Below are 56754 nucleotides of genomic sequence, written 5' to 3'. Positions count from 1 at the left end.
CTGGCGTACCTGTTCCTGACGGCGCGACCGGAACCGAGCGTTCCGCTGGGCGCGTCGGCCTCCGTTCCGGGCGGCATGGCCAGTATCGGCGAGATCATGCCGGTCGAAAACGATGGCTGGGAGCCGGATGACAACGACGACGCCCTGGACGGCGCCCCGTCACCAGGCAGCCACCGGGTCCGGCTCGTGGTCCGGATCACGGCGCTGGAACCCGGCGGTGTGCGGCTGGAGAGCCGCGACTTCAGCGTCTCCGGTCTCGGCAGCGAACACTTTCCGCCAGTCTGGGAATCGCCGTCGATCGCGGACCTTGAACAAGGCGAATCAATCGGGGCGACGCTGATCTTCGAGGTTCCGGACAAGGCGGTCGCCCTGGTCCTCGAGGGCCCGGGCAACTCCCGGTTGTCCCTGGGGCTGTCGCACCACACCGGATAGCCCCCTCCCACGGGCCCCGCCCCGACGCGGTCCCCGGGGGCTGCCCGCCCGGGAACCGCTCCGTAGGTTTTTCCAAGCTCCGTGGCTCACCCTGACGGAAAAGGCACCGATGGTGGAAGGAAGCTGGTCAACATGTCACTTACGCGGAGGCAAGCGCTGATCCTCGGCGGCATCGGAGTGGTTGGGGCGGGCATCGTGACAGTCCCGATCTCCGGCGTCAGCGCGAAATCCGCCAGCAAGCTCAGCGACGGTGACATGCCGCGGCCCTACCGGACACCCCTCACCATCCCCCCGCCATTGGCGTACCAGACAACCGTAGGCGCCGACGGCGTGAGGACGCGCCACTACACCATGACGCAACGGCTGAGCAGCGCCAAGATCCTGTCCCGGCTGACCACGCCGATCCTGGGCTACAACGGCATCTTCCCCGGCCCCACCATCCGGATCGACAAAGGAACCCGGGCCATCGTGCGTGTCCGCAACCAGTTGCCGGCCAAGCACCCGACGCTCGGCTATGCCCTCCCCACCTCGACCCATCTGCACGGCTCCGCGTCCCTGCCGCAATATGACGGCTACGCCAACGACCTCACGCTGCCCGGCTTCTACAAGGACTACCACTTTCCGAATTTCCAACCGGCGCGATCGCTGTGGTACCACGATCACGCAGTGCACTTCACGGCGCAGAACGTGTATTCCGGGATGGCCGGCCAGTACCTGATCAGCGATCCCGTCGAGAAAGGGCTGCTCCCCCAGGGCAGTTTCGACGTCCCCCTCACCATCACCGACGCCATGTTTGCCGCCAACGGCTCGCTGGGCTATGACGACCGTGAGCACTCGGGCCTGTGGGGCGACGTCATCCTGGTCAACGGGAAGCCTTGGCCGGTCATGCAGGTGCAGAAGCGGGTTTACCGTTTCCGGATCCTGAACGCTTCTGTGTCCCGGTCGTACAACTTCAATCTCAGCACCGGGGACCCGGTCACCGTCGTGGCCACGGATGCGGGCCTGATGCCGGTGGCCAAAACGGTCGGATCCTGGCGGCACGGCAGCGCCGAGCGCTACGAGATCCTGATCGATTTCCGCAAGTACGCCACCGGCGCCCGGGTTGAACTGCGCAATTCGTCAAACGACAACAACCGCGACTTTGACAACACCGGAAAGATCATGGCGTTCGACGTCATCGGCGCCGCCGTCAACACGGCGGACCCCACCTGGAATTCCATCCCCGCCACGCTGGTGTCCAGCCATCCCATGGACCTCACGGCAGCCAATTCCACCAAGACCCGCAGGTTCAGGATCAAACACGACGATGAGACCAATATCTGGACCATCGACGACCTGACCTGGGAGGAGGTCATCGCGAGCGGTTTCAAGCGGGTGATGGCCGATCCCGCCCTCGACGCCGTGGAAATCTGGGAGTTCGAAAACAGCTCCGACGGCTGGTTCCATCCCATGCACATGCACCTCGTGGACTTCCAGGTCCTCAGCCGGAACGGCAAGCCCCCGTTCCCGTACGAGTTGGGCCCCAAGGACGTGGTCTATGTCGGCGAGCGGGAAACGGTCCGGGTGCTCGTACACTTCGGGCCGCACCGAGGTCGCTACATGCTCCATTGCCACAACCTGACCCACGAGGATCATGCCATGATGCTGCAGTTCCGGGTGGGGCTGGGAGCAGATGAGGCAGACCCGAACGATCCGATGAAGGCGGCCCCGGCCGTCTGGGATCCCGTCCAGGGCTGAGCCCGGTGCAGTGGCGGACGGCGGCCGGCGCCGCCCTCTGCCTGGGCGGCCTGCTGGCGCTCCGGCTCTGGGTGGTGGAGCCGATCACGGTCAGCTCGGACAGCATGGAGCCGACCGTAGCGGCCGCCAGCGTCGTCTGGCTGGACAAGGCGGGCCCCCGGCTCGCCGGCGTCCAGCCCGGCCAGCTGGTCGTGTTCTCCGGACCGGACGACGACGAAATGCCCAACGAGGCCGTGCTGCTCAAACGTGTTGTGGCCACCCAGGGACAGACTGTCGCCATCCGGGACGGCGTCCTCTTTATAGACGGAACCGAAGCCCAGGAGCCCTACGTCAACCGGCGCACCATCGACGGCGTCTATTTCGGCACCGTGACCGTCCCGCCCGGCCACCTCTTCGTCCTTGGCGACAACCGCGAGGACTCCATAGACTCCCGGGACTTCGGCCCCATCCCCGTCACAGCAATCCAGGGCACAGTCCTCGGAAAGTGACACACCGCTGACGGACCCACACGCCGCGACGCCGCCCTTCGCGAAGGAGCGCATCGCGGGCGCAGCGGGTCCCGAAGGCCGCCCGGCGCCACGATGCCGAAGCAGCCCGCAAGCGTGGCAGCGGTGTCCCGCGAAGGAGCGCATCGCCGACCAAAAGCGAAGCGGAGGTCGCCCAGCGACCGCAGCGAAGCGACGGGAGGTGTCTAAGCGACGGCGGGACGCCGCCGCCGCGCGAAGGTGACCCTCCCGCCGCCGCCGCCCCGCCGCGAGTGACCGGACCCCTAAATTTCCGCCCCCTCGAGCAGATCCGTCACCAGGGCCGCGATCGGCGAGCGCTCCGAGCGGGTGAGGGTGACGTGGCCGAAGAGCGGATGGCCCTTGAGGGTCTCGACGACGGCGGCAACGCCGTCGTGCCGGCCGACCCGGAGGTTGTCACGCTGGGCGACGTCGTGGGTCAGGACAATCTTGGAGTTCTGCCCGATCCGGCTCATCACGGTCAGCAGCACGTTCTTCTCGAGCGACTGGGCCTCATCCACGATCACGAACGCGTCATGCAGCGAACGCCCCCGGATGTGTGTCAGCGGCATCACCTCGAGCATGCCGCGGTCCATCACTTCCTCCACGACCTCCTGGCTGACCAGCGCCCCGAGCGTGTCGAAGACGGCCTGCGCCCACGGGTTCATTTTCTCCGCCTCCGAACCGGGCAGGTAGCCGAGCTCCTGCCCGCCCACCGCGTACAGCGGCCGAAAAACGATCACCTTGCGGTGCTCCCGCCGCTCCAGGACGGCTTCCAGGCCGGCGCACAGGGCCAGCGCGGACTTGCCCGTGCCGGCACGCCCGCCGAGGGACACAATCCCCACGGACGGGTCCATCAGCAGGTCGATCGCCAGCCGCTGTTCGGCCGACCGCCCGTGCAGCCCGAACACGTCCCGGTCACCCTTCACGAGCCGGACCTGCTTGTCGGCTCCCACGCGGCCCAGCGCAGAGCCCCGCTGGGAGAGGATCACCAGGCCGGTGTTCGTCGGCATCTCGGCCGCCTCCGGGATGAAGACCGGCTCGTGCCCGTAGAGGGTTGAGACCTCCTCCTCGCTCGCGTCGATTTCTGCGACGCCGGTCCAGCCCGAGTCCTTGACGAGTTCGTTGCGGTACTCGTCGGCCTGCAGCCCCATGGCCGAGGCCTTGACGCGCATCGGGAGGTCCTTGGACACCACCGTGACGTCGCGGCCCTCGTTGGCGAGGTTCTTGGCGACGGCCAGGATCCGGCTGTCGTTGTCCCCGCCGCGGAAGCCGGCGGGCAACACCTCGGCGGAGATGTGGTTCAGCTCCACCATGAGCGTGCCGCCGGCGTGGCCGAGCGGGATGGGGCGGTCGAGCCCGTTGTGCTCCACCCGCAGGTCATCGAGCAGCCTGAGCGCCTTGCGGGCGAAATAGCCTAGTTCGGGATCGTGCCGCTTGCCTTCGAGTTCGGTGATGACGACGATCGGCAGGATCACTTCGTGCTCCGCGAAGCGCAACAGCGCCCGCGGGTCCGACAGCAGCACCGACGTGTCGATCACGAAGCTCCGGGCCGGTTCCTTGCTTGCTGTCCCTTCCCCGGAAACAGCAAAACCGGCTGCAGCGTCAATCTTTGCTGCACCGGTCTTTGAGGTGGCTCGCTTGGCGCGAGAGGTAGCTTTCTGTCCCTGGTCGGTCACGACGTCGGGCAGTTGTTCAGAAATAGCCACATCGACTCCAGCCCCGGGGCGCATGCCCGGAATTGTTATTGGTGAGGCGGCTCGGCCAAGAGGCCGGACGCGGCCTCCCATACACCCGGTGCGAACTTCCGCTCCATGTACTGGCCTCCCCGATCAGCCGGCGGTTTACCTGCTGATGGGATTAACGTACGTCCGGGGTGCGACGTTTCAGCGCCAATTTTCCGGCGATTCTTGTTGCCATCGTGTGAACACCGGATAACTCTTCAGGAGCCGAAGCGGCGCTGCCTTCCGGCGTAGTCGCGGAGGGCCCGGAGGAAGTCCACTTTACGGAAGGCAGGCCACAGGGCTTCGCAGAAATAGAACTCGCTGTACGCGCTTTGCCACATCAGGAAACCGGAGAGCCGCTGCTCCCCGGAGGTGCGGATCACGAGGTCCGGATCGGGCTGCCCGCGGGTGTAGAGAAAACGGGAGATGTCATCGACGCTGAGGTCGTCGGCCAGTTTCCCGATGTCGGTGCCGCGGGCAACGGCGTCGTGCAGCAGTTCGCGGACGGCGTCGACGATTTCGCGGCGTCCGCCGTAGCCGACGGCGACGTTGACGTGGAGTTTCTCGCGCGCCGGGGTGCGGGCCGTGAGCCGGTTGAGCCGCGCGGCGAGGTAGTCGGGGAGCAGTTCCGGGGCGCCCATGGCGTGTACCGAGATTTCAGCGTCCTCGTCCAGCCTGTCCAGCGTGTTGGCGATGATCCCCATGAGCAGGTCGAGCTCTTCGCCCGAGCGGTTCATGTTGTCGGTGGAGAGCATGTAGAGGGTGACCACTTTGACGCCGAGTTCCTGGCACCAGCCGAGGAACTCGTGAATCTTGTCAGCCCCGGCCTGGTGCCCCTGGCTGGTCGGTGCGTTGAACTGCCGGGCCCAGCGGCGGTTGCCGTCCACCATGACGCCGATATGCCTGGGGATGCGTTCGGGGTCCAGGGACCGCTGGAGTTTGCGCTCGTAGAAGCCATAGAGGAACCCGGGCATTTCCATCCGGAGATTCACCTGGCTTCCTTGTACGACTGCAGTGCACATCCTAGGCTACCCGCCGGAGCGCGGGCCGGGGCGCAGGGACGTTACGATTTTGACCCACGCATCCTATTACTCGCGGGTAACTTACTGGACCGTAGGTTATTATTGCGGCATGGAAAGCAACACCCCCGAGCCCCGGCCGGAGCAGCCTGCGGACCGTAGAACCGGTCCGATGGACGACGCCGCGATCCGGCTGGCCGAACTCCTGATGATCAAGCCGAAGTGGCGCGGTTGGATCCACACCGTAACGGCTCCCCTGGCGCTGGCCGCCGGCCTGGTGCTGGTGGTCCTGGCCCCGACACCGGACCTGAAGATCGCCAGCGCCATTTACGCCTTCACCGGGGTCCTGCTCTTCGGCATCAGCGCCATCTACCACCGGGGCAACTGGTCTCCCGGCGTCAAGATCGTGCTGAAGCGGCTGGACCATACCAACATCATGCTGGTGATCGCCGGAAGCTACACCCCGCTGGCCTGGGCCCTCCTGGACCGGCCCAAAGCTGAACTGCTGTTGTGGGTGATCTGGTCCGGGGCCATCCTCGGCGTGCTGTTCCGGCTGCTGTGGACCGACGCCCCGCGGTGGCTGTACGTGCCGATCTACATCGCGCTGGGTTGCGGCGCGTTGTTCTATCTGCCGGATTTCTTTGCCGCCAATGTCGCCGCCGCCGTCCTGATCTGCGTTGGGGGCGCCCTCTACATCACCGGCGCCGTCTTCTACGCGCTGAAGAAGCCGAACATCAGCTACTCACACTTCGGCTTCCATGAGCTGTTCCATGCCCTCACGGTCTTTGCCTTCGCCGCGCACTACATCGCGATTGCCATCGCCGTCCTGAGCTGATATCCGCCGGGGAAAAGCCCAGCGATGCCGGGGGACCACGGCTTCTCCCCCGGCCCGGACCGGCTGCCTGCCGGCGCCGATTTTCCCCACCTTTGTGACAGCGTCGCCGCGACTCACCGGCTCTTCTGCCCGACACACCGGGCGCCGACTTCGAAGGTGGGGAATTTCCGGCGTCGGGGCCCGCCTCTCAGGGCCGGCCGGCCGCGATGAGGGCGGGCAGCTGCCGCATGTCGTGGAACACAGTGGTGCCCGGGCCGGCCAGCCGCTCCGCCGGGGTCACGCCACCGGCGTACGCGAAGACGTGCATCCCGGCCGACCGGGCGGCCTGAACGCCGTGGGCGCTGTCCTCGACCACCGCGCAGTGTTCGGGTGCGGTACCGAGCGTCCCGGCGGCGTGCAGGAACAGGTCCGGCGCCGGTTTCCCGTGGGCGACTTCCGTGGCGCTGAAGATCCGGCCTTCGAAGCGCTGCAGCAGGCCGGTCTGCCCCAGCGTCCGCTGCATCTTGGCGTGGCTCCCGCTGGAGGCCACGCAGTGCGGGAGCCGGATCCCGTCCAGCGCCTCCACCACGCCGTCAACCGCCACCAGCCCGCGTTCGAACGCCGACCGGTACCAGGGATCATATTTCCGGTCCCAGCCCTCGCCCAGTTCGATGCCCAGCTGGTCCTCGATCGCGGCAATGAAGTGCGCCTCGGTCCTGCCCACGAAGCGCTCGACAATTTCCTCGAGCTCCAGTTCCCACCCAAGGTCGGCGAGCACCAGCTGGTCCACCCGGACGGCGATGACCTCGGAATCAACCAGGACGCCGTCGCAGTCGAAAACCACGAGCTCGAAACCGTGAAGAGTCATTCCGCCATGGTAGCCAGGCGCTGCCTCAGCTCGCCGGGGGAACGCACCGGAAGCCCGCAGACCATGCCGCGGCACAGATAGACCAGCGGCGCCCCGTCGGTGTCCGCCCCGCGCCCGCGCAGCAATGGCACGGCGGCGTCGTCGTCCTGCGCCGAGTCCTCCCCTTCAGCTTTTTCCCCTGCAGCTTGTTCCCTTGCAGGGGCTTCCTGCAGGGCGATCACCAGCCCGGGGCTCGGCGAGAGCAGCAGCTCGCGGTGCAGCGCCGCCCGCTCCGGCGTGTCCGGCCCGACGACGGCGGCCTCCACCGGGCCGGCCAGCGCCGCCTGCGCCGTGGCGAGCAGCCAGCCGGCCGCCCGCGGCGCCCGGGTGGCCAGCGGCGGCAGCAGCGACAGGATGTTGCCGGCGAGGGCGCGGTGTTCCTGGGAGCCGGACAGTGCCGCGCAGGACAGCAGCGCACCGGCGAAGGCGGCCGCTCCGCTCGGCGTGGCACTGTCGAACAGCTCCACTGACGCGCGTCCGCACTGGGCATTGGAGACCTGGTCCGATTCCCCCGTGGTGTCCTTGAGCGTGCCGTCCGTGGTGAACCGCACGCAGGCTGCGGCCAGGATGCCCTCCGCCAGCCGGTACCAGTGTGTCCGGCCGGTGACGGCGTACAGCGCGACCAGGCCCTCGACGCAGAAAGCGTAGTCCTCCAGGAGCCCGCCGATCCCCCGCGCGGCGCCGTCGTGGGACACCCGCATGAGGGTTCCGGGTTCACCCGCGGCACCCGGCCGCCAGTGCACCCGCTCCAGGTACGCTGCGATGCGCCCGGCTGCGGCCACCAGCCGGGGCTGCTCCAATACCGCGCCGGCGTCGGCCAGGGCGGCGATGGCCAGCCCGTTCCAGCCGGCCACAACTTTGTCGTCCCGGGCCGGCTGGTGCCGGCGGGAACGCTCGGTGAGCAGCACCGGCCGCACCCGCTGCCAGAGTTCCGCCTCGCCGGCGCCGAGCGCCCGGCCGGGGTGCAGCGGGGATCCGTCCGCGGAGACGGTGCCACGCGGGTGGACGTTCATGAGGCGCGCGACGGCGGCGCCGTCCCCGGGGCCCAAAACAGCCTCCAGCGCTGCCGGCGTCCACAGGTAGCTGCCGCCCTCGGCGTGGACACCGTCCACCACGGTATCGGCGTCGAGGGACGAGGCCAGCGCCTCGGGAAGCGGCTCGTGCACGGCCCCGGGAGGCTGCGCGTCACAGGCATCGTCCATGCCGAGTCCCAGCGATGCCAGCAGCCAGCCGGCCGTGCGTCCGGCGACTTCGGCTGCCTCCGCGGCGGGGTACCCGGCCGTGCCGCCGAGCCGGACCCAGTGGACATAGACGCGCAGCAGCTGGGCGTTGTCGTAGAGCATTTTTTCGAAGTGCGGTACGGACCAGTCGCGGGTCACGGAGTAGCGGGCGAAGCCGCCGTCGAGCTGGTCAAACAGGGCCGAACGGGACATCGCGGCGAGGGTGCGGCCCGCCAGGCCGCGGGCCTGCGCCGCGGTGCCGGAGCCGGCAGGTGAGGGGGCGGCGGCGTGGCGGATCAGGAACTCCAGGACCGCCGGGGGCGGGAATTTCGGCGCGGTGCCGAAGCCGCCGCCGGAAGGGTCTTCGGCGGCCGCCAGCGCCTGCACGGCGTCAGCGGGCAGGGCCGGATCGAGTGGCTCCGGCACACCGCCCAGCCGCACGGCGGCGCTGGGCTGCGAGGCTGCGAGGCCGCTGGCCAGGCCCGCGGCGTTCTGTTCCACGGCGTCGCGGCGCTCCCGCCAGGCGTCCGCCACGGCCTCCAGCACCTGGCGGAAGGAGGGCCTGCCGGGCAGCGGCCGGGGCGGATAGTAGGTGCCGGCATGGAAGGCCCGGCCATCGGGCAACAGGAAAACGGACATGGGCCAGCCGCCTTCACCGCTGATCGCCTGGGTCGCGGCCATATAGACGGCGTCGACGTCGGGGCGCTCCTCACGATCCACCTTGACGGCCACGAAGTTGGCGTTCAGGTAGGCCGCGGTGTCCGGGTCCTCAAACGACTCCCGGGCCATGACGTGGCACCAGTGGCAGGCCGCGTAGCCGATGGAGAGGAAGACCGGCACGTCGCGGGCGGCCGCGAAGGCGAAGGCCTCGTCGCCGAACGGCCGCCAATGCACGGGGTTTCCGGCGTGCTGCCGGAGATAGGCAGAGGGTTCCGCGCCCAGGGCGTTGGCGGCCTGGGGGAAGGGCGGGGGGATGCCGCCGTCAGCGGCTTCCGGGTCCTGCATCACCGTTGGCTTCCGGGCGGCTGCCGGGCTGGCCGGCGGGATTCTGGACCCCGGGGTTCCCGGCACCCGCCCCGGTGGTCCGGGGATCACCCTCGGTGCCGGCGGCCTCGGCGGCGGCCGCGCGCTCCTCCTCCACCTGGGCGCGGTAGCGGACGCGGCGGATGCGCCGGACCATGTCCACAATCAGCAGCGCCGTCAGCACCACGATGAACGCGGTCAGGAGGAATCCCAGCAGGCCGGGAGTCACCTGGTCCTGGGACAGCCCCGGGCGCAGCGACGGCGTGGGGGTGGGTGCCGGCGCGGTTGCCAGGGTGATGAGCAAGGAATGCACGGTGAGGAACCTTCTATGGGGCTGAATGGCGGCCCGACGGGGCTGGCCACGGGGCTGCGCTGGATCTGTTTCCACAACGTCTTCTACGCGTCATAGAAATGGCCTGTTGGGTCTATCTTAGCCCGGCGAAGAAGTCCTTTTCAGGCAGTTCGGCCGGAATCCTGGATTGGATCAGCGAGTAGTCCTCCCATGGCCAGACGCGGCGCTGCATCGCCGGCGAGACGGCGAAGAAGAAGCCTTCCGGGTCCACCTGCGTGCGGTGCGCCCTTAGTGCGTCATCGCGTGCTTCGAAGAAGTCCCCGCACTCGATCTGGGTGGTGGTGGGGTGGGTCGGCGCGGGCGGGGTGTGGCCCTCGGCGTCGGCTTCCAGCCAGGCAGCGAGCCGTTCGGCGTAAGGCGAGCGGAGGCCCGATTCCTCCAGCGCGAAATGCAGGGCACGGAACCGTTCGGGGCTGAACGCGCGGTCGTAGTAGAGCTTGCTCGGCGCCCAGGCATCGCCGGTTCCGGGGTAGCGGGCCGGGTCTCCGGCGGCTTCGAAGGCCTCGACGGCGACGCGGTGCGCCATGATGTGGTCCGGATGCGGGTACCCGCCGTTCTCGTCGTAGCTCAGGATGACCTGCGGCTTGAACGCACGGACCAGCCGGACCAGCGGCGCGGCCGCCCGCTCCAGCGGCAGCGTGGCGAAGGAACCGGCCGGCAGTGGCGGCAGCGGATCGCCCTCGGGCAGCCCCGAGTCGACGAAGCCCAGCCAGCGCTGGCGGACGCCCAGGACCTTGGCGGCGTGCTCCATCTCGAGCCGGCGGGCACCGGCCATGTCCCGCTTGGGGTGCGGCTCGCCCTCCACGGCGGGGTTCTGGATGTCACCGCGGGAACCGTCGGTGCAGGTGGCAACCAGGACGTCGATGCCGGCCGCGGCGTACATCGCCATCGTGGCGGCGCCCTTGCTGGATTCATCGTCGGGATGAGCATGGACAGCCAACAGCCGAAGCGGCGCTGACGGGCTGGTGGACGCTGTCATCGTGGGACGGCTCCTCTTTCATCTACAGGTACAGAACTTTTGGCAGGCGCAGCGGGCCGGATCGGCGGCGCGGCAAATTCCCGTCGTGATCCACACTAAACTGGACTGGTGACTTCCAAGGATCAGCCTGCCGCGCCCGCGCCGGCATCTCCCAGCCTAGCCAATCGCTACGGCGGTCAAAAGCGGACGCTCAGCGGCAAAGCCAAACGCACCATCCTCATCCTTGCCCTCGTGGCCGGGATGGCCTTTATGGCCTGGATCTCGACTTCGAATGCGACGGAAAGCGTCACTTTCAAGGACATCGGCTACAGCACGCCGGACGCCACCCTGGCGGAGATCGATTTCCAGGTGACCAAGGAGCCCGCCACGGCCGCGAAGTGTTCCGTCAAGGCGCTTGATTCCAAATTCGCCGTCGTCGGCTGGAAAGTCGTGGATATCGGGCCCAACGCCGCCGACGCCGGCTCCGACGGCGGACGCACCACTGCCCACCGGGCAACGGTGCGCACCGAGTCCGGGGCAGTATCCGTCGTCGTCGACAGCTGCTGGATCCCCGACGCCGGTAAGTAGGGTCGCGGCGCCATGGTGTGATCCACACCATGGCCATCTTTGGTTTATCCACAGGATTGACTACAATGGATCAATACCTTTCCCCCGCTGAGCTGGTTACTGAGTCCCAAAAGTGGCCACCGTGGCGGGGTCTTTGCTTGTTTGACCACAAAGGAGAAGTCCGTGTCTACCACCAACAGCGCAACTGCAGCTTGGCTTACCCAGGAAGCTTTTGACCGCCTGAAGGCAGAGCTGGACCACCTCTCCGGCCCCGGCCGGGCGGAAATCGTCCAGAAGATCGAGGCGGCGCGCCAGGAAGGCGACCTCAAGGAGAACGGCGGCTACCACGCGGCCAAGGAGGAGCAGGGCAAGATCGAGGCCCGTATTCGCCAGCTGACCGCGCTGCTCCGGGACGCCCACGTGGGCGAGTCCCCCGCCGACGACGGAATTGTCGAGCCCGGCATGATCGTCGTGGCCAAAATCGCCGGCGATGAAGAAACCTTCCTGCTCGGCTCCCGGGAAATTGCCGGCGACTCGGACCTGGACGTCTTCAGTGAGAAGTCACCGCTGGGTGCTGCCATCGTCGGCCACAAGGAAGGCGACAAGCTCAGCTACACCGCCCCGAACGGCAAGGAGATTGCGGTGGAGATCATGTCCGCCAAGCCGTACGCCGGCTGACACCTGACGTAACGCAACCCACGACGCCGGCCCTCCCCAAAGCGGGAGGGCCGGCGTCGTTTTCAGTAGTGAATGCCGGCGTTGGTTGCCGCTACTGCCTGGTGCGCAGCGTTCCGGGCCGCTGTGCGCTCAACAGCAGGGCTGCGAGCACTCCGCCGATGGCCCCACCGAGGTGCGCCTGCCAGGACACGTAGCCCGCCACCGTGGGCAGGATTCCGAACAGGATGCCCCCGTAGCTCAGGAACAGGACCACCGAGAGCAGGATCTGCCACCAGTTGCGGTTGAAGAAGCCGCGCACCAGCAGGAACGCGAAGAGGCCGAAGACAAGGCCGGACGCCCCGACGGTGATGTTGAAGCCGCCGATCAGCCACACCACCACCCCGGAGACAAGCCAGCTCAGGGCCAGGGTGGTGAAGAACACCCGGCGCCCGGACAGCAGCACAAGGAAGCCGAAGATGATCAGCGGAAGTGTGTTGGAGAACAGGTGCGCCAGGTTGGCGTGCAGCAGCGGGAACGTCAGGATGTCCAGGATCCCGTCGGGGCTGCGCGGGCGGAGGCCGAACGTGCCGTTGAGCGACCGCAGCATGAGGGCGTTGATGACCTCGATGACATACAGCGCCAGCACAAACAATCCCACCACCAGCAGGCCTTTGCGGGCGCGTGACGCCGCGGCGTCGCCGGCGCGCGGGCTGCCGTTCCGGGTGGAGTCCAGCATCGCGGCCCCCTAGTGCACCACGATTGGCTGGAAGCCTTCGGCCCGGAGCGCCGCGAGGACCTTCTCGCAGTGCTCGTGGCCCTTGGTTTCCAGGTTCACGGTGATGGACACATCGCCCATGCTGATCGAGCCGCCCACCCGGGTGTGGTCCAGGCCCGTCACGTTGGCGTCGTTCTCGGCGATGATCCGGGCGATCGTGGCGAGCGAACCGGGACGGTCGTCCAGCATCATCCGCACGGTCATGTACCGGCCGGCGGCGGAGAGGCCGCGCTGGATGACCTTGAGCATCAGCATCGGGTCAATGTTGCCGCCGGAGAGCACGACGGCGACGGTGCCCGGGTTCTCGATCTTGCCTTCCATCAGCGCCGCGACGCCCACCGCGCCGGCGGGCTCGACGACCATCTTGGCGCGCTCCAGCAGGAAGATGAGCGCCCGGGCCAGGGCGTCCTCGCTGACGGTGACGACGTCGTCGACGAGCTCCCGGATGATGCTGAAGGGCAGCTGCCCGGGCCGTCCCACGGCGATGCCGTCGGCCATGGTGGAGACGCGTTTGAGCGGCACGAGGGCGTCTGCGGCGAGCGAGGGCGGGTAGGCGGCCGCGTTTTCGGCCTGCACGCCGATGATCCGGATCTCCCGGCCCAGTTCCTTGGCCCTGGCCTTGACGGCCACGGCGACGCCGGCGAGGAGTCCGCCGCCGCCAACGCCCATCAGGATGGTGTCGACGTTGGGGATCTGTTCCAGGATTTCCAGTCCGACGGTGCCCTGGCCGGCGACGACGTCAACGTCGTCGAAGGGGTGGACAAAGACGGCTCCGGTCTCGTCGGCGTAGCGCTTGGCCTCAGCGAGGGCCTCGTCCACGTTGTGTCCGTGCAGGACCACTTCGGCCCCGTGGCTGCGCGTGGCGGCGAGTTTGGGCAGGGCGACGCCCAACGGCATGTAGATCCGGGCTTTGATGCCCAGGCTCTTGGCCGCAACGGCCACGCCCTGGGCGTGGTTGCCGGCCGAGGCCGCCACGACGCCGCGCTTCTTCTCCTCGGGGGAAAGCTTGGCCATCCGGACATAGGCACCACGGACCTTGAAGGAACCGGCCCGCTGTAGGTTTTCGCACTTGAGGAAGACCTCGCCACCGACCATGCTGCCCAGGGCACGGGAGGATTCAACCGGCGTCCGCGTAATAATCCCGTCGAGCAGCTTCTGCGCCTCCAGGACATTGTCCAGCGTGACGGGCAGGCTCTCAAGGGTGTTCACGAACTAGTCTCCTTCTTAGGATCAGTCTTCGGCTCAGTGTGGATCAGGTTGTGAAGCCGGCACCGGCGCCCCGTCCGGCCTCACTGCCAGGGGAACCGCTGCCGGGTGCGGCATCGTCGCCACGTCCGGTAGTTGCGCCCGGCAGGTGGGCGTCCCCTCCGGAGACGGCGCCCGGCGCAGGGGCAATCAAGTCCGCGCCCGCGGCCGATAGCGCACTTTCATGTTCCCACGTTCTGCCGGCAATGTAGCGAATCGACGAGTTTGCTACGGCCAGGATGGGCACGGAGAACAAGGCTCCGGGAATTCCGGCGAGGTAGGAACCGGCGGCGACGGCCAGGATGACGGCGACCGGGTGCAACTTGACGGCCTTGCCCATGATCAGCGGCTGGAGGATGTGGCTTTCCAGCTGCTGGACCAGCAGCACAACGCCCAGCATGATCAGGGCGTTCACCCACCCATTGGCGACGAGGGCCAGCAGCACCGCGACAGCGCCGGTCACCAGGGCGCCGACGATCGGGATGAAGGAGCCGAGGAACACCAGTACCCCCAGCGGAAGCGCCAAGGGCACGCCGAGGATCGCTGCCCCCACCCCGATGCCGACCGCGTCCACGAAGGCGACGAACATCTGCACCCGGGCGTAGCTCACCATGGAGGACCAGCCCACCCGGCCGGCTCCGTCCGCCGCGACGCGGGCCTTACGGGGCAGCAGCCGCACCAGGAAGGACCAGATGCGGTCTCCTTCCAGCAGGAAGAAGATGAGGATGAACAGCGCCAGGATCATGCCGGCGGCGAAGTGCCCGGCGGTGCTGCCGAAGGAAAGTGCACCGCTGAGAATGCTGCTGCTGTTGTTCTGCAGCGCTTCGGTGGCCTCTTTCAGGTACTGGTCGATCTGGGCCGCGGTGAGGTGCAGGGGGCCGTCCGCGAGCCAGGCCTGGATTTTCTGGATCCCGGCGAGCGCCTCGCTCCACAACTCAGCGAAGCCGGAGACCAGCTGCCGGCCCACGAGGGCCAAGGCCCCGCCAATCGTGCCGATGAAGCCCAGGACGGTCATGGCGACGGCGAGCCCGATGGGGACGTGGTTCCTCCTGAGCCAGTTCTTCACCGGTGACAGCAACCCGGCCAGCAGCGCGGCGACCATCACGGGTATCAGCAGGAAGCTGACCCTGCTGAGCAGCCACACGAGCGCGCCTGCCATCAGAATGATGAGTCCGAGGCGCCAGGACCAGGACGCGGCGATCCGCACGCCGTAGGGGATGTCCTGATCGAGTTCCCGGTCCGTGGCGGCCCGCAGCCGGGCGGCGGGGCGTGCTGCCGCGGTGTGGTCTCGCGGGGCGGCATCGTCAGCTGGCGTCATAGCCCCATGATTCACCAGCGCCGCCCGGATGTGAAACCACGCGCTTTCTCAGCGCCCCAGGGACGCGCTGATCCCCCACGTCATGGCGAACCGCTCCCCCGGATCCAGCCAGCGGAGGCCGTCGCCGCTGTTGAAGGCGTTGGCCGGACCGGTCATCGGCTCGATCGCCACCGCCTTGGTGCGGCCCGGAAACTCAGTGGTGACAAAAACGTGGACGTAGCCGCAGTTTTCGTCCTGCCAGAGGCTGACGCTCCGCCCGTCCGGCGCGCTCAGCGTGTGGCGGGCGATGCCGGCGTCGAACTCCAGGTCCGTGTAGGCCGAATCGAGGTCCAGGGCGGCCACGGACCGCCCGGCGCGGAGGTCGGAGTCGCCGGCCACCGGTTCCGCGCCGCGCGGGATCAGCCGCTCGTCCGTCAGGAGCCTGGTGCCGGCGTGGACGGTGACCGTCAGCTCCTCGCTGGGGACCTCCCCCAGCCGGAGGTAGGGGTGGGCGCCGAGGACGAACGGTGCCCGCTCCCGGGAGTCGTTGATCAGGAGCTGCCGGACCACAAGGCCCAGGTCCTCGGCGAGTTCGTAGCTCACGCGGTGGCGCAGCAGGAAGGGGTAGCCGTGCTGCGGGAACACCGCCGCTTCCAGGGTGACCGAGAATTCGGATTCGTCGACGAGTTCATAGGAGGCGTTGCGCAGCAGCCCGTGGCTGGCGTTGTTGCGGGATACCTCAGTGATGTCCAGCTGCTGCTTCTTGCCGTTCAGGTACCAGACGCCGTCCTCCACGCGGTTCGCCCACGGGGCCAGCGTGATGCCGGCGGCGCCCGGTGAAATCTCCGCGTTGCCGTAGCTTTCCGTCAGCTGCGTGCCGCCGCGGCTGTACAGCCTCAGCCCGGCGGCCAGTTCGGTGACGACGGCGAGCGCGTCGCCGCGCCTCAGCTCATACTGCCGGCCCGAGGCATAGCGCCGGGCCGAAGCGTCCGTGCCATCGCTGAGGCTGTCGCTGGCAGGGGAATCCGGGGAGGCGTGTGGCGGCAGGTTCATGGTCACCACCGTACCTAGCCGCGGGCCGCGGCGTATACCGTGGACCCATGACCCGCATTTCCAGGACGGCCGCCGCCGGCCACACGGCATGACGCTCCCCCTTGATGCCCGGCAACTGGCGGCCCGCTTCGCCTCTGTCTTCGGCGCAACGCCCGACGGCGTGTGGCAGGCACCCGGCCGCATCAATCTGATCGGCGAGCATACCGACTACAACGAGGGCTTCGTGCTGCCGTTTGCTATCGACAGGACAGCGAGGGTGGCGGTCCGCCGGCGTCCGGACTCCGGTATCCGGCTGCTGTCCACCTTCGGCAACCAGGGGCTGACGACGGCGGATGCCGGGTCGCTGGAGCGCGGCACGGCGAAGGGGTGGACCAAGTACCCGTTGGGTGTCGTGTGGGCACTCCAGCAGCTCGGACTCCCCGTGCGCGGCCTGGACCTCCTGCTGGACTCCGATGTCCCCCGCGGCGCCGGCCTGTCCTCGTCCCACGCGATCGAGTGCGCCGTGATCTCCGCGCTCAACGAGCTCACCGCGGCGGGCCTGGACACCCGGGACATGGTCCTGGCCACCCAGAGGGCCGAGAACGACTTTGTCGGCGCGCCCACCGGCATTATGGACCAGTCCGCGTCGCTGCGCGGCGCGGCCGGGCACGCCCTCTTCCTGGACTGCCGCGACCAGAGCTGCCGGCTGGTCCCCTTCGACGCCGAAGCCGCCGGGCTGGTGCTGCTCGTGGTGGACACGAAGGTGTCGCATTCCCATGCCGGCGGCGGCTACGCCTCCCGGCGTGCCTCCTGCGAGCTGGGGGCCGAGGTGCTCGGGGTGAAGGCCCTGCGCGACGTCGGGCTCGACGACCTGGAAGAAGCCAGCGGCCTGCTGGATCCGGAGACGTTCCGCCGGGTGCGGCATGTGGTCACCGAGAATGACCGGGTTCTGCAGGTGGTCGGGCTTCTCGGCAGCGCCGGGCCGGCGGCGATCGGACCGCTGCTGGATGCGTCCCATGCCTCCATGCGGGATGACTTCGAGATTTCCTGTCCGGAGCTGGATCTCGCCGTCGAGACCGCCCGCGCTGCCGGCGCGGTCGGTGCCCGGATGACCGGGGGCGGCTTCGGCGGCTCGGCGATCGCGCTCACCCCGGTGGCGGCCGAGCAGCAGGTGCGCGCCGCCGTCGAACGTGCCTTCGCAGGAGCCGGCTACGTGGCACCGGAGATCTTCAGTGTCCGGCCCTCGGCAGGGGCGATGCGCCTGTCATAGGCGGAGCGTAGGCTGGGCGCATGCCAGATGCCGTCATAGTTTCCACTGCCAGGAGCCCCATCGGCCGCGCCTTCAAAGGCTCACTGAAGGATGAACGGCCCGACGATCTCGCGGCCGCCATGGTGTCCGCCGCGCTGGCCCGGATTCCGTCCTTCGACGCGGCGGACACCGCCGGCCGCGGCCTGGACGACCTCTACCTGGGCTGCGCCGAACCCAGCGGCGAGGCCGGCTCCAATATGGCCAGGGTGGTCACCATCCTGGCCGGGCTGGACGACGTCCCGGGCGCCACCATCAACCGTTTCTGCGCCTCCAGCCTGCAGACCCTCCGGATGGCCTTCCACGCCATCAAGGCCGGCGAGGGACACGCGTTTGTCTCGGCCGGGGTGGAGGCCGTGTCCCGGTACCGCGACTGGGCCGGTGCCGGGGAGACGGATGCCAGTACCCACAACCCGCTTTTTGACCCAGCCCGGCAGCGCACCGCCGCCCGTGCCGCGTCCAATACGCCGTGGACGGACCCGCGGCTGGGCGGCCGGATGCCGGATATCTATATCGCCATGGGGCAGACCGCGGAAAACGTCGCGACCAGCTTCGGCATCAGCCGGGCAGAGCAGGACGCCTGGGCCGTGCTCAGCCAGAACCGCGCCGAAGCAGCCATCGCCTCCGGCTTCTATGCCCGCGAGATCACGCCCTACACCCGCAGGGACGGCACCGTGATCGACCGGGACGACTCCCCGCGGGCCGGCGTCACCCTCGAATCGGTCAGCGCCCTCCAGCCCGTCTTCCGCGCCGAGGGCACCGTCACCGCAGGCAATGCCTGCCCGCTGAACGACGGAGCGGCCGCCGTCGTCGTGATGAGCGAGGCACGGGCGCGCGAACTGGGACTGGAACCGCTGGCCCGGATTCTCTCCACGGGCGTCAGCGCCCTCTCCCCCGAGCTCATGGGGATGGGCCCGGTCGAGGCGAGCCGGCGGGCGTTGGCCCTTGCCGGGCTGGCGATGGAGGACATGGACCTCGTGGAGCTCAACGAAGCCTTCGCGGTCCAGGTCATCGCCAGCGCCCGGGAACTCGGCATCGACCATAACAAGCTCAACGTCCACGGCGGCGCCATCGCGCTGGGGCACCCCTTCGGGATGACCGGCGCACGGATGACCACGACCCTGCTCAACGGACTCCGGGAACGGGATGCGGCCCTGGGCCTGGCGACTCTGTGCGTCGGCGGCGGCCAGGGCATGGCGGTGGTGCTGGAGCGGCTCAGCTGAGGCCCCGCCCGTTGCTGCCGGGCCAGCCGCTGCCGGAGGTTACTGCCGGACCTCGGTGCGGGCACAAAAAAGGGGAGCCCCGGCGGGGCTCCCCTTTCCTGTTGGTCCGTTACCGGCCGAACGTCGGCGTTGTTACTCGTCGCCGCGCAGGATCGCGAGCAGTCGGATGATCTCCACGTAGAGCCAGACCAGGGTGACCGTGAGGCCGAAGGCGGCGGTCCAGGAGAAGCGCTGCGGGGCGCCGCTGCGGACGCCGGCTTCGATGCTGGTGAAGTCCATGATCAGGGCGAAGGCAGCGAGGCCGATCGCCAGCACGCCGATGAAGACGCCCAGCGGAATGCCGAAGATCTCGATCTCGGTGCGCAGGCCGAACGGGGAATCGACAGCGCCGGTCCACACCATGACCATGTTGATGAGTGCGAAGACGGCGTAGCCGATGGTTGCGATCATAAAGAAGCGCATGGCCTTCGGCGTCGCCCGGACCTTGCCGTTCTTGAAGAGCAAGAGGGTCACGGCGAACACGGAGAGCGTGCCGATGACGGCCTGCAGGCCGACGCCCGGGTAGATGCCATCGAGGATCCGCGTCAGGCCGCCGAGGAACAGGCCCTCGAGGGCCGCATAGGCCAGGATCAGCGCCGGCGAGGGCTGCTTCTTGAAGGTGTTGACGAGGGCGAGGACGAATCCGCCCAGCGCACCGACGATCATCAGCATGTAGGCCAGGCCCTCTGCCACCACGAGGGTGACAGCCGCACCGGCGACGACGGCGCCGAGGCAGGCCGCGGTCTTCATGATGACGTCGTCGTAGGTCATGCGGCCGGTGTCGGCGGGGCCGGCGGCGGGCCGGTTGTACATGTCCTGGAGCTGGTCCTGGGTCATGCCTTGCTGGGCAGGGTTCCAACCGGTCTGGGTCTGGCCGTACTGGGCCTGGCCGTACGCGTTCTGACCGTAGGGGCCCTGTCCGTAAGCCTGCGGGGCAGGCGGTGCCTGGGTTGCTCCACGGAAGTTCTTTCCGTTGAAGACTGGGTTTCCGCCAAGTGCCATTGCGGGTGTCCTCCAAATAAAGGGGGTGAATGATGATTCGGTAGTGAACTTTTAGTGCCTGGTTACAACACGCTACCAATTCCAACAGCCGAGGGGCACTGTTAGTTCCCGGCAGGCCCCTGCCGCAACGCAACCGTGACCTGTGCGCCGGGTTTTTCCGGCCTCGTTTCCCGACGGCGGATATCGACTGTTTAGGCATACTCAGGATCAACAAAAGTTTACTTAAGGACAGGTAAACCACGTTGCCGCCCCGGCTTCACGGTTGTTACGCGATCGCGACGTTAAGCCTGCTCGCGACGGCATTCATTGCCCCGAACGGGCTGTAACATGGGCCAAGCAGGGTGACGGATATCACAAGCCCTACCGCTCCACCGCATCGCACCTGGCACCACCCCGTCACCCTGACTGTTCGCAGCGGTTGCAATGGCGCAACCCACACCACCCCCATGTGGAGGTTTCATTTTGAGAAGCACACCGAGAGGCCTGTCGCAGAGACGGCGCGGCAGACTGCTGAGAGTTGTGGGGGCTGTTTTTGCCGCCGTAGCCGCACTACTGCTCATCGTCGCGCCAGCATCCCAGGCCACGAGCCCCTCGCCGACACCATCCCCGTCGGCAACCACGTTCCAGAACAGCATCAGCGGCTTCCTGCGCGGCGACGACCGCGCACCGATCGCTGACGTCACCATCACGGCCAAGGGCGACGACTTCACCGGCACGGCGAAATCAGGCGCCAACGGCTCCTGGACCATCGGGGTGCCCACCCAGGGGACCTACGAAATCGAGCTGGATGAATCCACGCTTCCGGAGGGCATCAAACTCGCCGACGGCCAGGAAAACCCCCGGCAGGTTACCTTCAGCCAGACCTCCAACCTCTCGGTGATCTTCGCCTTCGGCGAAGGCATCGTGATCCAGCAGCAGGATTTCGGCCAGAACCTGATCAACCGCCTCGTGGCGGGACTCAGCTTCGGTCTGCTGCTGGCCCTCGCCTCCGTGGGCCTCTCCCTGATCTTCGGCACCACCGGCCTGACCAACTTCGCCCACGGCGAGATGGTCACCCTCGGTGCCGTGCTGGTCTTCGCCTTCAACGCCATGAACCTTCCGTTCTGGCTGGCCATCCTGCTCGCCCTGCTCGGCGGCGGCCTATTCGGCTATGTCCAGGACGCCGGCCTATGGAAGCCGCTCCGGCGCCGCGGCACCGGCCTGGTGCCGATGATGATTGTCAGCATCGGCCTCGCCCTGGCCGTCCGCTACGTCATCCAGTTCTTCTTCGGTGGCGCCACCCAGCAGCTGCCCTACGCCCAGAGCGCGGAAATCCAGCTCGGCCCGATCTCCATTTCACCGAACAACCTCTGGTCCCTCGTAATCAGCGCGGTGGTCATTGCCATCCTCGGTATCGTCCTGCTCAAAACCCGGCTCGGCAAAGCCACCCGCGCAGTCGCCGATAACCCGGCGCTGGCAGCGGCCTCAGGCATCGACGTCGACTCCGTCATCCGGATTGTCTGGGTCACCGGCGGCATGCTCGCCTCCCTCGGCGGCATCCTGTGGGCGTACTACCGGCCCGGTGTCACCTTCGACATGGGTTCGCAGATCCTGCTGCTCATCTTCGCCGGCGTCACCCTTGGCGGCCTCGGCACGGTGTGGGGCGCCCTGATCGGATCCATCATCGTCGGCATCTTCGTGGAGCTGACCACTGTGTTCGGCCTCGCCGCCGACCTCAAATACGTGGGAGCACTGTTCATCATGATTATTGTCCTTCTGATCCGGCCCCAAGGTATCTTGGGCCGGCGCGAGCGCGTGGGTTAGGAGACAGCCATGGACTTCGGATTCATATTTTCCAGCGCTGCCGGTGAGCTGTTCAGCCCGACGACGGCTGCCTACGCCCTGGCCACCCTCGGCCTCGCGGTTCACTTCGGCTACGCCGGCCTGCTGAACTTCGGCCAGGCCGGCTTCATGGCGGTGGGGGCCTACGGCTTCGCCATCTCCACCCTGACGTTCGGTGTGCCGTTCTTCGTCGGTCTGCTGATCGCCGTGGTCTGCGCAGCCATTTTTGCTTTGCTGCTGGGTATCCCTACCCTCCGGCTGCGGGCCGACTATCTGGCTATCGTCACCATCGCGGCGGCGGAAATCGTGCGCTACATCGTCACCACCAACCAGCTGACCACGGTCACCGGTTCCGCCAACGGCCTGGCCGCATTCGAAGGCGGGTTCTATGCGATGAACCCGTTCCCCGAAGGCTCCTACATGGGCATGAACAACCGCGACTTCTTCATCCGCGTTGTCGGCTGGTCCGTGGTCGCGATCTGCTGCCTCCTGGTGTGGCTGCTGATGCGCAGCCCCTGGGGACGTGTCCTCAAGGGCATCCGCGAGGACGAAAACGCCGTCCGCTCGCTCGGCAAGAACGTGTACGCCTACAAGATGCAGGCCCTGATCATCGGTGGTGTTCTCGGCGCCCTCGCGGGGATGATCTTCACCCTCCCCCGCGGCGCGGTCCAGCCGGCGAACTACGGCACCGAACTGACGTTCTTCCTCTACACCTGCCTGCTGCTTGGCGGCCTGGGCACGGTGCTGGGGCCGGTCGTCGGCGCCATGATCTTCTGGGTCGTGCTGTCCCTCACACAAGGCATCCTCTACGGCCTCATCGAATCCGGCGCCGTCACCTGGCTGAACACGGTCCAGGCCGGCCAGCTGCGTTACATCCTGGTGGGTGTCGCACTGATGCTGCTGATGATCTTCAGGCCCCAGGGTGTCCTCGGCAATAAGAAGGAGCTGGCGTTCGCATGAGCACGCAGAGCGAAGAAACTGGCATTGACTACATGACGGACACGCGTCCGATTGCCGCCGGGGAGACTGCCCCCGGCTGCAAGAAGCGCGACCCGATCGTGGTCGCGGAAAATGTCACCCGCAGCTTCGGCGGCATCAACGCCGTCGACGTCGAGTACCTGGAGATCCCGCGGCACAAGATCACCGCGCTGATCGGCCCCAACGGCGCCGGCAAGACCACGCTGTTCAACCTGCTCACGGGATTCGATACGCCCAACTCGGGCAAGTGGCAGTTCGAAGGCAACAGCCTGGCCGGGGTGTCCTCGTACAAGGTTGCCCGGATGGGCATGGTCCGCACATTCCAGCTGACCAAGGTCATGGGCAAGCTCACCGTGATGGAGAACATGCGCCTCGGCGCCTCCGACCAGTCCGGCGAGCGGCTCTCCAAGGCCCTCTTCAAGGGCATCTGGGGTGGCCAGGAGAAGAAGATCACCGAGGAAGCGAACGTCCTGCTCGAGAAGTTCAAGCTGGATGCCAAGAAGGACGACTACGCGGCGTCCCTCTCCGGCGGCCAGCGGAAGCTGCTCGAAATGGCCCGCTCTCTGATGGTCCGGCCCAAGCTGGTCATGCTCGACGAGCCGATGGCCGGCGTCAACCCGGCCCTGACGCAGTCGCTGCTGGACCACATCAAGAACCTCAAGGCCGAGGGCATGACCGTATTGTTCGTCGAACACGACATGCACATGGTCCGGCACATCGCCGACTGGGTGGTGGTCATGGCCGAGGGCAAGATCGTGGCCGAGGGCCCGCCTGCCGAGGTCATGAAGAACCCTGCCGTGATTGACGCCTACCTGGGCGCCCACCACGACGTGGACCTCGGTGACTCGGAAGGCATCAAGGAACTGGCCGCCGAACTGGTCGCCGACGAGGAATCGATCGTTGGCACCGAAAACGCCGGGATCATCTCGCTCGACGTTGTCGCCTCGGAAACGGCTGAGTCGACGGGTCCGGAGAGCACCAGTCCGGCGCGCGGCCGGCGCAGCGCCGAGGAGCCGACCCGCGGCGAGCAGCCGCCAAGCACAGCTAAGGACACAGAATGAGCGCCACCAGCGCGGCTCCCGCCGCCAACCCCGTGCACGACGAGGATTCGGTCGTCAAGGTCACCGACCTGGTGGCCGGCTACATCCCCGGCGTCAACATCCTCAACGGCTGCAGCATCGAGGCCCGCAAGGGCGAGCTGATCGGCATCATCGGCCCCAACGGCGCCGGCAAGTCCACGCTGCTGAAGGCGATGTTCGGCCTGGTCAAGGTCCACTCGGGTTCCGTGGTGGTCCGCGGCCAGGACATCACCGGGCTCAAGGCAAACAAGCTGGTCAGCAAAGGCATCGGGTTTGTGCCGCAGAACAACAACGTGTTCGCGGCCCTGACCATCGAGGAGAACCTCCAGATGGGCATGTTCCAGCGCCCCAAGGACTTCGCCGAGCGCTTCGACTTCGTCACGGGCCTGTTCCCGGAACTCGGCAAGCGGCGTGCCCAGCGTGCCGGCTCGCTCTCCGGCGGCGAACGCCAGATGGTCGCGATGGGACGGGCCCTCATGATGGACCCGGCCGTGCTGCTGCTCGACGAGCCCTCCGCGGGCCTCTCCCCGGTCAAGCAGGACGAGACCTTCCTCCGGGTGCACGAGATCAACCGCGCCGGCGTCTCGGTCATCATGGTGGAGCAGAACGCCCGACGCTGCCTGCAGATCTGTGACCGCGGCTATGTGCTGGACCAGGGCAAGGATGCGTACACCGGCACCGGCCGGGAACTCATGAAGGACCCCAAGGTCATCCAGCTGTACCTGGGCACCCTCGCCGACACCGTCGAGTAGTTCCCCGGCAGCACCGCAAGAAGAGGGGCCGTCACCAGCCGGTGGCGGCCCTTTTGCGCGCCCGGTGTGCTTCCACCCGGGTTGCCTGTGCCCGGCGCCCCGCAGGACGACGACGGCGTCACGCAGCGCAGGGTTTTAGCCCGGCGGCAGGGACTCAGGGCCGTGCGTGACGGGCGGGCCCTGCCTCCCCCTCCCCCGCACGCAAGAAACCCCCGTCCGGAACGGACGGGGGTTTCTTGGTGGCTAGGGAAGGGCGAGCTTACAGCTTGCCGAACTCTTCCTTGGATGCCTTGTAGGTGTTGTCATCCTGGAACTCGTAGATGCCGACGTAGGCTTCCGTCGGGTCACCGGCTTCGGAGAACGTTACGGGGCCGGACTGGCCGTCGTAGTCGATGTCCTTGCCTTCACGGAGGAGGGTGACGCAGGACGGGAAGTCGCTGCACTTTTCGCCGCTCTCAGAGACTGCCTTGAGCTGCGTGGCGATGTCGACGCCCTTGGTGCTCTCAGCCGCTTCGGAGGCCAGTGCGATGAGGTTCACGGCGTCATAGGACTCGCCTGCGTAGCTGTAATCCTTCAGTGCGGGATCGATAGCCAGGAGCTTCTTCTTGAAGTCATCCTTGGCGAAGGTGCCCGGGATGGTGCCCTGGGCGCCCTTCAGGGTGCCTGCCTGGAAGTCCTTGCTGTAGTCGGACATGTTGCCGTCAACGAGGAAGAGCTGGGTGGGCTTGATGCCCTTGCCCGTCATCAGCGGGACGATGCTCTTGGCCTGGTCGAAGGTGATCAGGGCGATGGCGTCCGGCTTCGCGGCGATGACCTTGTCGACCTGGCTGCTGAACTGGGAATCGCCTTCGTTGAAGAGTTCCTCTGCAACGACCTTGCCGCCTGCCGCCTCGAACGCTGCCTTCACGTTCTTCGCGAGGCCGGTTCCGTAAGCGTCGTTCAGGACGATCATGCCAACGGTCTGGGCGCCACAGGTGGCCATGTAGTTGCCGAGGACCTTGCCTTGGAGCACGTCCGAGGGGGCGGTGCGCCAGTAGAGGCCCTTGTCGTCCCAGTCGGTGAAGTCCGGCGAGGTGTTGGCCGGGGAGAACTGGATGACGCCGGCGCCGGTGATCTGGTTGATCACGGTCTTGGAAACGCCGGAGGACGCGGCACCGATGATGGCACCAACGCCCTGGCCCAGCAGAGCCGTGGTGGACTGCGTGGCAATATCGGTCTTGGTGTCACCGGAGTCGCGGTGGATGACCTCTACAGGCTTGCCCAGCACGCCGCCGGCATCGTTGATTTCCTTGATGCCAAGGTTGACACCCGCAATTTCGGGCGGGCCGAGGAAGGCCAGCGACCCGGTGGTCGGCAGGAGCGAGCCGATCTTCAGGGCGGTGTCGGTGGTGCCGGTGGAAGCGGGGACCTCGCCGGCATTGGTCGCGGCAGAGGTACCGGCTCCAGCTCCAGCGCTGGGGGCCGGGCATGCGATGCCTGCGGCGTTGGCGGAAGCGGATCCGGTTCCGGTCGACGTTGGGGTGGACGCGCCACCACAAGCCGTAGCCAGAAGGGCGACGCCGATGCTAAGCGCGGTCAGCTTAGCGATGCGGGGCGCCACCTGGGGGAGTGAAGTCATTTACAATCTCCTCGATCTAAAGGTGCGAACGGCCTTTGATGCGAATGATCAGGTGTTCCTGATTTACTTCAAGCTAGTGCACTTCCGGCCCGATCCAAAGTGACTACGGTCACATCCTTATAACACTCGTTGCATAGAGGAAATCTGCCGGCCGGACCGGCGGGCGCCACGACGTGTGCCCCAGGTGGGACTCGAACCCACAACACGCGGATTTTAAGTCCGCTGCCTCTGCCAATTGGGCTACTGGGGCGCCCGGTCCATGGTATCCCCTCCGGGGCTCCGGCTAGGCGATGCCGAACGGCTTGGCGTAGCGGAATGTTCCGCTGACTCCGCCCGGCCAGACCGCCAGTGGGAGCAGCTGGAAGTGCCCGCCCCAGGCCGGGTCGGGGGGTTCCACGCCGAGGGAGGTCGACGCCACGAAGCCGAAGCGCGAGTAGTACTCCGGGTCGCCCAGCAGCGCGATGCCGCGCTCCCCCGCGGCGTTGGCCCGGAGAATCGTTTCCTTCATGAGCGCGCTGCCGATACCGTGGCGCTGCAGCCGCGGGACCACCCCGATCGGGCCCAGGCCCAGGAGCTCCAGCTCCCGCACCCGGCCGCGGGTGCTGATCGCATGGCCGACGATCCCGCCGTCGAGCTCCGCGACGATGCTGAACTCCGGGAGGTAGTCGTCGCAGTCGAACAGCGCCGCCAGGAGCTGCACCTCTTCCGGCTCGCCCTCGACGGGCAGCCCGGTGACCGGGGAGACGGCGAAGGCCGCGGCGGTGAGGGCAAGGATGGCGGGACGGTCCGCTGGCTGTTCGCTGCGCAGCACCAGCTCCGGGGCTGGCTTGTGCTCCCCGCTGGCGGCAACCAGTTCGTGCAGCACTTCGAGCGCCCGGTCAGCATCCGCGACCGGGACCAGGAGGTGGTCGTGGTGGAAGCCGGCCAGGACATTGCAACTGATTTTGGCCTCGCTCAGGGCGGCGCTGACCGCCGCCGTCAGGCCGATGGCCTCAAGCGAGGAGTGCACCTGCAGGGTGATCCAGGCGCCGACGAAGTCGTAGGACAGTCCGAGGCTGTCGGCTTCGGCCCGCGGCAGCACGACCGTCAGGCCTTCCGCTTCACGGACGGCGGCCGCGATCGCCCCGGCCAGGGGACGTCCGTGCGGCCAGAGGACGTAGACGAACTCGCCGTCCCGCAGTTCCGGGTGCATGGTGGCCAACAGGGTGTGGAGGTCCTTTTCAGCTGTCATGGAGCCAGTCTAGGGGCGGGCCCGGCCCTGCCCGGGCAGGCTGCCGGCGACGGCGTGCGGGGTTAACGACGACGGCGGCCGCTCCCCCGCAAGGGAACGGCCGCCGTCGAAGGCTACTGCAGGCTACTTGGAGTCGGCCGAAACAGCTTCCTTATTCGCGGTCTTGCCGGCCTCTGCCGCCGGCTTCTCAGCGGCGGGGGCTGCGGGTGCTGCGGCCGGCTTGGGAGCCGGCGCCGCAGCGGCGACGAAAGCGCCGCGCGGGTTGTCCAGGTCGATCAGCTGGGTGGTGTCGCGGCCCATGAAGAAGGCCAGGATCCAGCCGAAGATGACGCGGATCTTGCGTTCCACGGTCGGCATGGCCAGGCCGTGGTAGCCGCGGTGTGCCAGCCACGCCAGCGGGCCCTTGAGGCCGATGCGGCCCAGCAGGTTGATGTTGGCCACACCCTTCCACTCCCCGAAGCCGGCAACGGCGCCCAGGTTCTTGTGCTTGTAGTCCTTGAGCGGCTTGTCCCAGCGGGAAGCCCACAGGTTCTTGGCGAGGCGCTTGGCCTGGCGCAGCGCGTGCTGGGCGTTCGGGACGCAGGTGCCGTCCGGGAGGCCATTGCCCGTAAGGTCCGGCACCGCCGCAATGTCGCCGGCAGACCAGGCGTTGTCGATGATGCCTTCGTCGCCTGCGACGCGCAGGTCAGCGAGGACGCGGACGCGGCCGCGCGGCTCGAGCGGGAAATCGGTGGAGCGGACCATCGGGTTGGCCTGCACACCGGCAGTCCAGACCAGCGTGTCGGCCTCGAATTCCTGGGCCGCGGACTTGTCCGGGAGGTTGATGAGCTTCAGGGTGCCTTCGGCGCTGTCCAGCGAGGTGTTGAGCAGGACCTCGATGCCGCGGCCGCGCAGGTGCTCGACGACCCACTCAGCCTGGCTGGCGGTCACCTCGGGCATGATGCGTCCCATGGCCTCGACCAGGACGAAGCGGACTTCCTCCTGCTTGACGCGGGGGTTGTTCTTGACCGCGGCGCGGGCGAGATCTTCCATTTCGGTGATGCACTCGATACCGGCGAAACCGCCGCCGACCACAACGAAGGTCAGGGCGCGGGCGCGTTCGGCCGGATCGGTCATGAGCGAACCGGCTTCGATCCGGTCGAGGACCTTGTTGCGCAGGGCGACGGCTTCCTCGATGGTCTTGAGGCCGATGCCCTTGTCCGCGAGGCCCTTGATCGGGAAGGTGCGGGTGATGGCGCCTGCGGCGATGACGACGTCGAAGTAGGGGACCTCGAAGTTCTCGCCGCCGTCGGCCGGGGCAACCACAGCAGTGCGGTTGGCGTGGTCGACCGAGGTGACCCGGCCCTGGATGAGCTCGGTCTGCTTGAGGTGCTGGCGGTGCGAGACGACGGCGTGGCGTGCCTCGATGTTGCCACCGGCAACTTCGGGGAGGAAGGGCTGGTAAGTCATGTAAGGCAGGGGATCAACGACGGTGACGATGCCACCGGCATTCGCGATCTTCTTCTGCAGTTTGAGGGCTACGTACAGGCCGACGTACCCGCCGCCGACGACGAGTACCCTGGGACGGTCCTGGAGCTGAGGGGAGGATGCCATTCCCCAAGAATACCGTACTTTGTGAAAAACTTCACTAACTACGGTTTTCCGCTGGAATCCGCGGAATCGAGCACTCCAGTGTCCGGGTTTGCCGGGCTGTCAGGGTCCTCCGGCGAGGCCGGCTGTAGGGTACGCCGGAGCTGGAAGGCCGCGGCAGCCAGGATGCACAGGAACAGGCCGCCGAAACCCAGCACCACCAAGGCCGGCACCGCGGAGTCCAGCTCGGACGGGGGTTCCGCGACCGGGACGGTGGCCTCCGGAAGGGTGGGGGCCGCGCTGGAGGGGACCGCGGAGGGGGCGGCCGGCGAGGTGGCCAGGTTGCCCCGCCGGTGGACCCGGATCCAGTCGGAGATCGAGCCCAGCGGATTGATCCGGGTTTCCGGAACGTCGGCTTTCAGGGCGGCCTCGGCGTCGAGTATCCCGAACCCGTACAACGGGTCCTTCCCCGAGGCGCCGGCGTCCTTCGCGGTGCTGACGATTCGGTTGATAACCTGGCTGGCCGTCATGTCAGGCCATTTGGAGCGGATCAGGGCCGCAACGCCGGCCACGATGGGGGTGGCGCCCGAGGTGCCGGCCCATTCCGCGTAGCCGCCGCCGGGCAGGCCCCCGATCAGGTTCTCCGCGGGGGCCGCGACGCCGATGCTGATGCCCTGGGATGAGGAATCGATGCTGGCGGTTCCCTTGCGGTCCAGCCCGGCGACGGTCAGCACCCCGGGGATGGTGGCCGGGGCTCCGACCTGGACGTTGCCTCCCCCGCGGTTGCCCGCGGCGGCGACGATCACCACGTCCTTCTGTTCGGCGTACAGGAAGGCTGCGTCCCAGCTTTGTGGCCATTCCGGCGAGGTGCTGCCCAGCGAGATGTTGATAACGCGGGCGCCGTTGTCGACAGCCCAGCGGACGGCCTGGGGTATCTGGTCCTGGTCGCTCTTGCCGCCGGGGTTAGCGGATCCCAGCCAGGTGGAGACGGACAGCAGCTGGGCTTCGGGGGCCACCCCGACAATTCCATCCGGCGCGACGGACGGGCCTGCGCTGGGGCTGGGCTTGGCGGTTGAATCGGCGGGCTGGTGGCCGCGGCCTGCCAGCATGGTGGCGACCAGGGTCCCGTGTTCGGGCTTGGCGCCGATGCTCTTCTGCCCGTCCGGGCTCCCGGCGCCGGAGACGTCGACGCCGCCGGCCAGCACTCCGGCCAGGTCAGGGTGCTTGCCGTCCACGCCGCTGTCGATCACGGCGACCTTGACGTTGGCGCCCTTGGAGACCTCCCAGGCCTTGGTGATGCCGGATTCGGCGAGCCAGTACTCCTTGTCGCGCCACTCGTCGGCGTGCGCGGCAGGGGCTGAGGTCAGGGCGGCCGCAAGGGTGCTGCCCGCAAGGGCCAAGGCCATCAACGCGGAGGCGGTCCGGCGGCGCCGGGCTGTTGCTCTGGTCATTCGGGTCCTATCGGCGGGACAGCTGTGGCGCTGCGGCTATGGTGGCACTGGGTGGTCGTCGCTGGGGAATGCCGGGAGGGATCCGTGCGGGGGATCTGCGGATCGGGCGCCGGCTGGCGGGGCGTCCGGCGGACACACAGTCCAGCCGGCCTGCGGCCTAGCTGATACTCAAGGCAATTCCGTCAAGAATATCGTGTTCGCTGGTGACGGCCGACGCGACGCTGCGGTCGGTCACCTCGGCCAGCCGTTCGAGGACGCGCCGCCAGACTAGGGCGCCTGCTCCGATCACGTCCACCCGTCCCGGGTGCATGTAGGGCAGGGCGGCGCGTTCGGCGTGGGACATCTCCAGCAGTTCCGTGCAGGCGCGGCGGACGGCCTCCAGCGTCAGTTCAGTGCCGTGGATTGCCTCGGCGGAGTACTCCGGCAGCGCGAGCGCGTGGGCCGTGATGGTGGTGATGGAACCGGCGACCCCGACGACGGCGGTGCTGCGGTCCAGCGGGACCGTCCGGGCCGCCAGCTCGAGGGCGGCGTCGACGTCGGCCTCGGCGGCGGCGATCTGCTCCGCCGTGGGCGGGTCGCTGCGCAGGTGGCGTTCGGTCATCCGGACACAGCCAATGTCGACGGACTTGGCGGCGATGACGCCGTCGGCGTTGCCCAGCACGAACTCCGTGCTGCCGCCGCCGAGGTCCACCACGAGGACGGGGTCCGCGCCGCGGGAGGGCAGCACGCTGCTGGCGCCGGCGAAGGACAGGGCAGCTTCCTCGTCCCCGGTGATGACCTCGGGTTGGACGCCGAGGAGTTCGCGGATGCCGTCCACGAAGACCTGCCGGTTGCGGGCGTCGCGGGTGGCGGAGGTCGCGACGAAGCGCACCTTGGTGGCCCCGTGCTGCTGGATCTGCCCGGCGTAGTCCGCCGCGGCGGCGAAGGTCCGGTCCAGGGCCTCCTGGGCGAGCTCGCCGGTGGCGTCCACGCCCTGGCCGAGGCGGACGACGCGCATTTCGCGCACAATGTCCTTCAGCCGGGGCGCCGCGCCGTCCACATCCAGATCGGCGATGAGCAGGCGGATCGAGTTGGTGCCGCAGTCGACGGCGGCCACACGGGTCACTGCCCGGCCCCGCTGGTGTCGGCGGATCCGGCTGCTCCGGCGGCACCTGCTTCCGAAGCGCTGCCGGGGTCCCCGGTGCGGGGCTTGCGGACCGGGGCCGGCCGACCCACAATCTCCGGAAGTCCCTGCGGTCCGTGCCTGCTGAGGTCCTGTGAGGGGGCCTCGCCGCCGGTGTCCCAGGCGCCGTCGCAGTAGCAGCGGTCCGTGGTCCACCACTCGCTGATGGCGGCGATCGCCTCGTCGCCGAGCGGATTCACACCCGGTCCGGCGGCGAGTGAATGGCCCACCAGGACGTGCAGGCACTTGACCCGGGTGGGCATTCCGCCGGCGGAGATGCCGTCGATTTCGGGCACGGCGCCGATCCCGGACCTGACCCCGATCTCCGCGCGGGACGCCAGATAGGCCTCGTGGGCGGCGCGGTAGTCCGCTGCCAGGGCCTCGTCGCCGCCGAGCCGCTCGTTCATCTCGTTCATCAGGCCGGCCGCCTCCAACCGCGATACTGCGGACGTGATGACCGGGTGCGTGAGGTAGAAGGTCGTGGGGAAGGGCGTGCCGTTGCTCAGCCGCGGGGAGGTGGCCGCCACCAGGGGGTTGCCGCAGACGCAGCGGGCCGGGATTTCCACGACGTCCCGCACCGGGCGGCCCAGCTGCCGGCTCAGGACATCGAGGTCGCGCGGTGAGGGGCGGCGGGATTCCGCCAGGGAACGGGCGGCTTCGGGGGTTCCCGGATTCTCTGCGCTCGGGTTCACTGCCGTGGGGGTCTCGTCCACTTGGTTCTGGTCCACGGGAGCGGCACCTTCCTGCCCTGTCTGGTTTGTCCGGCGGACAATCCTGCGGCGGGCGCCGCTTCTAGTCTGTTGCCGAGCGCCGGATGGAGTCCCAGAGGGAGTCAACCCAGGGCAGCTCGGCCGGGTCTTGTGCTGATCCTGCACCGGCCGCGCCACTGGAGGAACCGGCAGGAAGATCGCTGCCGAAGACCCAGTAGCCCGTCTCGCCGGGCATAACCATGTTAATGCGGTCCCGGGCCTGTTGTTTCACGTAGTTCGGATCCTGCCACCGGGAGACCTGGCGCCTGAGCTCGTTTTGCTGGGCCTGCTTATCGGAAATGTCCGCCTGGAGCGCGGCGATTTCGGCGCGCTTTTCGAAGAAAATCTTGACCGTGGGCGCCAGCATGATGGTGATGGCAATCATGACGACGAACAGTGCCAGCATCCGGCCGGAGAAGGCCTTGGCGGGGACCGGGTCGAGGTTCTCTGCTGCGGGCTCGTGGCCGCCCTTGGTCTGCTTGGCCGGGCCCTGCCTGGTTGTGCCCTGCTTGTCCGTGCCCGGCTTGCCCGGTGTGGCGGTGCCTGACTTTGCGGCCTTCGTCGGGGCGGCGTTTTTGGGGGCGGCGGCCGACGGGGATGCGGCGGAGGCAGATCCGCCCGTCCGGGTGGAGGCGGGGTTGCCGGCGTGCTGGCCGGCTGCCCTGCCGGGAGTGCGCGGGCCGGGGGCGGCGTTGCCTGGCGGGTGGGCCTGGGCGCCGCGGGAACCGCCGAAGTCAGCCTGGATGACGTCGCCGCCGTCGCCGGTGTCCGGAGACTTTGGGGCCGCAGGCGTGGCCCGGGGAACCTTGGGTCGGCGGGTAGCCATGTCACTCCTGTAATGCCAGGTTCTCCCCCGGCTGGCTTAGTGCGTTCAGTGCTGATCCCGTGGCCTGGACCGGGCACCGACATGGAGCCGGCTGCGCGGCGCCCCTAACGGTGCCAAAAAACGACGTGCCAAAAAGGAACCGGTGGCCATGGTCTTTCAACCATAGCCACCGGTTCGCTGTTCGTGCGGCTACTAGCCCTTGAAACGCGGGAAGGCGCTCCGGCCGGCGTAGCGTGCGGCGTCGTCGAGTTCCTCTTCGATGCGCAGCAGCTGGTTGTACTTGGCAACGCGCTCGGAACGGGCCGGGGCACCGGTCTTGATCTGGCCCGCGTTGGTGGCAACGGCGATGTCAGCGATCGTGGTGTCCTCGGTTTCGCCGGAGCGGTGCGAGGTGATGGTGGTGTAACCCGCGCGCTGGGCGAGGGAGACAGCATCCAGGGTTTCGGTCAGGGAACCGATCTGGTTGACCTTCACCAGCAGCGAGTTGGCCGTCTTCGAATCGATGCCGGTCTGCAGGCGCTCCGGGTTCGTGACGAAGAGGTCGTCGCCCACGATCTGGACCTTGTCGCCGATGGCGTCGGTGAGGGTCTTCCAGCCTTCCCAGTCGTTTTCGTCCAGCGGGTCCTCGATGGACACCAGCGGGTAGTCGGCAACGAGCTCGGCGTAGTAGGCGCTCATTTCGGTGGAGCTGAGGGACTTGCCTTCGAACTGGTACGCGCCGTCCTTGAAGAACTCGGAGGAGGCGACGTCCAGGGCGAGGGCGATGTCCTGGCCCGGGGTGTAGCCGGCGTTCCGGATGGCTTCCTGGATGAGGTCCAGGGCCGCGCGGTTGGACGGCAGGTTCGGTGCGAAGCCGCCTTCGTCGCCCAGGCCGGTGGACAGGCCCTTGGCCTGCAGGACCGCTTTGAGCGCGTGGTAGACCTCGACGCCCCAGCGCAGGCCTTCGGAGAAGGTCTCGGCACCCAGCGGAACAACCATGAATTCCTGGATGTCGACGTCGGAGTCGGCGTGCGAGCCGCCGTTGAGGATGTTCATCAGCGGCACGGGCAGCACGTGGGCGTTCGGTCCGCCGAGGTACTTGTAGAGCGGCAGGTCGGCGGAGGCCGCGGCTGCGTTGGCGACGGCCAGGGACACGCCCAGGATGGCGTTGGCGCCGAGCTTGCTCTTGTTGGCGGTGCCGTCCAGGTCGATCATCGACTGGTCGATGCTGCGCTGGTCTGTGGCGTCGAAACCGATCAGGGCCGGGGCGATCTGGTCGATGACCGCGTCGACGGCCTTCTGGACGCCCTTGCCGAGGTAACGGCCCTTGTCGCCGTCGCGGAGTTCAACGGCTTCGTGCTCGCCGGTGGAGGCTCCGGAGGGAACCGCTGCGCGGCCGATCTGGCCGTCCGAGAGCAGCACTTCAACTTCTACGGTGGGGTTGCCACGGGAATCGAGGATCTCGCGGGCGTGGATGGCATCGATAAGCGCCATGGATAGGCTCCTTTGGGTGAAGCGATCTGCTGGGAATCTGATGGGAAATCAAGCTGGGAATCAAGCTGAAAAACCGACGTCCTCGTCGCTACCCAGCCTAGTCGAGAGTGGGATAAGTTACAGAAACCTATCCAGTCCCCGGACGTCATTTTGGCGGATCATGGCGACGGCGGCGTGGGTGGGCCCTCCTGGAAGCGGCGGTTCGCGCCGCGGAGGGCGCGTTCGGCGTCGAGTCCCCGGTCCCGGGCGGCGGCGGCGATGGCGAAGAGCAGCTCCCCGAGGCCGTCTTCCGTGGAGGGGACGTCAACCGGCTCCGTGGAGGCCGGAAGGCCGGCCCGTTCGGCGCGGTCGAGGAGCTTTTGTGCCCGGGCCAGGGCAGGCAGGGCGGCCGGGACACCCCCGAGGGCCCCCAGCCGGAAAGAATCAGCGCGGGAGGGTTCAGCGCCGGACTCCGCGGCCCCGGAGTGCAGGACCTGCTCCGAGCGCTTGACGGCGTCCCAGGTCTGGACAATTTCCTCCACCGTCGCCGGGAAGGAGTCCTGCAGTGAGCCGTCGGGACGGAACACATGCGGGTTGCGCCGGATCATCTTGGCGGTCAGGCCGCGGGCGACGTCGTCGAGGTCGAAGGCGCTGCGCTCCTGGGCGAGCCGGGCATGGAGGACCACCTGGAGCAGGACGTCGCCGAGCTCGGCCTTCAGCTCGGCGTCGCCGCCGGACGTTTCAATGGTTTCCGCCACCTCATAGGCTTCCTCGAGGAGGTATTCCACGAGGGACTCATGGGTGAGGGCACCCATCCAGGGGCAGTGGGCGCGCAGCCCGGCGATAACGCCGACCAGCGCGCCCAGCGCGCCCGCCGCATTGGAGTCCTCGTTAGCCAAGGTCGGCGTAGGCCTCGTTGATGTACTCGACGAGGGCTTCCTTCTCCTCAAGCGGGAGGAAGGCGGCCTCGGCGGCGTTGAGCGTCAGCTCCAGCAGGTCGTCGAGGTCATAGTCGAACGTCTCGACCAGCAGTTCGAACTCGTCCGTGAGGGTCACGCCGCTCATGAGCCGGTTGTCGGTGTTGATGGTGACGTTGAAGCCCAGCTGGTAGAGCATGTCCAGCGGGTGGCTTTCGATGCCCTCGCCGAAGCCGGAGACGGCGCCGGTCTGCAGGTTGGAGGAGGGGCAGATCTCCAGGGCGATGCCGCGGTCCCGGACCCAGCTGGCGAGCTCGCCGAGGGTGACCAGGCCGATGTTGTCGTTGACCTCATCGCTGGCGCCGTCGGCGTCTTCGTCCTCGTCGAATTCGACGGTGACGTCCTCGGCGATCCGGACGCCGTGGCCCAGGCGCAGCGCGCGCCCGTCGACCAGGGCGGACTGGATGCTTTCGAGTCCGGCAGCTTCCCCGGCGTGGACCGTGGCCGGGAAGTTGTGCTGCGCCAGGTAGGTGAAGGCATCCTTGAAACGGGACGGCAGGAAGCCGTCTTCAGCACCGGCAATGTCGAAGCCGACGGCGCCGTTGTTGCGGTGGCGGACCGCCAGCTCCGCGATTTCCTGGCCGCGGTCGGCGTGCCGCATGGCGGTGATCAGCTGGCCGACCTGGATATCGCGGCCGGTCTCGGCGACGGCGTCGACGCCGGCCTCAAGGCCCGCCTGCACAGCCTCGACGGCCTCATCCAGGCTCAGGCCCTGCTGGAGGTGCTGCTCGGGGGCCCAGCGCACTTCACCGTAGACCACACCGTCGTCGGCAAGGTCTTCGACGAATTCCCGGGCGACGCGGAAGAGGCCCTCTTTGGTCTGCATCACGGCAATGGTGTGATCGAAGGTCTCGAGATAGCGGACCAGCGAGCCGGAGTCGGCGGATTCGCGGAACCACTCCCCCAGTGCGACGGGGTCGGTGGAGGGCAGGGTGTGTCCCGCGGCCTCGGCAAGTTCAATGATGGTGGCCGGACGGAGTCCGCCGTCCAGGTGGTCGTGAAGGGAGACCTTGGGGAGGCCCTTCAGGTCGAAGTCGAGGTCAGGGGCAGCGTCAAGAATTATCTCAGTCACCTTCCAACCTTAGGGTTGGAGGCCCGGCAACACCAGCCGGTCGGCCGGCGGACGCGCCGGACGGCGGAATCAGGCCTCGACGTCGGCCGGTGCTGTCAACTGTGCGGGCACCGCTGCGGTGCCGGAGGCTTGCCGGGGCGCGGACGCAGCGGGCGTGGCGTGCGTCTTCCGGGCGTGCGTTGCCTTCGCTTCGGCAGCCAGGGTGGCGGCCCGGCTGGCCGCCGCGGCGGCACCCCGGGTGTCGCGCCAGCGGTGCAGCCAGGTCAGCAGGTGGTCGATCAGGATGCCGAGCACGATGGCGAACGCGATGGCGATACCCACCCCGAGCAGCGGGTGTTCGTGGACCCAGTTGCCGGCGATGATGCCGACTCCGGCCGAGTACGCGACCCAGGTGATGGAGGCAAAAACGTCGAGGATGACAAAGCGGCGCCGCGGGTACGCGGTGGTGCCGGCGATCCAGTTGACGGCCACGCGTCCCACCGGGATGTACCGGGCCGTGAAGATCAGCATGGCGCCGCGTTTGTCGAGTTCATAGCGCGCCCAGTCCAGGGCGCGGCGGACCTTGGGTTTGCGCATCCAGCGGAAGCGCTCGACCCCGACGCGGCGGCCCAGCAGGTAGGCCATGTTGTCACCGGCAATCGCCCCGATGGCGGCGGCGACCATTACGAACCACATGTTCGGCTGGCCGGACGTGACAGACAGTGCACCCAAGGCGACGATCAGGGTTTCACTGGGCAGAATCGGAACGAAACCGTCGATGAAACAGAAGATCGTGAGGATCGGGTAAATCCACCATTGTCCCGCGGCATGGAGGATAGCCTCATTGATAAATTCCACGCGGGCTGTGCTCCTAGGAAAGTGACGAAAAGCGCTCTTCAGTGTCCCATGACCGGCAAGGATGCGCTACGTTCCGCTCCGATGAATCTGCTGCGGCCAAAAGCTCCGGTTTCAGGAGGTCTCCGAGGGAGGGACAGGGTGTTCGGCGTCCTCGGGAAGCCTGCCGCGCAGCCTGCTGATGGCGAGGTCAACCAGGATGCCCAGGCCAATCGCGCAGATGACGGCGACGATGACGCCCAGCAGGTGGTTCTCTTCAAACCATTGGCCAAAGAAGAGGCCGATCGCCACGGAATACGCCGCCCACAGCAGGGCCGAGAGCACCGTCATCCCGACGAAGCGCGACTGCGGGAAGTTCGTGGCACCCGCGGTCAGGTTGACCGCCACCCGGCCGATCGGCACGAAGCGCGCCACGAGGATCAGCGACGCCGGCCGTTTCCGCAGCTCGGTGCCGGCCCAGCGGAAGGCCCGCTGCATGCGGTGGCCGCGCATCCAGGCCCAGCGCTGTGTTCCGGTGCCGCGGCCGATCAGGTAGGCGATGTTGTCGCCCAGGAAAGCCCCTGCGGCGGCGGTTGCGGCCAGGAGCAGGGGGTTGGGGATGCCGGCGGTGGCGGCCACCGCGGCGAGTCCGACGACCACTGACTCGCTCGGAATGGGCGGAAAGAACCCGTCAATCACGCAGCACGCGAACACCAGGATGAGGACCCAGGGTTGCCCCGCTGCGGCCAGGATGAAGTCGTTGATTGCCTGCACGGTTTCCTAACAAACAACGGGAGGACGGCTGTCGAGCCAGTCTACTGCCGGCCGCTCCCCGCGGTTTGCCCTATCACTTGTGGCGGCTAAACCTGAAGTTTAGGGACCACAAGTGATAGGGCAACGGGGGTGGGGCTAGGCGATGCGGTCGATGATGAGCTGCTGCGCCGGGCGGGAGCCTTCCGGGGCGATCAGCACGGCGTGCTCCAGCGCCTCCCTGGCCCGTTCGAACTTCTCCGGGGTGTCCGTCAGCAGTGTCATCAGCGGCTCGCCGGCCTTGACCAGGGCGCCGGGCTTGGCGTGCATCCGCACCCCGGCACCGGCCTGGACCTGGTCCTCCTTGCGGGCCCGGCCGGCGCCGAGGCGCCAGGCGGCGACGCCGACGGCCATCGCGTCGAGTTCCACCAGCACGCCGTCGGCCGGCGCGTAGAGGACTTCGGATTCCCGGGCGACGGGGAGCTTGGCGCGTGGGTCCCCGCCCTGCGCCTCGATCATGCGGTTCCAGACGTCCATGGCCCGGCCGTCCCGGAGCGCGGCCCGCGGGTCGGCATCGTGGACGCCCGCGCAGGCGAGCATTTCCTTCGCGAGCCGGACGGTGAGTTCGACGACGTCTTCCGGGCCTCCCCCGGCCAGCACCTCCACCGATTCCTCGACCTCGATCGCGTTGCCCGCGGTGAGGCCCAGCGGGGTGTTCATGTTGGTCAGCAGGGCCACCGTGTTGACGCCGGCGTCCTTGCCCAGGGCCACCATGGTCTCGGCGAGTTCCCGGGCGCGTGCCTCGTCCTTCATAAAGGCGCCGGAGCCGACCTTGACGTCCAGCACCAGCGAACCGGTGCCTTCGGCGATCTTTTTGCTCATGATCGAGGAGGCGATCAGCGGGATGGCCTCGACGGTGCCGGTGACGTCCCGCAGGGCGTAGAGCTTCTTGTCGGCCGGGGCTAGGCCGGCGCCGGCGGCGCAGATGACCGCGCCGACGTCCTGCAGCTGGGCCAGCATTTCCTCGTTACTCAGCGCGGCGCGCCAGCCCGGGATCGCTTCGAGCTTGTCCAGGGTGCCGCCGGTGTGGCCGAGGCCGCGGCCGGAGAGCTGGGGCACGGCGACGCCGAAGACCGCCACCAGTGGCGCCAGCGGCAGGGTGATCTTGTCCCCCACACCGCCGGTGGAGTGCTTGTCGGACGTGGGCTTCATGCTGCCGTCGGGGCGGCGCAGGCTGGAGAAGTCCATCCGTTCACCGGAGGCGATCATGGCCGCCGTCCAGCGCGATATTTCGGCCCGGTCCATGCCGTTGAGCAGGATCGCCATGTTCAGGGCGGCCATCTGCTCGTCGGCGATCGCGCCGCGGGTGTAGGCGTCGATGGTCCAGTCAATCTGGGCTGGGCTGAGCACGCCCTTGTCCCGCTTGATGCGGATGATGTCGACGGCGTCGAACGATTCGGTCAGCTTGGGGGTTTGTGTCACCGGGGTTCCTCCAGGTGTTGGGGGCCAAAGGCATCGGGAAGGACCTGGTCCATGGTCTTGATTCCCTGCGTGGTCATGAGCTCCATGTCGGGAGCCCGGAATTCGTAGAGCAGCTGCCGGCAGCGTCCGCAGGGCATCAGGACGTTGCCGCCGGCACCGACGCAGTAGAAGGCGCGGAGCAGGCCGCCTCCGGTCATGTGCAGGTTGCCCACCAGCGCGCACTCGGCGCACAGGGTCAGGCCGTAGCTGGCGTTTTCGACGTTGCAGCCGCTCACGATCCGGCCGTCCGCGGTGAGGGCTGCTGCCCCCACCGGGAACTTCGAATACGGCGCGTAGGCGTTTTCCATGGCGGCGACCGCGGCGGCCTCGAGGGCGGCCCAGTCAACCTTGGTGCTGTCCATGGTCAACCCTTGACGTACGGTATGCCGCTGGCGGCCGGAGGCCGGGACCGTCCGACCAGTCCGGCGACGGCGAACACGGTCACGAGGTACGGCAGCATGGCCATGAACTGGCTCGGCACCGGGGTGCCGATGATGGTCACGATGCTCTGCAGGTTGTCGGCGAAACCGAACAGCAGCGCGGCGAAGAACGCCCCGATCGGGTTCCAGCGGCCCAGGATCATGGCGGCGAGGGCAATAAAGCCGCGTCCACCCGAGATCTCCTTCGTGAAGCTGTCGATCGCCACGAGGGTGAAGAACGATCCGCCGATCCCGGCGACGGCGCCGCCGAGGGTGACGTTCCAGAACCGGGTCGCGTTGACCTTGATGCCGAGGGTGTCGGCGGCCTGCGGGTGTTCGCCCACGGAGCGGACCCGGAGGCCCCACTTGGTCTTGAACAGCCCGATCCACACCACAATCACGGCCACGTACATCAGGTAGCCCACCACGGACTGCTTGAACAGGATGGGGCCGAGGACCGGGATGCTGGACAGGACCGGGATGTCGATGATGGGAAGCCGGCCCGGGGAGTTGAACATCTCCTTGTCCGCCTGCATCACGGTGCTGAAGAGGAAGCCGGTGAGGCCGGAGATCAGGACGTTGAGCACCACACCGACAATGATCTGGTTCACCACGTACTTGATGCTGAAGACCGCCAGCACCATCGAGACGAGGGCGCCGGCGACGGCCGCCGCGAGCAGTCCCAGGTAGGGGTTGTCGGTCAGGCTGGCGACGATCGCGGCCGTGAAGGCACCGCCCAGGAGCTGGCCTTCGATGGCGATGTTCACGACGCCGGCGCGTTCGCACAGGACACCGGACAGCGAGCCGAAGACGATCGGCACGGCGAGGGTCACGGACCCGGCGATGAGTCCGGCCAGAGAGATGCTGGGGGTCCGTGCGCCGCCGACCACCCAGATCAGGAAGGCCACCACGAAGAGGACCGTGAAGACGGCCGGCAGCCAGCGCGGGGGCCGGACGTTCTTTGTCTTCAGGAACATCGCGTAACCGGCAAGGCCCAGCAGGATCACCGAGAGCACAATCCCGGCCAGGAAGGCCGGTACTTCGATCGCGGGGAGCTGGAAGAAGTCACCACCGGAGGATATGCCGAACTTGGCCGTTGCCTGCGGGCCCATCAGGCCAAAGAAGATGAACGCGACGACGGCCAGCGCCAGCAGCGTAACCGGCAGCTTCCAGGTCACTGGCTTCGCGGACACTGTGTGCTTGCGGTTTTTGTCCGCGTGCGGGGTGCCGGGCTGGGGCTTGGACGGTTGCCCCGGGACGGGTGAAGTTGCTGTTGTGCTCATGCTGCACCTCCGGTGGCTGCTGCCTTCTGGGACTTGCCGGCGGTTGCGGCTTTCTTTTTGCGCGGGTTCAGTCCGAAGATCGCCCGGACCAGCGGCGGCGCCGCGATGAACAGCACGATGAGCGACTGGACCACCAGCACAATGTCGATCGGGGTTCCGGTCTGGATCTGCATCTGGACCGCCCCGGCGCGGAAGGCGCCGAACAGCACGCCGGCGGCGAAGGTGCCCCACGGCGTCGAACGTCCCAGCAGCGCAACGGTGATGGCGTCAAAGCCGTAGGTTGCCGCGACGCCGTCGGTCAGGACCTTCTCGGTGCCCGCCACCTGCGCGACGCCGGCCAGCCCGGCCAGGCCACCGGCGATGGTCATCACCAGGATGGTGGCGCGGGGAACGTTGATCCCGGCGGTGAGGGCCGCCTTGGGGTTGGCGCCCACCGCGCGGAACTCGAAGCCGATGGTCGAACGGTTGAGCAGCCACGAGACAAAGACCGTCGCGGCGATGGCCAGCAGGAACCCGATGTGCAGCCGGTACTGGCTGCCGAAGATCTGCGGGTACACGGCGGACGCGTCCAGGATCGGGGAAATCGGGGTGGTCTCCCCCGGCCGCTGGAACGCCGGCGTGTCGAGGAGGTAACGCACCAGGTAGAGGGCGATGTAGTTGAACATGATGGTCACAATGACCTCATGGGCCCCGGTTTTCGCCTTGAGCACGCCCACCAGGCCGCCCCAGACGGCGCCGCCGATGACGCCGGCGAGCAGGACCAGCAGCAGGTGGAGCCCCACCGGCAGGTCCAGCGCGAAGCCAACCCACGCGGCCAGGATGCCTGCCATGATGATCTGGCCCTGCGCGCCGATGTTGAACAGGCCCGCACGGAAGGCCAGGGCGACGCCGAGTCCGGCGGTAATCAGCGGGGTGGCGATGGTGAGGGTTTCCATCAGCGGGGCGAACTGGCCGCCCACTCCGCTCCCCCTCGGGTTGTAGACCGAGCCCTGGAAGAGCGCGACGTAGGAGCTCGTGGCGGCTGACCAGACGGCGGCGAGGAAATCGGTCGGCCGGGCGAAGAAGTAACTCGACGTCGCGGCGACCACCTTGTCTGTGCTGGCAATGAGCAGTCCGCCGAGGATCAGGGCGAGGAGGACGGCCAGGATGGTCACGATGCCGTTGCCGGTGAAGATCTTCCGGAGCACCGAGTCCTGGTCCTCGTCACCGGGGAGGGAACCGCTCTGGGCCGAGACGGGAACCGCCGACGGGCGCATCGCCCCGCCCGCGGTGTCCAGCGAGGTGGCAAGGTCGGCGTCCTCGACGGGAGCCTCGGGCTTATTTTCACTCATGGTCGTCTCCTACGGCGCCGGAGCTGGGCTCCTGCACGGGGTGGGCGGCGGGCGCCGGGTTCGTTGCGGGGGGTTCGGCGGGGTCACCCGCGGGGCGCTGTGCCTGCTGCTTGCCCGCGGAGTCGGCGTGCGCGTCCTGCGGGGACAGCCCTGCCATCATCAGGCCGAGGACGTCGCGTCCGGTACCGGCGGGGACAATCCCGACCAGCTTGCCCTTGTAGAGGACCGCGATCCGGTCGGCGAGCTCGATCACCTCGTCCAGTTCGGTGGAGACGATCATCACGGGGGTGCCGTGGTCGCGCTCGGCCACGATGCGCTTGTGCAGGAACTCGATGGATCCGACGTCCACGCCGCGGGTGGGCTGGGAGGCGATGAAGAGCCGCAGCGGACGGGAGAGCTCCCGGGCCATCACGACCTTCTGCTGGTTGCCGCCGGACAGGGTGCCGGCCGCGAGCGAACCGGACGGGGTGCGCACGTCGAACTCGTCGATCCGGGTCTGGGCGTTCTCCAGGACCTTGGCCGGGCTCATGCTGATGCCCTTGGCGAACGGCGCCTGGTCGTAGCGGTCCAGGATGAGGTTTTCGGCGATCGAGAACGTACCGATCAGGCCGTCGACCGAGCGGTCTTCGGGCACGAAGCCGACGCCGGAGTTCAGGACGTCCTTGACGCTGCGGCCAACGAGCTCTTCGCCGTCGAGCAGGATCGAGCCGTGGACGCGGTCCTGGAGGCCCAGGATGGCCTCGGTCAGTTCCGTCTGGCCGTTGCCCTGGACGCCGGCGATGGCGAGGATCTCGCCGCGCGCGATGTCGAAGCTGATGCCGTCCACCACGTGCTGCCCGCTGGGCGCGATCACGGTGAGGTCCTTGACCTGGAAGGTTCTCTCCTGGGGCGTGGCCGGGGCCTTGTCCAGGGTCAGGTTCACGGCGCGGCCCACCATCATGGAGGCCAGTTCCGTCGTTGAGGCGCCGGGATCGGCGGTGCCGACCACCTTGCCGCGCCGGATCACCGTGATGGTGTCCGAGACGGCCTTGACCTCGCGGAGCTTGTGCGAAATGAAGACGATCGAGGTGCCGTGGCTCTTGAGCTGGCGCATGATGTCCAGCAGCTCATCGGTGTCCTGCGGGGTCAGCACGGCCGTGGGCTCGTCGAGTATGAGCACCTTGGCGTCGCGGACGAGCGCCTTGATGATTTCCACGCGCTGCTGCACACCCACCGGGAGGTCCTCGACCATCGCGTCGGGATCAACGTCGAAGCCGTACCGGTCCGAGATCTCCTGGATCTTCTGCCGGGTGTCGTCCAGGTTCAGGAATCCTCCGGCCTTGGTGGTTTCCGCGCCGAGGGCGACGTTTTCGGCAACCGTAAAGACCGGGACCAGCATGAAGTGCTGGTGCACCATGCCGATGCCCGCGGCCATGGCGTCACCGGGGCCGCGGAAGGTGACGGGTTTGTCGTCGATGAGGATCTGGCCCTCGGTGGGCTCGTACAGTCCGTAGAGGACGTTCATCAGCGTGGACTTGCCCGCGCCGTTCTCGCCGAGCAGACAGTGAATCTGCCCGGGTTCAACAACCACATCGATGTGATCGTTGGCTACCAGGGAGCCGAAGCGTTTGGTGATCCCCTTGAGTTCAAGTTTCAAAACTCTGACCAATCTCGAAGTATCCGTAGCCGTGGCCCGGACGGATGATGGGGCTGCAGCATCAGCCTAGTGCCTGCAGCCGGAGGCGGAGCCGGTCCGCTCAACGAAAAGCGCCACAGCCCGTGCGGTGGATGACCGGACGGGCCGTGGCGCTCAGCGGAGGGAGTTAGACCTTCGGGCTGGCTGCGGATTCAACCTTCAGCTTGCCGTCGGCGATGTCCTTCTTGATCTGGTCCAGCTCGGACTTCAGCTCGGCCGGAACCGCGGAGTCCAGGTCGTGGAAGGGAGCCAGCTGCACGCCGTCGTTCGCGAGGGTGCCAACGTAAGGGGTGTTGTTGAACTTGCCTTCCTTGTCTTCCTTCACAACGGCCTCAACGGCCTCGCCCATCTGCTTCATGACGGAGGAGAGCATGATGTCTTTGTAATCCGGTGCCGTGAGGAAGCCGTCGGAGTCAACCCAGATGAGCTTGACGTCCTTGCCTGCTGCCTTGGCTTCCTTCAGGGCCGCGCCCGCACCCTTGCCGACCGGACCGGCGACGGGCATCACGATGTCCGCGCCCTGGTCCAGGAAGTTCTGGGTGAACTGCTTGCCCTTGTCCTGCTTTTCGAAGTCACCGGTGAAGGAACCGTCCTGCTTGGCCTTGTCCCAGCCAAGGACCTTGACGTCCGTGCCCTTCTTCTCGTTGTAGTACTTGACGCCGTCGGCGTAGCCGTCCATGAAGATGGTGACCGTAGGAATCTTGATGCCGCCGAAGGTGGCGACCGTTCCGGTCTTGGTGGTGCCGGCTGCGAGGTAGCCCGCCAGGAAGGCAGCCTGGGCCGTGTCGTAGATGATCGGCTTGACGTTGCTGATCGGGGTCTCGTAGCCGAAGTCGATGATGGCGAAGTGGCTCTCCGGGTTGGCCGTGGCCTGGGCCTTGGTGGCGTCACCGAGGAGGAAGCCGACCGTGACGGTCAGGTCGCAGCCGGCCGTAACCATGGCGCGCAGGTTGGGCTCGAAGTCGTTGTTGGTCTTGGACTCGGCCTGGTTGACCTTGATGCCCAGATCCTGCTCGGCCTTCTTCAGCCCCTCGTAGGAGGACTGGTTGAATGACTGGTCGTCGAATCCACCCGAGTCGGACACGATGCAGCCTGTGTAGTCGCTGGCCGTCGCGCTGGCGGTGCTGCTGGCCGTCGGGGCGGCCCCGCAACCGGTCAGCAGGAGTGCGGCCGCACCGGCGGTGGCGACTCCGGCCATTGAACCGCGCTTGAAGGGTGCACGCAGAGAGTTCTTCAATTTTCCTCCAGGAAGAAAGAGTAGGCGCTACGACGGGAGCTCAATGAGTGTCTGTTGGCGGGGTTGCCGCTGAAACGCTGTTTTCACTGATGGACTTCGCAGCACTGCGCCGAGGCGCACTGATGGAAGCAACTTTAGTGTCCTGTGACACGTCCAAGTAGCACAGTTCACAGCGATTCCACAGATTGTTGAGAACTTGTTACCAAGCAGTAGAGACAGAAAGCCCCGCACCGGGTGTCTCCGGTGCGGGGCTTTCTGCGTGCGGGTGCGGGCCGGACTACAGCCTGACCAGCATCTTGCCGGTATTGGCGCCGTCCAGCAGGTCCATGAAGGCCTGCGGTGCGTTGTCCAGCCCGTCCACGATGGTCTCGTCGTAGCGTACGGTGCCGTCCGCGAGCCAGCCGGACATGGTTTCGACGAATTCGGGCATGTGCTGCCAGTAGCCGCTGACCAGGAAGCCTTTGAGGGTCAGCTGCTTGCCGATGGCCTGCATGAGGTTCCGCGGGGCCGGCGTCGGCTCGGTGGAGTTGTACTGCGAGATCGCCCCGCACATGGCCACCCGGCCACCGACGGTGAGCGCCGACAGTGCCGCTTCCAGGTGCTCCCCTCCGACGTTGTCGAAGTACACGTCGATCCCGCGGTCGCCGGCGGCAGCGGCGAGCTGCTCGGCCACCGGGCCGTCGTGGTAGTTGAACGCCGCGTCGAAGCCGAGCTCCAGCAGCCGTGCCACCTTGTCCGGGGAGCCCGCGCTGCCGATCACCCGGGAGGCGCCGAGTGCCTTCGCGATCTGCCCCACCAGGGAGCCGACGGCACCTGCGGCGCCTGAGACGAAGACGACCTCTCCGGCCTTGAAGCCGGCCACCTTGAGCAGACCGGCGTAAGCCGTCAGGCCCGTCATGCCCAGCGCGCCCAGGAAGGCCGGGGCGGGCGCCAGATCGGTGCGGGCAGGGGTGGTGGCGACGGCGTCGAGCACGGCATACTCACGCCAGCCCAGTGAATGGACGACGGCGTCGCCCACCTGGCGGTCAGCGGCTCGGGACGCGATGACCTCGCCGACGGCGCCGCCGTCGAGCGCCGTATCCAGGGCAAACGGCGCCGAGTAGGACTTGACGTCATTCATCCGGCCGCGCATGTAGGGGTCCACGGACATAAAGAGGTTGCGGACCAGGACCTGGCCCTCCTGGAGTTCCGGCAGGGCCGTCTCGGCCAGGCGGAAGTTCTCCGGCACGGGCCGGCCGTGCGGCCGGGACGCGAGCTGGATCTCCCGGGTGGCGGTGGGCAGGGTGGTGGTTACGGTACGGGTGCTCATGCGGCGACCTCCAGGATGGTGATGTCGACAGTGATGTTGCCACGGGTGGCGTTGGAATAGGGGCAGACTTCATGGGCCTTGGCCACGAGGGCCTCGGCCGTTTCCCGGTCCACGGCGGGCAGGGCGATCTCGAGTTCCGCGGCGATGCCGTAGCCGGATCCGTCGCCGAGGGCGCCAAGGTGGATCCGGGCCGCGACGGCGGAATCCGTCAGGTCTGCTTTCTGCTGGCGGCCGACGAGGCGCAGGGCGGAATGGAAGCAGGCCGCGTAGCCGGCGGCGAAGAGCTGCTCCGGATTGGTGCCTTCGCCGTTGCCGCCGAGTTCCACCGGACTGGCCAGGGCCACGTTGAGTTTGCCGTCCTTGGTGACGGCGGTGCCGTCGCGGCCTTCGCCCGAAGCCAAGGCCTCGGCTGTGTAGAGAGTCTTCATGGGAGGTCCGATCTGTTGCGTTTCAGTGGAAGTCAGTGGGAGCCGTGCAGTGCGGCGGCGAGCCGGGTCAGGGTCTCGCGGAGCTGGTCGAGTTCAGCCGGCGAGAGCCCGGCAGCGTCGGCGAGACGCTGCGGGATGCCGGTGGCCCGGGCGCTGAGCGCGGTGCCGGCGTTGGTCAGGAAGACCTCGACCCGGCGCTCGTCCTCGGCGGACCGGCGCCGTTCCACGAGGCCCAGGGACTCGAGCCGCTTGAGCAGCGGGGAGAGTGTGCCGGAGTCGAGCCCGAGCTCCTCCCCCAGTTCGCGGACGCTGCGCGGCTCGTCTTCCCAGAGCACCAGCATGACGAGGTACTGCGGGTAGGTCAGGCCGAGCTCGTCGAGCATCGGCCGGTACGCCGCCGTGGCCGCCCGGGAGGCCGAGTACATGGCGAAGCACAGCTGCCGGTTCAGGCGGGGGGCATTGTCGCGCGGTGTCTCAGTCATATGAATACGATAGTACACAATTAGATTGTGCACAACTGAATGAACCGGCGGAAAGGCCGGCCGGGAGTGCCGGCCGGCTGCCGGTGTCCGGCTAGAGGTCGCGGAGGGTGCGCAGTGCGGCGGCGGTGAGGACCTGGATGCCCAGGCCCAGGGCGCGTTCGTCCAGGATGTAGTCACCGCGGTGCAGGTCATACTCCTCGCCGCCGGGGGTCTTGGTGCCCAGGCGCATCATGGCACCGGGGAGGTCCGCGAGGAACCAGGCGAAGTCCTCGCCGCCCATGGACTGCGGGGTCAGCACGACGGCACCCTCGCCGATCTCGGCGCGGGCCGCGGCTTCGATCAGCGCGGTCTCGTGTTCGGAGTTGACCACGGGAGGCACGCCGCGGGTGTGCTCCAGGTGGACGTCGACGCCGTACGGGGCGGCGATCTGCTGGATGACCTCGTCGAGGATCTCACCGGCGCTGTGCCAGGCGTCGCGGTCCAGGCAGCGCATAGTGCCCGCCATGTAGCCGCTGGCGGGGATCGCGTTGGGGGCGGATCCGGCGGAGATGTGGCCCCAGACGACGGACACGCCGCTGCGGACGTCAACCCGGCGGGACAGCACGGCCGGAACGTTGACCGCGATCTGCGCCAGGGCAAAGACGAGCTCTTCGGTCAGGTGCGGTCGTGAGGTGTGGCCGCCGCGGCCGGTCAGTTCGATCTTGATCGTGTCCGAGGCGGAGGTGATGGCGCCGATCCGGGTGCCGATCTTGCCCACCTCGATCCGGGGATCACAGTGCAGGGCGAAGATCCGCGGAACGCCGTCGAGGACGCCCTGCTCGATGCAGCTCTGGGCGCCGCCGGGCATGGTTTCCTCGGCAGGCTGGAAGATGATCCGGACGGTGCCGCGCAGCGGCGACTCCTCGTGCATCCGCTGCAGGACCAGCGCCGCGCCGAGCACGGTGGCGGTGTGGACGTCGTGGCCGCAGGCGTGCGTGACGCCGTGGTTCTTCGAGGCGAACGGCAGGCCCGTCTCCTCGATGATCGGGAGGGCGTCGATGTCACCGCGCAGAGCGGTGGCGATCGGACCGTCGCCGATGTCCACCGTCAGGCCGGTCCCCTCGAGGCGTCGGGGTTTGAGTCCCGCATCCTCGAGGCGCTGTGCGAGCCTGTCCGTGGTGCGGAACTCCTTGAAGGACAGTTCCGGGTGCGCATGCAAGTCCCGGCGGAACGCAATCAGCTCCGGCAGCAGGGGCTCGAGCCACGGCCCCACCAATGTGGTGGGCTCAGCTTCAGTAGAGTAGTTACGCACGCAATAACTCTAGCGAGCGCACAAAAAATAGCGGCATCGCGTACGGCGCGTTACGGATCGGCAAACATTTCCGGCCGCCCCGGCAAGGGGCGAAAGACCCGGAAAACGCCGCGAGCTAGAGAACGTCGGTGTCGCCGCTGGCCTTGAGCGCGTCGACAGCCTGCTTCACGCGCTGCGAGTGCTCCTTGTGCATCACGAGCAACGCGTCAGGGGTGTCCACCACCACAACGTCCTTGATCCCGATCAGCGCGATCACGCGCTTGGTATCGGAGACCACCACACCGCTCGCGTCCTCGGTGAAGACGCGGGCGCCCTCACCGATCACGGTGACGTCCTTGACTTCCTTGGCGCTGTTCAGCCGGCCCACCGAGGCGAAGTCCCCGACGTCGTCCCACCGGAAAGTACCGGGAACGACGGCGACGTCGCCGGCGGCGGCGGCCGGTTCGGCCACGGCATAGTCAATGGCGATCTTGGGCAGGGTGGGCCAGACGCGGGCCTGGACCTCGTCGCGCTGCGGGGTGTCCCAGGCCTTGGCGATTTCCTGCACGCCGGCGAAGAGCTCGGGCTGGTTGGCTTCGAGGTGCTTGAGCATCAGCGAGACCGGAGCCACGAACATCCCGGCGTTCCAGAGATATTCGCCACTGTCGAGGTACTCCTGGGCGACCTCTTCGCTGGGCTTCTCCACAAATTCGACGACGGCCTGGGCGCTGTCGGCCCCGGCCACGCCAAGGTTCTTCCCGGCCCGGATGTACCCGAAACCGGTGGAAGGGTGCGTGGGCTTGATGCCGATTGTGACGATCTTGCCGGCCGCGGCTGCGTGGATGGCTTCCCTGACGGCGTCATGGAAAAGCTCGTCCGGGCTGATCACCTGGTCTGCGGCGAAGGAGCCCATGATGGTGTCCGGATCGCGTTCGTGCAGGATGGCCGCGGCCAGACCGATGGCGGCGCCGGAGTCCTTGGGCTCGCTCTCCAGCACCAGGTCCGCGTCATCAATCTCCGGCAGCTGCCGGCACACCGCGTCACGGTGCGCCATACCGGTCACCACGAGCATGTGCTTGCCGGCCAGCGGCTCGAGCCGGTCGTACGTGGATCTCAGCAGGGTACTGCCCGATCCCGTGAGGTCGTGCAGGAACTTGGGGGCTGCTGCCCGCGACAGGGGCCAGAGGCGGGTCCCCACACCGCCTGCCGGAATCACCGCAATAAACCGGCTCAGGGCCGAGTCGTTGTGTGAGTCCTGGCTTGTCGCTTTGTCTGTAGTCATCACGGCTACTTTAGCCGAACGTCGTGCACGAGTCCCCGATGCTGGCACTGACACGGCGCGGAAGCGCCCTCCCGGGGTGCAGTCCCGATGCCGCGGCGGCACGCTCCTTCAGGGCAGGGAATGTGGCGTTCGTCTCAAAAGTGGACCAAATCCCCGCCGGGAGCCGTCACCAATGGGTGGCTGAATTGAATAAGCTGTTAGCGAAGCCTAGATTTAGGCTTGAGCTTACGAGTGCTCTCGCAGCAGGCGTTCCCCCCGCGTGGATCCCATGCCAGCGCCGCTGTGTTGCAGGGAGGTTTATTCAGTGCCGACAAAACCAGCTGGCACCTTGTACCGCGGCCGTGAAGGCATGTGGTCCTGGGTTGGACATCGCATTACCGGTGTAGTGATCTTTTTCTTCTTGTTGGTCCACGTCCTGGACACCTCATTGGTGCGTGTGTCCCCGGAGGCCTACACCGCCGTGATCGGTGCCTACAAGAACCCCCTGATGGCCCTGGGTGAAACGGGCCTTGTCGCAGCGATCGTGTTCCACGCCTTCAACGGCCTGCGGATCATCGCCGTCGACTTCTGGAAGAAGGGCGCGAAGTACCAGCGCCAGATGCTGTGGGCGGTGCTCATTCTCTGGGCAGTCGTCATGGTGGGCTTCTCCATCCGCCACCTTTCCCTCGCCCTTGGAGGTCACTAGCCATGAGTGCAACTCAGATTGAGAGCCCGCGCAGCCCCAAGGTGGGCAGCAACCGGATTGCGCCGCAGTACCGCCGCAACGGCAGTTCCAAGGGAAACTTCGAAATGCTCGCATGGCTCTTCATGCGGCTCTCGGGCGTCGTCCTGGTTGTCCTGATCTTCGGGCACCTGACCGTCAACCTGCTGGTGGGCGAAGGCATCCAGGCGATCGACTTCGGTTTTGTGGCCGGCAAATGGGCCGATCCGTTCTGGCAGATCTGGGACCTGGCCATGCTGTGGCTCGCCATGCTGCACGGCACCAACGGTGTGCGGACCATCATCAACGACTACGCCGAAAAGGACGCCACGCGTCTGTGGCTGAAGATCGTGCTGTACGCGGCCACCACCGCCATCATCATCCTGGGCACCCTGGTCATCTTCACCTTTGACCCGTGCCCCGTGGTGAACGGTGTCCAGCTGCCCGGTGGGTTCTGCCCCGCGCCGTAGCAGCGCAGCCCAGCGGTAACCGATCCCTTGCCTGCCCGGTGCGGGCGAGGGATTTCCACGAGATTTCACCGTTCTGGCTCCGCCGGCCGGTGTTGTTAGCGAATTTTGAGAGAAAGAGCGTCTGGTATGCAGGTCCATAAGTACGACGTCGTCATCGTCGGTGCCGGTGGCGCCGGGATGCGCGCGGCGATCGAATCAGGTCAGCGCGCCCGAACAGCAGTACTGACCAAGCTGTACCCCACCCGCTCCCACACCGGCGCGGCGCAGGGCGGCATGTGCGCAGCCCTGGCCAACGTCGAGGAAGACAACTGGGAGTGGCACACCTTCGACACCATCAAGGGTGGCGACTACCTGGTTGACCAGGACGCCGCCGAGGTCATGGCGAAGGAAGCGATCGACGCCGTCCTGGACCTGGAAAAGATGGGCCTGCCGTTCAACCGCACGCCCGAGGGCCGGATTGACCAGCGCCGTTTCGGCGGCCACACCCGCGATCACGGCAAGGCTCCGGTCCGCCGCGCCTGCTACGCCGCCGACCGCACCGGCCACATGATCCTGCAGACCCTGTACCAAAACTGCGTCAAGCACAACGTTGAGTTCTACAACGAGTACTACGTCCTTGACTTGCTGACCGTTGAGGAAGACGCTGTCCGCGAGGACGGCACGCCCTACAAGCAGAAGCGCGTGGCCGGCGTCGTGTCCTACGACCTCGCCTCGGGCGAGCTGCACGTCTTCCAGGCCAAGTCCGTGGTATTCGCCACCGGCGGCGCCGGCAAGGTCTTCAAGACCACGTCCAACGCCCACACCCTCACCGGCGACGGCATGGGCATCGCGTTCCGCCGCGGCATCCCGCTGGAGGACATGGAGTTCTACCAGTTCCACCCGACAGGACTCGCCGGCCTGGGCATCCTCCTCTCCGAGGCCGCCCGCGGCGAAGGCGCGATCCTGCGCAACTCCGAGGGTGAGCGCTTTATGGAGCGCTACGCCCCGACCATCAAGGACCTCGCCCCCCGCGACATCGTGGCCCGCTCCATGGCCAACGAAGTCCGTGAGGGACGCGGCTGCGGCCCGAACAAGGACTACGTCCTGCTGGACCTGACGCACCTTGAGCCGGCGCACATCGACGCCAAGCTGCCGGACATCACCGAGTTCGCCCGCACCTACCTCGGGGTCGAGCCGTACACGGAGCCGGTACCGGTCTTCCCGACGGCGCACTACGCCATGGGCGGCATCCCCACCAACATCACCGCCGAGGTGCTCCAGGACAACGACACCGTTGTCCCGGGCCTCTACGCCGCCGGTGAGGTCGCCTGCGTCTCGGTGCACGGTTCCAACCGGCTGGGCACCAACTCGCTGCTGGACATCAACGTCTTCGGCAAGCGCGCCGGCATCGCCGCCGCGGAGTACGCCAAGACCGCAGACTTCGTGGAGCTCCCGGTTGACCCGGAGGCCTACACGCTGGACCTGCTGGACCACGTCCGCACCTCAGACGGCACCGAGAAGGTCGCTGCGATCCGCAAGGAACTGCAGGACACTATGGATGCCAACATGCAGGTGTTCCGCACCGCCGAGACCCTGAACCAGGTCCTGGCGGACATTGCGTCCTTCGAGGAGCGGTACCAGCGCATCAGCGTCCAGGACAAGGGCAAACGCTTCAACCTGGACCTCCTCGAGGCCGTGGAGCTGGGCTTCCTGCTGGAGCTCGCCAAGGTCATGACCGTGGCGGCCCTGCACCGCGAGGAATCCCGCGGCGGCCACTTCCGCGAGGACTTCCCCGAGCGCGACGACGAAAAATTCATGAAGCACTCCATGGCGTACAAGGATGACCACGCCCCTGCGGACGGTTCCGCGGAGGCAATTGCGGGCATCCGGCTTGCCACCAAACCGGTGGTCTTTACGCGCTACGAGCCGATGGTGAGGAAGTACTAAGATGACCGCTGAACTCGCTGAGCCAGCCTCCAAGATCGAACTGCCCGCCCACGTTGGCGGCGGCGGGGATATCCCCTCCTTCGACGTCCACCTGCGCGTGCGCCGCTACAACCCGGAGGTCTCCGACGAGTCCACCTGGGATGACTTCAACGTCACCATGTACGGCACCGACCGGGTCCTCGACGCCCTGCACAAGATCAAGTGGGAAATCGACGGCAGCGTCTCCTTCCGCCGTTCCTGTGCGCACGGTGTCTGCGGTTCCGATGCCATGCGCATCAACGGCCGCAACCGCCTCGCCTGCAAGACCCTGCTGAAGGATCTGGACACGTCCAAGCCCATCACGGTCGAGCCGATCAAGGGCCTCCCGGTGGAGAAGGACCTGATCGTGGACATGGAGCCGTTCTTCCAGTCCTTCCGCGAGGTCATGCCGTTCCTGATCAACCGCGGCCACGAGCCCACGAAGGAACGCCTGCAGTCCGCCGAGGACCGCGAGCGGTTCGACGACACCACCAAGTGCATCCTCTGCGCCGCGTGCACCTCGTCCTGCCCGGTGTTCTGGACCGACGGCCAGTACTTCGGCCCGGCGGCGATCGTCAACGCGCACCGCTTCATCTTCGATTCCCGTGATGACGCCGGTGACATGCGCCTGGAAATCCTCAACGACAAAGAAGGCGTGTGGCGCTGCCGCACCACCTTCAACTGCACCGAGGCATGCCCCCGCGGCATCCAGGTCACGCAGGCGATCGCCGAGGTCAAGCAGGCCATCCTGTCCCGCAAGATCTAGGACCCGGCCCGCCACAACCTGCAGAGCCAGAACCTGGCAAGTCAGCAGCAAAAGAAACACGACGACGGCGCCTCCCACCTGCCAGGTGGGGGCGCCGTCGTCGTAGCCCGCCAGCACGAAAGGTCCACGTGTCCCGCTCCGAGAAAGTCTCCTTCCAGGGTTCCACCGGCGAAATCCTCTCCGGCATCGTCGACGTCCCCGAGGGACCGGTGAAAGGCTGGGGCGTGTTCTCGCACGGCTTCACGCTGGGCAAGGACAGCCCCGCGGCCTCAAGGATCTGCAAGGCGCTGGCGGACAACGGAGTGGGCATGCTCCGCTTCGACAACCTTGGCCTCGGCGAATCGGCCGGCCTGTGGTCGGAGGGCTCCTTCAGCCACAAGGTGGCGGACACCGTGAAGGCCGCGGAATTCATGCGCCGGACCGGCCGGGCGGTCTCGCTGCTCGTGGGCCACTCCTTTGGCGGAGCCGCCGTCCTGGCGGCCGCGCGGGAGATCCCGGAGCTCGACGCCGTCGCCACCGTGGGCGCGCCGTTCTCCCCCAACCATGTGGCCCACGTCTTTGACGCCGCCCTGGACCGGATCCTCAGCGAGGGCAGCGCGGAAGTGGACCTGGGCGGCAAACGGGTGGAGATCCGCCGGCACTTCGTGGAGGACCTGGAGAACGCCGACCTGACGGACTGCATCCGGCGGCTCGGGAAGCCGCTCCTGGTGCTGCACTCCCCCACCGACAACACCGTCGGCATCGAGAATGCGAGCACCATCTTCCAGACCGCACGGCATCCGCGCAGCTTCGTCTCGCTCGAGGGCAGCGATCACTTGTTGACGGCCAAGGGCCAGGCGGCCCGCGCCGCGAAGATTATTTCAGCCTGGGCCGACCAGTACCTCGACGCCACCTCGTAGCCACGGCCGGGCGGGGGCTCTCCGCCGGCTCAACGGGGGTCTTGCCCGGCTGGACCCGGCGGGCGCCCCACCCCGTCTTTTTGCCGGCTGGGGCCAGACTGAGGTCCTGCTCCCGGATCGCCACCCACGAGGCGCACACCAGATAGACCTGGCTGACCAGGTTGAACCAGATCAGCAGGCCGATAATGATCGCGAAGGGCGCCAGGATGGGGTTCCTGCCCGCACTGGCCAGCAGTTGTGTGCTGAAGATCTGCAGCACGGTGGTGCCCACCGCGGCGAAGAGGGTCCCCTCCAGCAGTGCGCGCCGGGCCGGCTTCAGCCCCGCGGCCACCCGGAACATGATCACGGCGGTACCCCAACCGAGCAGCAGCGGAACCATGATTGTGACGGAGGTCGCCAGGGGCCCGGCCAGCAGCGGATCGAGGTTCAGCTGCGCGGCCACCCAGTCCGCCGCCGTACCGAACACCAGCGAGGCTCCGGCGCTGATCACCAGGGCCACCCCCAGCAGGAGCAGGGTGCCGACGTCGCGCAGTATTTGCAGGACCGGATTCATGCCGCGCGGGCCGAGTTGCATCATGCCCCGCACGCCGTCGCGGACGCCGCTGATCCAGCCCAGCGACGTGAACACCGTCACCGCGGCGGCGATCACGGCGGTCCAGCCCAAGCCGGAGGGGTCCAGCAGCGCGTACGGGTCAACCAGGCCCTCGCTGCCGTTGACCTGCAGGAGGCCGGGCGCGGTCATGGCCACGCTCCTGATGATTTGGTCCAGCAGCGCGGGTTGCCCGCTCAGGAATAGGCCAGCCAGGGAGAACCCGGTGGCCAACAGGCCCGTAATGGAGAAAAACATCCTGAACCCGATGCCGGCACTCATCAGCGGGCCGTGCTGGCGTCCGTAGTGCTGGAACACCCGCAGCGGCCGGAGCGTGTTGAGCCGGGCCAGCAGCCACGGCACCATCGCCAACAGCGACGCGATGCCCCCGCCGCCGGAGCGTCGAACCTTGCCCCAGTCGACCCTCTTCCGGATGACTTCCAGTTTCAGCCCGGCCAGATCGGTGGGAAGGGGCGGCTCAGCGGGCGCCCGCGGCACCGTCCTCGCCTCGGTCGTTGTCAGGTTCGGTCCCAAAGTCAAGCTCTTCCCGTAGCTGCCAGATGCCGTTGTCATCGTGCTCGTAAAGTCCCATGCTAGCCACCGGGAACGTGGCCCTGTAATCCTTGAGCGCCGTTTCGGCCTCGTCGAGACTCTCGGGGGCGACGTCGTGGGCGACCGTGACGTGCGGATGGTAGGCGAACGGCAGTTCCCGCTCCAGCGGTCCGGTCTGCAGCTGCTGGTGCAGGCTGACACAATCGCCGAAGCCGTCCTCAACGTTGAGGAAGACCACGGGAGACACGGGCCGGAAGGATCCGGTCCCGGCGATGGTCACGTTGAAGGGCTCCTGCTTGCTCGCCACGTCACGCACATGGTTGCGCGTCGCTTCCCAGTCCTGGGTCGTGGTGGTGGTCACCAGCGTGATGTGGGCAGGGATGACGCCCGCCATGGGGTCTCCGAAGGACGCCCGCCAGCGCTGGAGCTCCTCGGCGATTTCCGCCGGGAACCCCAGGATCACGC

53 protein-coding genes and 1 tRNA gene (2 of these 54 running past the window's edge) are annotated in these 56754 nt (G+C 67.4%); 17 read left to right on the top strand and 37 right to left on the bottom strand.

Annotation, left to right across the window (positions count from 1 at the left end):
* The 3 genes from AC50YC_RS13770 to lepB all read left to right on the top strand — a co-directional run.
* Positions 1-432, top strand: the 3' portion of a protein-coding gene (locus tag AC50YC_RS13770) for a hypothetical protein (protein WP_494954063.1). It extends 99 nt beyond the left edge of the window; only the last 432 of its 531 coding nucleotides appear in the window; its start codon lies beyond the left edge, outside the window; the stop codon is at positions 430-432.
* A 132-nt stretch (positions 433-564) separates the two neighbouring features.
* Positions 565-2169 carry a multicopper oxidase family protein gene (locus AC50YC_RS13765; protein WP_494954062.1) on the top strand — a complete coding sequence of 535 codons (1605 nt, stop codon included), beginning with the start codon at positions 565-567 and terminating at the stop codon, positions 2167-2169.
* Positions 2170-2174: 5 nt separating this feature from the next.
* Complete coding sequence (gene lepB / locus AC50YC_RS13760) at positions 2175-2657, top strand: signal peptidase I (RefSeq protein WP_494954061.1); 483 nt, start codon at positions 2175-2177, stop codon at positions 2655-2657.
* Between the two features lie 281 nt (positions 2658-2938).
* Here lepB and phoH2 read toward each other — a convergent pair whose 3' ends face one another.
* Both phoH2 and AC50YC_RS13750 read right to left on the bottom strand, forming a co-directional pair.
* Positions 2939-4381, bottom strand: a complete 1443-nt coding sequence (phoH2, locus tag AC50YC_RS13755; protein ID WP_494954060.1) for an RNA 5'-3' helicase PhoH2 — start codon at positions 4379-4381, stop codon at positions 2939-2941.
* Positions 4382-4614: 233 nt separating this feature from the next.
* Complete coding sequence (locus AC50YC_RS13750; protein WP_494954151.1) at positions 4615-5376, bottom strand: isoprenyl transferase; 762 nt, start codon at positions 5374-5376, stop codon at positions 4615-4617.
* A 211-nt stretch (positions 5377-5587) separates the two neighbouring features.
* Between AC50YC_RS13750 and trhA the strand changes: the two genes are divergently transcribed.
* Positions 5588-6250 carry a PAQR family membrane homeostasis protein TrhA gene (trhA, locus tag AC50YC_RS13745; protein ID WP_494954150.1) on the top strand — a complete coding sequence of 221 codons (663 nt, stop codon included), beginning with the start codon at positions 5588-5590 and terminating at the stop codon, positions 6248-6250.
* 187 nt (positions 6251-6437) lie between these two features.
* Here trhA and AC50YC_RS13740 read toward each other — a convergent pair whose 3' ends face one another.
* The 4 genes from AC50YC_RS13740 to mca form a co-directional block, all read right to left on the bottom strand.
* Positions 6438-7097 (bottom strand): HAD family hydrolase, encoded by a 660-nt coding sequence (locus AC50YC_RS13740; protein WP_494954059.1) that lies wholly within the window; start codon positions 7095-7097, stop codon positions 6438-6440.
* Positions 7094-9361: a thioredoxin domain-containing protein gene (locus AC50YC_RS13735; protein WP_494954058.1), complete on the bottom strand. Its 2268-nt coding sequence runs from the start codon at positions 9359-9361 to the stop codon at positions 7094-7096. The genes AC50YC_RS13740 and AC50YC_RS13735 overlap by 4 nt, the downstream gene beginning before the upstream one ends.
* A complete protein-coding gene (locus AC50YC_RS13730) occupies positions 9339-9692 on the bottom strand; it encodes a hypothetical protein (RefSeq protein WP_494954057.1) in 354 nt (117 codons plus the stop codon). The genes AC50YC_RS13735 and AC50YC_RS13730 overlap by 23 nt, the downstream gene beginning before the upstream one ends.
* A 112-nt stretch (positions 9693-9804) precedes the next feature.
* A complete protein-coding gene (gene mca / locus AC50YC_RS13725; RefSeq protein ID WP_494954056.1) occupies positions 9805-10710 on the bottom strand; it encodes a mycothiol conjugate amidase Mca in 906 nt (301 codons plus the stop codon).
* Positions 10711-10818: 108 nt separating this feature from the next.
* Here mca and AC50YC_RS13720 point away from each other — a divergent pair, with 108 nt between their 5' ends.
* Positions 10819-11277: a DUF4307 domain-containing protein gene (locus AC50YC_RS13720; protein WP_494954055.1), complete on the top strand. Its 459-nt coding sequence runs from the start codon at positions 10819-10821 to the stop codon at positions 11275-11277.
* Positions 11278-11439: 162 nt separating this feature from the next.
* Positions 11440-11934, top strand: coding sequence for a transcription elongation factor GreA (gene greA / locus AC50YC_RS13715; protein WP_494954054.1), 495 nt, complete (start codon positions 11440-11442; stop codon positions 11932-11934).
* 91 nt (positions 11935-12025) lie between these two features.
* Here the strand turns inward: greA and AC50YC_RS13710 are convergent, their stop codons facing one another.
* The 4 genes from AC50YC_RS13710 to AC50YC_RS13695 are packed head-to-tail and all read right to left on the bottom strand — an operon-like array spanning position 12026 to position 16283.
* Positions 12026-12649: a rhomboid family intramembrane serine protease gene (locus tag AC50YC_RS13710; protein ID WP_494954053.1), complete on the bottom strand. Its 624-nt coding sequence runs from the start codon at positions 12647-12649 to the stop codon at positions 12026-12028.
* Positions 12650-12658: 9 nt separating this feature from the next.
* Positions 12659-13897, bottom strand: a complete 1239-nt coding sequence (gene ilvA / locus AC50YC_RS13705) for a threonine ammonia-lyase (RefSeq protein ID WP_354173267.1) — start codon at positions 13895-13897, stop codon at positions 12659-12661.
* Positions 13898-13940: 43 nt separating this feature from the next.
* Positions 13941-15251, bottom strand: a complete 1311-nt coding sequence (locus AC50YC_RS13700) for an AI-2E family transporter (RefSeq protein WP_494954052.1) — start codon at positions 15249-15251, stop codon at positions 13941-13943.
* A 48-nt stretch (positions 15252-15299) separates the two neighbouring features.
* Complete coding sequence (locus AC50YC_RS13695) at positions 15300-16283, bottom strand: aldose 1-epimerase family protein (RefSeq protein WP_494954051.1); 984 nt, start codon at positions 16281-16283, stop codon at positions 15300-15302.
* 88 nt (positions 16284-16371) lie between these two features.
* Between AC50YC_RS13695 and galK the strand changes: the two genes are divergently transcribed.
* Both galK and AC50YC_RS13685 read left to right on the top strand, forming a co-directional pair.
* On the top strand, positions 16372-17532 hold the full coding sequence (gene galK / locus AC50YC_RS13690; protein WP_494954050.1) for a galactokinase: 1161 nt from the start codon (positions 16372-16374) through the stop codon (positions 17530-17532).
* 20 nt (positions 17533-17552) lie between these two features.
* Positions 17553-18791, top strand: a complete 1239-nt coding sequence (locus AC50YC_RS13685; protein WP_494954049.1) for an acetyl-CoA C-acetyltransferase — start codon at positions 17553-17555, stop codon at positions 18789-18791.
* Between the two features lie 132 nt (positions 18792-18923).
* Here AC50YC_RS13685 and AC50YC_RS13680 read toward each other — a convergent pair whose 3' ends face one another.
* A complete protein-coding gene (locus AC50YC_RS13680; RefSeq protein ID WP_494954048.1) occupies positions 18924-19832 on the bottom strand; it encodes a Bax inhibitor-1/YccA family protein in 909 nt (302 codons plus the stop codon).
* Positions 19833-20351: 519 nt separating this feature from the next.
* On the opposite strand from AC50YC_RS13680, the gene AC50YC_RS13675 reads away from it, so the two are divergent.
* The 4 genes from AC50YC_RS13675 to AC50YC_RS13660 are packed head-to-tail and all read left to right on the top strand — an operon-like array spanning position 20352 to position 24462.
* A complete protein-coding gene (locus AC50YC_RS13675; protein ID WP_494954047.1) occupies positions 20352-21635 on the top strand; it encodes a branched-chain amino acid ABC transporter permease in 1284 nt (427 codons plus the stop codon).
* A 9-nt stretch (positions 21636-21644) separates the two neighbouring features.
* Positions 21645-22613, top strand: coding sequence for a branched-chain amino acid ABC transporter permease (locus AC50YC_RS13670; RefSeq protein ID WP_494954046.1), 969 nt, complete (start codon positions 21645-21647; stop codon positions 22611-22613).
* On the top strand, positions 22610-23692 hold the full coding sequence (locus tag AC50YC_RS13665; RefSeq protein WP_494954045.1) for an ABC transporter ATP-binding protein: 1083 nt from the start codon (positions 22610-22612) through the stop codon (positions 23690-23692). The genes AC50YC_RS13670 and AC50YC_RS13665 overlap by 4 nt, the downstream gene beginning before the upstream one ends.
* Positions 23689-24462 carry an ABC transporter ATP-binding protein gene (locus tag AC50YC_RS13660; protein WP_494954044.1) on the top strand — a complete coding sequence of 258 codons (774 nt, stop codon included), beginning with the start codon at positions 23689-23691 and terminating at the stop codon, positions 24460-24462. Before AC50YC_RS13665 ends, AC50YC_RS13660 begins: the two co-directional genes overlap by 4 nt.
* Before the next feature lie 259 nt (positions 24463-24721).
* Here AC50YC_RS13660 and AC50YC_RS13655 read toward each other — a convergent pair whose 3' ends face one another.
* The 24 genes from AC50YC_RS13655 to AC50YC_RS13540 all read right to left on the bottom strand — a co-directional run bounded on the left by AC50YC_RS13655 (position 24722) and on the right by AC50YC_RS13540 (position 50369).
* Entirely contained in the window at positions 24722-26080 is a 1359-nt protein-coding gene (locus tag AC50YC_RS13655) for an ABC transporter substrate-binding protein (RefSeq protein WP_494954043.1), read from the bottom strand.
* 176 nt (positions 26081-26256) lie between these two features.
* Positions 26257-26330: transfer RNA gene (locus AC50YC_RS13650), tRNA-Leu, on the bottom strand.
* 33 nt (positions 26331-26363) lie between these two features.
* Positions 26364-27311, bottom strand: coding sequence for an N-acetyltransferase (locus tag AC50YC_RS13645; protein WP_494954042.1), 948 nt, complete (start codon positions 27309-27311; stop codon positions 26364-26366).
* Positions 27312-27434: 123 nt separating this feature from the next.
* Entirely contained in the window at positions 27435-28904 is a 1470-nt protein-coding gene (locus tag AC50YC_RS13640; protein ID WP_494954041.1) for an NAD(P)/FAD-dependent oxidoreductase, read from the bottom strand.
* A 38-nt stretch (positions 28905-28942) separates the two neighbouring features.
* On the bottom strand, positions 28943-30331 hold the full coding sequence (locus AC50YC_RS13635; RefSeq protein WP_494954040.1) for a S8 family serine peptidase: 1389 nt from the start codon (positions 30329-30331) through the stop codon (positions 28943-28945).
* Positions 30332-30488: 157 nt separating this feature from the next.
* Positions 30489-31436, bottom strand: coding sequence for a Ppx/GppA phosphatase family protein (locus AC50YC_RS13630; RefSeq protein WP_494954039.1), 948 nt, complete (start codon positions 31434-31436; stop codon positions 30489-30491).
* A complete protein-coding gene (locus AC50YC_RS13625) occupies positions 31433-32137 on the bottom strand; it encodes a DUF501 domain-containing protein (protein WP_494954149.1) in 705 nt (234 codons plus the stop codon). The genes AC50YC_RS13630 and AC50YC_RS13625 overlap by 4 nt, the downstream gene beginning before the upstream one ends.
* 148 nt (positions 32138-32285) lie before the next feature.
* A complete protein-coding gene (locus AC50YC_RS13620; RefSeq protein ID WP_494954038.1) occupies positions 32286-33068 on the bottom strand; it encodes an FtsB family cell division protein in 783 nt (260 codons plus the stop codon).
* 192 nt (positions 33069-33260) lie between these two features.
* Positions 33261-34541, bottom strand: a complete 1281-nt coding sequence (gene eno, locus AC50YC_RS13615; protein WP_160667174.1) for a phosphopyruvate hydratase — start codon at positions 34539-34541, stop codon at positions 33261-33263.
* A gap of 158 nt (positions 34542-34699) precedes the next feature.
* On the bottom strand, positions 34700-35419 hold the full coding sequence (locus AC50YC_RS13610; RefSeq protein ID WP_494954037.1) for a MazG nucleotide pyrophosphohydrolase domain-containing protein: 720 nt from the start codon (positions 35417-35419) through the stop codon (positions 34700-34702).
* Entirely contained in the window at positions 35412-36569 is a 1158-nt protein-coding gene (locus AC50YC_RS13605; protein ID WP_494954036.1) for an adenosine deaminase, read from the bottom strand. Before AC50YC_RS13605 ends, AC50YC_RS13610 begins: the two co-directional genes overlap by 8 nt.
* 69 nt (positions 36570-36638) lie before the next feature.
* Positions 36639-37406 (bottom strand): DedA family protein, encoded by a 768-nt coding sequence (locus AC50YC_RS13600; RefSeq protein ID WP_494954035.1) that lies wholly within the window; start codon positions 37404-37406, stop codon positions 36639-36641.
* Between the two features lie 111 nt (positions 37407-37517).
* The gene (locus AC50YC_RS13595; protein ID WP_494954034.1) at positions 37518-38156 is read right to left on the bottom strand and encodes a DedA family protein; all 639 of its coding nucleotides are present in this window, start codon (positions 38154-38156) and stop codon (positions 37518-37520) included.
* Between the two features lie 135 nt (positions 38157-38291).
* Entirely contained in the window at positions 38292-39614 is a 1323-nt protein-coding gene (locus AC50YC_RS13590) for a thymidine phosphorylase (RefSeq protein ID WP_494954033.1), read from the bottom strand.
* The gene (locus AC50YC_RS13585) at positions 39611-40015 is read right to left on the bottom strand and encodes a cytidine deaminase (RefSeq protein WP_494954032.1); all 405 of its coding nucleotides are present in this window, start codon (positions 40013-40015) and stop codon (positions 39611-39613) included. Before AC50YC_RS13585 ends, AC50YC_RS13590 begins: the two co-directional genes overlap by 4 nt.
* A gap of 2 nt (positions 40016-40017) precedes the next feature.
* Positions 40018-41355 (bottom strand): ABC transporter permease, encoded by a 1338-nt coding sequence (locus AC50YC_RS13580; RefSeq protein ID WP_494954031.1) that lies wholly within the window; start codon positions 41353-41355, stop codon positions 40018-40020.
* A complete protein-coding gene (locus tag AC50YC_RS13575; RefSeq protein ID WP_354173289.1) occupies positions 41352-42686 on the bottom strand; it encodes an ABC transporter permease in 1335 nt (444 codons plus the stop codon). Before AC50YC_RS13575 ends, AC50YC_RS13580 begins: the two co-directional genes overlap by 4 nt.
* Positions 42679-44322 (bottom strand): ABC transporter ATP-binding protein, encoded by a 1644-nt coding sequence (locus AC50YC_RS13570; protein ID WP_494954030.1) that lies wholly within the window; start codon positions 44320-44322, stop codon positions 42679-42681. The genes AC50YC_RS13575 and AC50YC_RS13570 overlap by 8 nt, the downstream gene beginning before the upstream one ends.
* Positions 44323-44488: 166 nt before the next feature.
* Complete coding sequence (locus AC50YC_RS13565) at positions 44489-45598, bottom strand: BMP family lipoprotein (protein ID WP_494954029.1); 1110 nt, start codon at positions 45596-45598, stop codon at positions 44489-44491.
* Positions 45599-45875: 277 nt separating this feature from the next.
* Positions 45876-46907: an NADP-dependent oxidoreductase gene (locus tag AC50YC_RS13560; RefSeq protein ID WP_494954028.1), complete on the bottom strand. Its 1032-nt coding sequence runs from the start codon at positions 46905-46907 to the stop codon at positions 45876-45878.
* Complete coding sequence (locus AC50YC_RS13555) at positions 46904-47335, bottom strand: organic hydroperoxide resistance protein (protein ID WP_494954027.1); 432 nt, start codon at positions 47333-47335, stop codon at positions 46904-46906. The genes AC50YC_RS13560 and AC50YC_RS13555 overlap by 4 nt, the downstream gene beginning before the upstream one ends.
* A gap of 32 nt (positions 47336-47367) precedes the next feature.
* Entirely contained in the window at positions 47368-47817 is a 450-nt protein-coding gene (locus tag AC50YC_RS13550; protein ID WP_494954026.1) for a MarR family winged helix-turn-helix transcriptional regulator, read from the bottom strand.
* Between the two features lie 91 nt (positions 47818-47908).
* On the bottom strand, positions 47909-49108 hold the full coding sequence (locus AC50YC_RS13545; RefSeq protein ID WP_494954025.1) for an amidohydrolase: 1200 nt from the start codon (positions 49106-49108) through the stop codon (positions 47909-47911).
* A gap of 115 nt (positions 49109-49223) precedes the next feature.
* Positions 49224-50369 carry a mannose-1-phosphate guanylyltransferase gene (locus tag AC50YC_RS13540; protein ID WP_494954024.1) on the bottom strand — a complete coding sequence of 382 codons (1146 nt, stop codon included), beginning with the start codon at positions 50367-50369 and terminating at the stop codon, positions 49224-49226.
* 304 nt (positions 50370-50673) lie between these two features.
* Between AC50YC_RS13540 and sdhC the strand changes: the two genes are divergently transcribed.
* The 5 genes from sdhC (at position 50674) to AC50YC_RS13515 (ending at position 55148) form a co-directional block, all read left to right on the top strand.
* Complete coding sequence (gene sdhC / locus AC50YC_RS13535) at positions 50674-51054, top strand: succinate dehydrogenase, cytochrome b556 subunit (RefSeq protein WP_144674233.1); 381 nt, start codon at positions 50674-50676, stop codon at positions 51052-51054.
* A gap of 2 nt (positions 51055-51056) precedes the next feature.
* Complete coding sequence (locus AC50YC_RS13530) at positions 51057-51539, top strand: succinate dehydrogenase hydrophobic membrane anchor subunit (protein ID WP_494954023.1); 483 nt, start codon at positions 51057-51059, stop codon at positions 51537-51539.
* A gap of 126 nt (positions 51540-51665) precedes the next feature.
* The gene (sdhA, locus tag AC50YC_RS13525) at positions 51666-53465 is read left to right on the top strand and encodes a succinate dehydrogenase flavoprotein subunit (protein WP_494954022.1); all 1800 of its coding nucleotides are present in this window, start codon (positions 51666-51668) and stop codon (positions 53463-53465) included.
* A gap of 1 nt (position 53466) precedes the next feature.
* Positions 53467-54249, top strand: coding sequence for a succinate dehydrogenase iron-sulfur subunit (locus AC50YC_RS13520; protein ID WP_354173299.1), 783 nt, complete (start codon positions 53467-53469; stop codon positions 54247-54249).
* A 128-nt stretch (positions 54250-54377) separates the two neighbouring features.
* Positions 54378-55148, top strand: a complete 771-nt coding sequence (locus tag AC50YC_RS13515; RefSeq protein WP_494954021.1) for an alpha/beta hydrolase family protein — start codon at positions 54378-54380, stop codon at positions 55146-55148.
* On the opposite strand, the gene AC50YC_RS13510 is transcribed toward AC50YC_RS13515, so the two are convergent.
* Together AC50YC_RS13510 and AC50YC_RS13505 are read right to left on the bottom strand one after the other, a co-directional pair.
* Entirely contained in the window at positions 55105-56103 is a 999-nt protein-coding gene (locus AC50YC_RS13510; RefSeq protein ID WP_494954148.1) for a YihY/virulence factor BrkB family protein, read from the bottom strand. The genes AC50YC_RS13515 and AC50YC_RS13510 overlap by 44 nt on opposite strands.
* Before the next feature lie 112 nt (positions 56104-56215).
* A protein-coding gene (locus tag AC50YC_RS13505; protein ID WP_494954020.1) for a 2'-5' RNA ligase family protein crosses the window boundary here: on the bottom strand, positions 56216-56754 show its 3' portion. The gene runs 133 nt beyond the window's last position; only the last 539 of its 672 coding nucleotides appear in the window; its start codon lies off the right edge, out of view; its stop codon occupies positions 56216-56218.

The sequence above is a fragment of the Pseudarthrobacter sp. MDT1-56 genome (genome assembly GCF_059383555.1).
Note: the sequence above shows the minus strand (reverse complement) of the source record. Positions and strands in the feature narration are given on the sequence as shown.

Bases quoted from the DNA above. Each gene is read 5' to 3' on its own strand.
- AC50YC_RS13765 (WP_494954062.1), top strand. From the start codon at position 565: ATGTCACTTACGCGGAGGCAAGCGCTGATCCTCGGCGGCATCGGAGTG.
- AC50YC_RS13750 (WP_494954151.1), bottom strand. From the start codon at position 5,376: ATGGAAATGCCCGGGTTCCTCTATGGCTTCTACGAGCGCAAACTCCAG.
- trhA (WP_494954150.1), top strand. From the start codon at position 5,588: ATGGACGACGCCGCGATCCGGCTGGCCGAACTCCTGATGATCAAGCCG.
- AC50YC_RS13740 (WP_494954059.1), bottom strand. From the start codon at position 7,097: ATGACTCTTCACGGTTTCGAGCTCGTGGTTTTCGACTGCGACGGCGTC.
- AC50YC_RS13735 (WP_494954058.1), bottom strand. From the start codon at position 9,361: ATGCAGGACCCGGAAGCCGCTGACGGCGGCATCCCCCCGCCCTTCCCC.
- mca (WP_494954056.1), bottom strand. From the start codon at position 10,710: ATGACAGCGTCCACCAGCCCGTCAGCGCCGCTTCGGCTGTTGGCTGTC.
- AC50YC_RS13710 (WP_494954053.1), bottom strand. From the start codon at position 12,649: ATGCTGGACTCCACCCGGAACGGCAGCCCGCGCGCCGGCGACGCCGCG.
- AC50YC_RS13700 (WP_494954052.1), bottom strand. From the start codon at position 15,251: ATGACGCCAGCTGACGATGCCGCCCCGCGAGACCACACCGCGGCAGCA.
- AC50YC_RS13695 (WP_494954051.1), bottom strand. From the start codon at position 16,283: ATGAACCTGCCGCCACACGCCTCCCCGGATTCCCCTGCCAGCGACAGC.
- galK (WP_494954050.1), top strand. From the start codon at position 16,372: ATGACGCTCCCCCTTGATGCCCGGCAACTGGCGGCCCGCTTCGCCTCT.
- AC50YC_RS13685 (WP_494954049.1), top strand. From the start codon at position 17,553: ATGCCAGATGCCGTCATAGTTTCCACTGCCAGGAGCCCCATCGGCCGC.
- AC50YC_RS13680 (WP_494954048.1), bottom strand. From the start codon at position 19,832: ATGGCACTTGGCGGAAACCCAGTCTTCAACGGAAAGAACTTCCGTGGA.
- AC50YC_RS13670 (WP_494954046.1), top strand. From the start codon at position 21,645: ATGGACTTCGGATTCATATTTTCCAGCGCTGCCGGTGAGCTGTTCAGC.
- AC50YC_RS13665 (WP_494954045.1), top strand. From the start codon at position 22,610: ATGAGCACGCAGAGCGAAGAAACTGGCATTGACTACATGACGGACACG.
- AC50YC_RS13660 (WP_494954044.1), top strand. From the start codon at position 23,689: ATGAGCGCCACCAGCGCGGCTCCCGCCGCCAACCCCGTGCACGACGAG.
- AC50YC_RS13655 (WP_494954043.1), bottom strand. From the start codon at position 26,080: ATGACTTCACTCCCCCAGGTGGCGCCCCGCATCGCTAAGCTGACCGCG.
- AC50YC_RS13645 (WP_494954042.1), bottom strand. From the start codon at position 27,311: ATGACAGCTGAAAAGGACCTCCACACCCTGTTGGCCACCATGCACCCG.
- AC50YC_RS13640 (WP_494954041.1), bottom strand. From the start codon at position 28,904: ATGGCATCCTCCCCTCAGCTCCAGGACCGTCCCAGGGTACTCGTCGTC.
- AC50YC_RS13635 (WP_494954040.1), bottom strand. From the start codon at position 30,331: ATGACCAGAGCAACAGCCCGGCGCCGCCGGACCGCCTCCGCGTTGATG.
- AC50YC_RS13620 (WP_494954038.1), bottom strand. From the start codon at position 33,068: ATGGCTACCCGCCGACCCAAGGTTCCCCGGGCCACGCCTGCGGCCCCA.
- eno (WP_160667174.1), bottom strand. From the start codon at position 34,541: ATGGCGCTTATCGATGCCATCCACGCCCGCGAGATCCTCGATTCCCGT.
- AC50YC_RS13585 (WP_494954032.1), bottom strand. From the start codon at position 40,015: ATGGACAGCACCAAGGTTGACTGGGCCGCCCTCGAGGCCGCCGCGGTC.
- AC50YC_RS13580 (WP_494954031.1), bottom strand. From the start codon at position 41,355: ATGAGCACAACAGCAACTTCACCCGTCCCGGGGCAACCGTCCAAGCCC.
- AC50YC_RS13575 (WP_354173289.1), bottom strand. From the start codon at position 42,686: ATGAGTGAAAATAAGCCCGAGGCTCCCGTCGAGGACGCCGACCTTGCC.
- AC50YC_RS13560 (WP_494954028.1), bottom strand. From the start codon at position 46,907: ATGAGCACCCGTACCGTAACCACCACCCTGCCCACCGCCACCCGGGAG.
- AC50YC_RS13555 (WP_494954027.1), bottom strand. From the start codon at position 47,335: ATGAAGACTCTCTACACAGCCGAGGCCTTGGCTTCGGGCGAAGGCCGC.
- AC50YC_RS13550 (WP_494954026.1), bottom strand. From the start codon at position 47,817: ATGACTGAGACACCGCGCGACAATGCCCCCCGCCTGAACCGGCAGCTG.
- AC50YC_RS13540 (WP_494954024.1), bottom strand. From the start codon at position 50,369: ATGACTACAGACAAAGCGACAAGCCAGGACTCACACAACGACTCGGCC.
- AC50YC_RS13530 (WP_494954023.1), top strand. From the start codon at position 51,057: ATGAGTGCAACTCAGATTGAGAGCCCGCGCAGCCCCAAGGTGGGCAGC.
- sdhA (WP_494954022.1), top strand. From the start codon at position 51,666: ATGCAGGTCCATAAGTACGACGTCGTCATCGTCGGTGCCGGTGGCGCC.
- AC50YC_RS13520 (WP_354173299.1), top strand. From the start codon at position 53,467: ATGACCGCTGAACTCGCTGAGCCAGCCTCCAAGATCGAACTGCCCGCC.
- AC50YC_RS13510 (WP_494954148.1), bottom strand. From the start codon at position 56,103: ATGGTGCCGTGGCTGCTGGCCCGGCTCAACACGCTCCGGCCGCTGCGG.